Below are 57,671 nucleotides of genomic sequence, written 5' to 3' on the forward strand. Positions count from 1 at the left end.
CGGTACTTTTCGAATTTAAGACACCACTACCCACCTTCTATTTATTTGTTTGCTATTTCCACCTAAACGCGTAATAGCGACAAGGGCTGTCCCCAATATTCGATATACCATGCGTTTCATTTGATTTCACAAAGAACAGATCGCCTATAGTTCCTTGATATTTTTCCCCATTTATAGTCATTTCGGTTTGTCCTTCAATGACCAAGATGATTTCTGATTCCGAATGGGAATGCGGTTTATGGCTAGGGCCTTTACGATCTAATTGCGTCGTGTGCATTTCGAAGTATTCACACATGTCCGTAGGGCGTTCAAAATAGGATGTGGAGCGTCCCTTGCTTGTCTTTTCAGGTTTCAGGTCCTCAAAATTGATAAATAGCGGTCCACCGGCCTCTTGTCCCCTTTGGATATCCATATCTTTTTTTGAAGTAAACATCATGATATAATAGGTCAGCGGAACGTCTCCGCTATTTTCCATGGACTGTTCCGTCAAAGGCGGAATCAAACCGACACTTCCTTTCGGCAACACTTCGCTTTTCCCGTTCATCGTCAGCTTTAGCCAACCTTCCTTTACGATTACCAACTCCTCGATATTTTCCTGGGTATGAGGGGGAGCGGGTTTGGCTCCTTTATCTTGCGTAGTGGCATGAATTTCCAAGAAGCTAAAATGGGGTGAGCTACCTTCCATAATCTTCCGACCCACGCGCATATCACCTTCCTTAATAGGCAATTCAGACCATTTATATACTCCCGAATCGAGCTCTTTTAACTGTGCCATACCCATAAAACTTATATTGATAACTAAAAACAATGATAGTAATCGTTTCATTTTTAATAATTTAAATGAGTCTGATAATACTATAAATATAAGGAAATTAGCTATCCATCTTGCCGTCAGCAAGATTAGAAATAAGTAAAGTATAAACTTCGACTAGCCACGGTAACTGGGGTTTTGATAAGATATGCGTTTAGAGCTAAACTTTAGGGTTTACTGATTACCGCCGTTCCTCTTGATTTGCTGCTCTCCCCGACAATTCCATATTCGAACGTATAAGAATCTTCAGTGGTGGATAGAATTTTCATGTGAACGGACTTTTCTTCCGCTTTATTTTTGGGATTTATTTTTTTTACAACGTATTCGCAATCGTTAATCCATCGTACGGCAGAGGTATCCACTTTACCTTCGAAATAATCGATTTCAATACTATCGTTGCGGACGAAAGTGGTGGTCTTTTCTTCATCACCGATGGTCGTTGTAAAGGTGAAATTTCCGTTCTTGAAAGTTTTACAGTCCCTTTGGGGCTGATAGCACGAAACCAGAAGTACTAAAAGTAGGCAGCAAATAAGAATTCTTTTTATCATCCCTGCAAAATAATGAAATTAACCGCTATTTGCTATCATCGTAAGCCTCAAAACTTCCGTCGGAATAGAAAATTACGATTCGCTCAATAGTTTTTTCCGGATTTTTGACTGCTTTAGTATTTAGGTCATCAGACGGTTTAGATGGGTAGGGTGTGGGAGAGACTTTCTCTGAAGTTTCCGAAGGAAATGTTCCTTTGCCATTTAACAACCAGTAGAGATTCACTTCGGGAAAGTTCTTTACTACTTTAAGCACAAATTCTAGGCTTGGCTTATTGCGTCCGGATAAGAGGTGGGAGATACTGGAGCGTTGCACTTGAATCTTATCGGCAAAAGCAGAGGCATTAAGATTGTAATATTGAAGCAAATGCCCAAGACGCTCAATAAAATCAGAACTGTTTACCATTGTGAATATTTGTGCTATAAATATACCATAAACTTCCACAAATCCTATTTTAAAGATATAATAATCTCTAATAAATATTAATTTAAAAGCTTAAATAAACTATTTTAAAATACTGATTTAGTGAGTAATATAATCATTTTATTAAACCATGTACATTTATTAGTTCTTGGATGACTACAATTGTTAACACCATTAATTCGTCTTACAGATATGTTTACAAAAACAAATTTTAATAGTTTACAATTGTAATTTATTTAGATATTACTTTTGTAGCCTAATAAAAACGACGGATGGTTCTAAAACAATTCGAATACCTATCAATCAAAGAAAAAGCAGTGCTAGGGCGTTATGTCGTGAACGGGCAAATCGATGGATTTTTGGAAAAGTTTAAAGATAAATATGAGGTGAAGACTTTGGGCGTATCCGTTCTGGGACTTCCAATTAGAAGCATCACTCTCGGAAGCGGACCCATAAAAGTGTTGATGTGGTCGCAGATGCACGGCAATGAGTCCACCACTACCAAGGCGGTTTTAGACCTTATAAATTATCTGGATTCGGATCTTCCTAAAGCTGAAACCGTTCGTAAAAATTGCTCCATTACCATTATACCCATTTTAAATCCTGATGGTGCCGTGGTTTATACCCGCGTCAATGCGAACGCCGTCGATTTAAATCGAGATGCACAGCAAAGAACCCAATCGGAAAGCAGGGCATTGCGAAGCGCCTTTGACGAATTGCAGCCGGATTATTGCTTCAACCTACACGATCAGCGTACAATATTTAATGTGGGGGATACCTCGAAACCAGCTACGATATCTTTTTTGGCACCGGCTCATGACGAAATAAGAAGCGTTTCCCCAGCGCGTTCGTTAAGCATGAAGCTCATAGTAGCCATGAATACAATGTTGCAAAAACAGATTCCTGGACAGATTGGAAGATATGACGATGCTTTTAATGCCGACTGTGTAGGAGATACTTTTCAAATGACCGGCACGCCGACCGTCTTGTTCGAAGCGGGACACCATCCTGATGATTACGATAGGGAAAGAACGAGGGAATATATTTTTCAGGCCCTAATAACTGCATTAAATATGATAGTGGTCGAAGCGGTTTTGGAATTAAACGAATCAGACTATTTTTTGATTCCCGAAAATCAAAAAAGATATTATGATATATTGATACGTAATGCACACATCATCGTCCCATCTTTAAAAAAAGGAGATGCTATCGGTATTCTTTATGTTGAAACCTTAAATAATAAAACTATTGATTTTGTGCCTAAAATTGAAAAAATTGGCAGTCTGGATAGTTATTATGGCCATAAGACGTACAATTGTCTGATTGATAGTGATTTGAAATCCCTTGAAAAGTATTCAGCTTTAACCGACCTATTCTCCGCATTTTAGATTTTTCTTTAAAAACCTAAAATTATTACATTTCTGTTAAAAAACATCGTGTTTTCGTACATATTATTTCTTAATTTTCTATTTTTGTTCTCGATACGTATTTTAATAAAGAGCAACGGTATCCGGGGGTTTTTATTATTAAAATAGGTGTAAGAAATACTAAATATATAATTATCATGGCAGGAAAAGTAAAACTAGACGAAATCGACCACCAAATTCTGGATATGTTGATTGAAAACACCAGAACACCCTTTACCGATATTGCTAAAAAATTGTTGATTTCGGCAGGTACGGTTCACGTGAGAGTAAAAAAAATGGAAGAAGCCGGAATCATCAAAGGTTCGTCACTTACTTTGGATTATGTGAAATTAGGATATGCCTTTATTGCTTATGTCGGTATTTTCTTGGAAAAGACGCACCAGACCAAATTTGTAATGGAGCGATTGGAGCAAATTCCGAATGTGACCATCGCTCATATTACCACGGGCAAGTTCAATATATTTTGTAAAATAAGGGCCAAGGATACGAACCATGCTAAGAATATTATTTTTATGATCGATGATATCGATGGAATTAATCGAACGGAAACCATGATTTCATTGGAAGAGAGCTTCAATGACAAAAAAAGGTTGATGCATATGATATTTAATGAGCTTTAATACAGCTAATTTCGCATATCCGCTGAAAACACCGATCCCGAATGATAATACATTCGGGATTTTCTTTAGCTTCGCATATAGTGCGCGCTTAAACTGACGGCATTTTTGCGGTAGTGAGAGATCTTCCTAATTTTAAAATTGGCATTATGAGAACCCCAGAACTGAATCTTGCCGAACCGCATCCCTTGTACAAGATCTATATCGATACTTTAGGGGATGTGGAGCTGCTGGATATGATGCAAAGGCAATTGGGCAACTTTCCGGAGTTTATCGAAAATATTCCCGATGATAAACTATTATTTCGTTACGAACCTATAAAGTGGACGACGGCCCAGGTTTTGCAACATGTCATCGATACAGAGCGCATATTTCAACATCGGGCTTTCCGTTTTTCGCGAGGGGACACTTCCGTCTTACCGGGTTTTGACCAAGACAGCTACGCCGAAAAGTCAATGGTAGAAAGACGTTCCAAGGAAAGTATCATTGAAGAATATAAAACGGTACGCAAGTCTACCCTCTCTTTGTTTGCCAACCTTGACCGAAGCGCTCTTGAAAATACAGGTATCGCCAGTAGCGTAACATGGAGCGTCGCCGCGCTTGGTTTTGTGATTTGCGGTCATCAAAAGCATCATAGGAATATTATTCGGGAACGTTATATTTGAAAAAATCCCAAATCCCAAACGGAAACACGAAACGCCAACACCAAATGCCAAAGCCAAGCCTTACATTTTCTACGAAGGTGACTATTTAGCCAGTATATCAACCTCACATGGCATTACATGACAGACAAGCTATATTCAATAATTCAAATTTGAAATGAAACTATTGAGAAAATTAAAGACTTTTTGGATCCTGATCAAAGACTCGGCCATGGCCTGGATCGATAACGATCCTTTTGGCAAAAGTGCGGTCATATCTTATTACACTTTATTTTCCTTGCCTTCCCTATTGATGATCGTCACCTGGATTGCCAGTGAGCTTTTTGGCGTGGACGCCGTGCGTGGAAAAATCTCCGCAAAGTTGGGGGCTTTTATAGGGGAAGGAGCTTCAAAGGCAATAGAAGGGATGATTGCCAATGCCTCGGTTAAAGATGGTTCCACGGTCACGGTCATCATCGGAGTGACCATGTTGCTCTTTGGTGCGACCGGGGTATTCGTTCGGCTTAAGATGGCCATGAACGATATTTGGCATGTAGAACCTAAAAAAACAGTATGGTTACAGACCATACTCGACAGGCTAATTTCGTTCGGAATGATATTGGTGTTGGGCTTTATGTTTTTGGTCTCGCTCTTACTATCCTTTATATTAAGGTTAATCAGCGAGTACATCGGTACTTTTGCACCCAAAATTGCCGAAGTGGCTGCCACTACCTTTAGTTATTTGTTGACCTTCATCGTAATTACAGGACTATTCGCCGCTTTGTTCAGATTACTGCCGGATATCAAGATCCATTGGAAAACTACGATTTATGGGGCCGCATTGACCACTGTTCTTTTCTTGGTCGGTGAATTTTTACTGGGGTATTATTTTGCCCAAAGTGATCCGGCATCGGTATACGGTGGAGCCTCGTCTGTGGTGTTGATCATGTTATGGGTTTACTATACCTGTCTCATCCTTTTTTTCGGTGCGGAGTTTACCGCGCAGTATGCAAGCTACATTAATGAGAAGGTCGAACCTAGTGAAAAAGGGCAGGCTAAGCCTAAGGTCCAAAAGCAATAGGCAGAGAGAAGTGGCTTAGTCCATATCATCCTCAAAATCGTAATCCATCTCGGAGTCCAATTCGAATTCGGGCGAATCGGCTTCTTCCAAAACGGGTTCCGGTCTTTCCTCAAGTTCTTTCTCGATGGTATCATCAAAGTTGGATATAAAATCAGCAAGGCTTTTACTGATTTTGACCAAATAGATGGTGTCTTCGGTCTTGATCTCGACGGCCTCGACATAAGCTCCCTGAAGGTTTTTGAATACGATGATGTCTTCATCTCCATATCCGTCGGGATAGCTTTCGATCAGTAGGGCAGCAAGATCGTGACTGAGTTTTTTGTAATCAACAATTTTACGTAGCATAGTAGGTAGTATTTCGGTCTGCATTGGGTTTGGTTAAGGAAACTTTTGTCGGTTTGCTTAATTTACAGATTCTAAACTATACCTTTTTTTCTAAGGATTTAATAAAGAGTTGTCAAACGGGAATTTTAGTATACGAACGCTACTCGTGTTGTGGTTTTGGAAGAATACAAGAAGATATCGTAGGCTACGATCTGTTGTAATAGGCAAAAGCACGTCCGAAAAGTTCATGGGGAATTTTCACATCGATGACCGGATCGCCGATTTTTTTAAGTAGCACAAAATTAATATTGCCATGGGAATTTTTTTTGTCGAATTTCAAAAGGGATAGGATGCCCGCAATATCAGTTTCGGAAAATTCCGTTTTAGGGTAACGGTTTAGGAATATGGTTTTAATATCCTCCAATTCGGTTTCCGGAAGTCCCGTAAGTTCTTTGGATAAATACCCTTCCAAAATCATACCGATGGCAATGGCCTCGCCGTGCAGTAAAGTTTTTCGGGCTTTACTTTCCAAAAAATAGGATTCTACCGCATGGCCTAAGGTATGCCCGAAATTTAATATTTTTCTTAGATGTTGTTCGGTAGGGTCTTGAAGCACGACATCATTTTTGATGGTTACGGAATCGTAGATGAGATGATCCATATTTGTAAATCCCGTATTTGTTTTCAATGTATCCCAGTAAGCTGCGCTTCGTATGAGGCCGTGCTTCAGCATTTCCGCGAATCCGCTCTGCAATTGACGTTGGTCCAGAGTTGTAAGAAATTCGGATATGATAAGTACCATTTCAGGTTGGTTGATGACTCCGACCTGATTTTTCAAGGGACCGAGATCCACACCGGTTTTTCCTCCCACCGAGGCATCTACCATGGCCAATAGGGTAGTGGGTACATTAATAAAGGCGATACCTCGTTTAAAGGTAGATGCGACAAAGCCTCCCAAATCGGTAATCACGCCACCGCCCAGATTGATCAGTAGGCTTTTTCGATCAGCATCCCCGTCCGATAAGGCTTCCCACAGCTGAATACAGGTAGGTATCGTCTTTTGACTTTCGCCGGATACGATTTCCAAAATCCCGAAATCGAAATTTCCCAGAGTATGTTTCTTAAAATCATCCAGACAATCCCGCTTCGTATTTTCATCCACCAAAATAAAAATTTTGGAATACGTAGTCGCGGTCAAATGTTCATTGAGGGCATCGTAGGCGCGTTGATTGAAATGTACGGCGTAAGAAGAGGTGGTAATCGAATCCATAGAAAGCTAAATTTTTGTAATTCCCGAAGTGGCCGGATCTTTTAAGATTAGTCTAAATCGCTGCGCGTTCCCCTGAGTACTTTGACTGCGCTGGGCACAGGCAGGTCAGAGGAAAGGCAGAAATCTCTGTAATTGTCTTATTATTCCTGTGCGAACGGGAATCTTTCATCCACAAAATAAACATAAAATTTTTTCTTGTAATCAATTTGCAGTCTTTATATTTGGTCACAAAAAAAATTGCCGGAAATGAAAAAGATATTTGAGGATACCGAGACCGCTTTTGCACTAAAATCGGATTCGGAGCTGGAGCGTGCCTATTTCTTGTTCAAGATGATTGCCAACGAACCATTGGTACGTATAGGTTCTGCCATCACCAATTTCGCCTTTAAGGCCCATCTACCGGTAGACAAGCTGATCCGTGCCACGGTGTTCGATCATTTTTGTGGCGGTGTCAATGAATTCGACTGCCTACCAACTGTCGACAAAATGTACCGGAAAAACGTCTGTTCGGTGCTGGATTATTCCGTGGAGGGCAAGGAGACCGAACATCCTTTGGATCTGGCGCTGGACATGGTGCTCAAGGTGCTGGATTTCGTCAAGGAAAAAGATGCAATTCCCTTCGCCGTTTTTAAACCTACGGGATATGGTCGATTCGCCCTTTTTAAGAAAATCAGTGAAGGGAAATCCCTTACCGACACCGAACAGGCCGAGTGGGGCAGGGTAGTGGCCCGCTTCGACAAAACCTGTAAAAAAGCCCATGACCTCGATGTTTCGCTATTGATCGATTCCGAGGAAAGTTGGATGCAAGATGCCGCCGATGCCCTGATCGAGGACATGATGCGCAAATACAACCAAAAAAAGGCCATCGTTTTCAACACTCTCCAAATGTACCGTTGGGATCGCATGGATTATCTCAAAGGTTTAAAGTCAAAAGCTGAAAAAGACGGATTTAAAATCGGTATCAAAGCAGTACGAGGCGCCTACATGGAAAAGGAAAATGAACGCGCGGAGGAAAAAGGATATCCCACACCCATTTGTGCCTCAAAACAGGAGACGGATGCGAACTTTGATAGGGCTGTGGAATATATGGTCGAAAATTTAGATGTTATTTCCCTTTTTGCCGGTACACATAACGAAGACAGTTGCTATCGATTGATGGAACTGATGGAGGAAAAACAGATTGCCAATGATGACCCGCGGATCTGGTTCGGACAGCTCTACGGTATGAGCGATCATATCTCCTTCAATCTGTCCGATAAAGGCTATAATGTTGCGAAGTACCTACCTTTCGGGCCTGTACGCGATGTCATGCCCTATCTCATTCGAAGGGCCGACGAAAACACCTCGGTCGCCGGACAGACGACACGAGAGGTTGCATTGTTGAAAAAAGAGCGAAAGCGAAGAAAGATTTAAGCCATGGATTTTTTGTAGGGCATTAGCAGTGGCGGTAAATCAATGAAAGTGATAGCTGGCAGCGCTTTTTGCGGTAAATCGAATAGCATTACTTTACAACAAATTCCTCCAAAACTGCGTCTTCCAAGCAATCCGTAACTTTCAGAATGGCTTCTTTTTCTTTGACCCATCCCTCAATATAATACGTTTTGCAAGGTTCCGTTTCGGTATCGCTTCTTCCGAAGTCCACATCGCCATCGTTCAGTAAACGGACGATGTCAAGGGAATCTAATTCTTTATTCGCCAGCATTCTCTGGATTTCTCCCGAATTCGACATTGGTTTTGAGCGGATATTTTTTAACGTACGGCAATTCGGAAGATAGCAGAAATCGAAACCGCTTTGTTCCGTTTTTTTTCTTAGGAAGAAAGTCAGGAACATAATGCCGATGGACAGACCGACGAGAAAGAAACCCAAACGTTTTATTAGAGCCATTTATTTAACGGGTAAAGATATAGTGGATTATTATCGAGATAACGTAGTGGCGACCAATTGGCAGAGGTCTGTTTTGACCCCTATAAAAATAAGATTGCAAAAATAGAGGATATAAAGCGATTTGTTCTGAAAAGGGGCTATTAATTCTTATTCTTTCGTTTTTTGAAAATTAAGGGTTCTTGAGTAAAACGTATTGATAATCCCTCAAAAAATAAGAAAGTTAATATCACTATACTGCAGGTCGAACCATTCGCCGACTGACTTATTGGTCAGAATGCCATGGTACATATAGAGTCCGTTTCTCAGGCCCTTGTCGAATCGCAGCGAGTTTTCGAGTCCCCCATTTTCACCCAGTTCCAATAAATAGGGCGTAAAGATATTGCTGATAGAAATCGTGGCCGTCTTGGGATACCGTGAGGGAATATTGGGCACTCCATAATGGATTACACCATATTTCTCAATGGTAGGTTTGTTATGGGTCGTAACCTCGCTGGTTTCGAAACATCCGCCCATATCGATACTGACATCAATGATGACCGCCCCTTTTTTCATGTTTTCGACCATGGTCTTGTTGACGATTACGGGGGCACGATCTTTCCCGCGGATAGCACCAATGGCCACATCGCAGCGTTTTAGGGCTTTTAAAAGGTTCTTGGGCTGAAGGGTCGATGTATATACGGTTTGACGGAGACTAGCCTGCAAGTTTCGTAACATGGTCAACGAATTATCAAAAACTTTGACGTTCGCTCCAAGCCCCAATGCCGATCTCGCTGCAAATTCCCCGACCGTACCCGCACCGATGATGACCACCTCAACGGGCGGTACACCACTGATATTACCGAACATGAGTCCCTTGCCATCGTTGGTGGCCGACATGGTTTCCGCTGCGATAAGTACCGATGCAATTCCCGCAATCTCGCTTAACGAACGTACGGCAGGATATTTTCCATCGGCATCACGTATATACTCGAAGGCAATGGCCGTAACACGTTTGTTGGCCATTTTCTCAAAATATGCCTTGTTCTGGGTCTTTATCTGTAAGGCGGATATAATCGTGGCCTGTGGATTCATCATTTCGATCTCCGAAAGCGTAGGAGGTTCGACCTTGAGCAGCAAAGGACACGAGAACACTTTTTTGGTATCGCGCGTAATTTCCGCCCCAGCATTGGTGTAATCAAGATCCGAATAATGGGCGCCATCGCCCGCACCCGATTCGATCAGTACCCTATGACCATTCGAAATAATGGCTTGAACTGCATCTGGGGTAAGGCAGATTCGTTGTTCTTGATAGTGGTTTTCTTTGGGAAGGCCAATAAAAAGTTCGCTTTTTTGACGGAAAACTTCCAGTGTCTCTTCTTGCGGAAGTAATTGTTGTTTGCTAAAAGGGGAAGCAGGTTGGTTCATATGTGTTTACTAATTAATCGTGGCGAAATTCGATTAACAGTAAAAATACGACATTTTGAGAAATTCTAAATTTAACGGTAAAAAAGTAGAATAAGCCCGCTAAAACCTCAAATGAAGCCAATCGCCTATCTGGTGTTGGAACTGCCTAAAGTGGGATTCTATGTTGTCGGTGGAGAGTTTTTCGTTAATTTTTTCGGAGAGGGACTGGTAGCCAATTTCTTTTGGGGTTTCTGTGGATACGGGTGCGGGTGCATTTTTGTCGATGCCTTGTTTTTCTTTGAGTGACTGGAGTTCGGCTTCCATTGCTTCCAGATTTATACCGTGAACATGTCTGTCATACAATTTTATCCGGATAAAATATACGGTTGGTATCACAACCATACAAACAGGCAATAACCATATAATATTCTTGGTGTCAATAATATTGTCGTCTGAGTATAAAACTTCAAATACTTGGAACGCGTACATTGTTGCAGGAATCAAAATAATATGGTACCACCAGTGTTTACAGGTCAAAAACCAAATTATAAGTAAATAGAATGGTACAATTTTACTTAGTAAAAACCAAGCGTATGTATTCAAATCAGCAAAACCGTTGCTGTCAAAAACGAAACCTATAACGGAAACCGTTGCTTCAGGATTACTGGGTAGATATTGATGTAGTTTGAATACGAATGGAGATATAATTATCAGAAGAACACCAATTGAGTCAATGAAAATTCTTTTTTTCGCCTTCGTACTGATTTCAGATGATTTCTTTATCATTTCTTACAAGAATAACTTTTGCTAATTCTTGTAACGCAAAAAAGGGCAATATATTGATTGCCCTTTATAGTTTTATGTAAGAAAATTTATTTATTTGCTTGAGAAGGTATTTTAGTTTTGTCTACAAAACTCTGCTTTTTAGCCTGAGAAGGAATCTTTGTCTTATCAACAAAACTCTGCTTTTCAGCCTGAGAAGGAATCTTTGTTTTGTCAACGCCCTGCTCATACAGTTGGTCATCATTAGCATTGTCATTACTTTCACAAGAAACGACTAAAAGGGTTGCACAAGCCATCAGGCCAAATAGAACTTTTTTCATAATAAAGGGGTTTTTGGTTAATTATTTAGTTTGTTATGTGAACAAAAGTAGGAAAAATTCCCGAAATAAAAATGTGATTTGTCGTTAAAATCTTACACTTGAGCCGCAAAAAGAGTGCTTTCGTCGAAAAGTTGGTCGCTCGTCGAAATGAAGGCAATAAACGATAAACAAAAAAAAGGGAAAAGAGAACTTAGAAAATAAATAGGGGCCAAGAATCTATATCCGGACTTTGTCGCGAGGGGACCATTAAAAGCATGATTTTCACTGAATTCTTTTTGTGTTTTAAACTTTGAACCTAAGACCGCTTATCCTAAATCAATACGGGCGGCCTAGAACTGCAGCTCCCGAGTTTCGGCATCCATTATCTTAATATAAATATTCGTGGTATCGTTCGGAAGCAAGGAAGCAATTTTCTCTGGCCACTCGATAAAAATCCATACGTTTTGGGTTAGATAATCTTCCAGCCCTAGGTCTAGGGCTTCCATTTCGTCGTTTAAACGATAGAAATCGAAATGGTAGGCGAGCAGATTGCCATTTTGGTCATGGTATTCGTTGACGATACCGAAGGTTGGGCTATGGCCAGTGTCGCCTGCGCCTAATTCTTTTAACATGGCCTTAATCAAAGTAGTTTTGCCTGCGCCCATCGGGGCCTGGAAGCAGAACGTTTTGGAAGTTGCCATTTCAATAACCTGTTGGGCTATTTCTTGTAGTTGAGGCTCTTGATAACTAATTTCCATAAAAACTATTTAGGAGACAACACCACGAATGGAATAATCATCTCCTCCAATGAAACACCCCCGTGCTGATACGTATTTCGATAGTAACTGACATAATGGTTGTAGTTATTGGGATACGCAAAAAACAGATCGTTCTTGGCGAAAATAAACGAACTGCTCATGTTTATTCGGGGCAGATGAATCTGCGCCGGGTCTTGGGCGGCCAAAACGTCTTTATCTTCATAAGTAAGGCTGCGGCCGGTCTTATAGCGTAGGTTGAGACTGGTTTCCTTGTCGCCGATGACTTTTGAGGGCTGCTTTACATTGATGGTGCCGTGATCGGTGGTTATGATAAGTTTCATACCCAATTGCTGGGCCTGTTGAATGATTTCAAGCAAAGGGGAATTCTTGAACCAGCTTTGGGTCAACGACCGATAGGCCTTATCATTACTGGCGAGCTCTTTGATGACTTCCATTTCGGTCTTGGAGTGGCTGAGCATGTCCACAAAATTGTATACGATTACGGTTAAATCGTTGTCTTTCTGAGTTTTAAAATTTTGTGAAAGCTGTTTTCCTTGCCTTAGGCTGGTGATTTTATGATATTCCCATTTGATGTCGAGTCCCAAACGCTTGATCTGTGCGCCTAGGAATTTATCTTCGAACAGGTTTTTGCCACCTTCGTCCGTGTCGTTTTTCCACCAGTCCGGATAGCGTTTTTCCATCTCCAAGGGTGTGAGTCCCGAAAATATGGAGTTCCGGGCGTATTGAGTGGCGGTGGGGAGGATGCTAAAATAGGAATCTTCCTTGGTTTTCTTATAAAAAGAGCCAATGGTATCCTCAAAAGCGTACCATTGATCGTAGCGCAGGTTGTCGATTACGACTAGAAGGGTAGGGGTGTCACCTATTTCGGGCTTGATCCATTCCTTAAATAAGGTATGGGACATGACGGGGCCAGTACCGTCAAACCAATCCACGTAATTCTTATCGACGAATTTTCCGAAGTGGTTGTTGGCTTCGGTTTTTTGCGATTCCAGGATTTCGAACATGCTATTGTCCTCAATTTCTTCTAGACGCAATTCCCAATAAATCAGTTTTTTATAGAGTTCAGTCCATTCTGAAACCGAGTTGACCATGGAAAGATCCATCGCGATTTTACGGAATTCCTGTTGATAGTTGGCCGTGGTTTTTTCGGACACCAAGCGGAAATGATCGAGATTTTTCTTGAGGGATAATAAGATTTGATTGGGATTCACGGGTTTAATAAGATAATCGGCAATCTTAGATCCGATGGCCTCTTCCATGATAAATTCCTCTTCACTTTTGGTAATCATTACTACGGGAAGAGAAGAATCGATGATTTTGATTTCGTTGAGGGTTTCCAGGCCGGAGATACCGGGCATGTTCTCATCCAAAAAAACGATATCGACACGTGATTTTTGCAGTTCCTCCAAAGCTTCCTGTCCGCTTTTACAGGTAATAACATCGAAGTTCTTTCCTTGAAGAAAAATGATATGGGGCTTTAAAAGGTCGATTTCGTCGTCGGCCCAGAGGATTGTTATTTTGTTCATCCAGTATATACTTAACGGGTTAGTAAAATAAGTGTTAGGAAATTGCGGGTTAGTTAACTGGTGAGTTAGTTAACTAGCGGCTTATTAATCGTCTTCGATAGTTAAACAATTATAAACCCCTAAACTTATAATCCCATTTCCATAACTTTGAATTCGTCGAATCAGCTCCGAACAAATTATATTTTGAAAACCGCTATGAAGTTAAAATTTTTCAATGATCCAATTTACGGATTTATTGCCATTCCCAATCCTCTTCTGTTCGACCTGATCGCTGAACCCTATTTTCAACGATTGCGCCGTATTTCTCAAATGGGGCTATCCTATTTAGTATATCCAGGGGCACATCACACCCGTTTCCATCATGCGCTGGGATGCATGCATCTTATGCAACAGGCGATACAAGTACTTCGTTTAAAGGGAATTGAAATAACTACCGAGGAGGAAAACGGACTATACTGCGCCATCCTATTACACGATATCGGCCACGGTCCGTTTTCGCATGCCATGGAGCATAGTATTGTCGAAGGTACGAGCCATGAACACATTTCATTGATGTTCATGCAGGCTTTGAACGATAAGTTTAACGGAAGTTTAACGCTGGCCATCGAAATCTTCAAAGGCCGATATCACAAGCCATTTTTAAACCAATTGGTATCGAGCCAATTGGATATGGATAGGATGGATTATTTAAAACGTGATAGCTTTTATACAGGTGTTGCCGAGGGCAATATCAATGCCGAACGCTTAATTACCATGCTGAACGTAGTAGATAACAAATTGGTCGTTCAGGAAAAGGGAATCTATTCCGTAGAAAAATTCCTAATGGCACGGCGTTTTATGTACTGGCAAGTATATCTTCATAAAACGGGTATCGTCGCCGAGCAATTACTGATTCGCAGTCTTAAACGGGCCAAAGAGCTAGTTTTGAAGGGACAAACTTTAGTCTGTAGTAATGCGTTACGGTTTTTTCTAGAGCGTAAAATCGACAAGCAAAATTTCAACAGGTCCGTTCTCGATAATTTCGCCAAGCTCGATGATGTCGATATTTTGGCCGCTTTAAAAGCTTGGCAAGACCATCCCGATTTTGTGTTGTCCCGATTATGTCACATGATAATTGAGCGACATTTATTGAAAATAAAGCTTAAGGACAAACCCATTGACGACGCGCGGTTAAAGAAATATAAAGAGCGTTTTAGGAAGAAGCATAGCCTTACCGATTACGAGGCCGGCTATTTCGTTTTTACCGGAACCATTGAAAATCAAGCCTATGATCAAGAACTTCAGAATATCAATATCCTTAGAAAAAGCGGTAAGCTTGTCGATGTTGCCAAAGCATCCGACCAGTTGAACTTGAAAGCGCTATCTAAGAAGGTGGTCAAGTATTATGTGTGCCATCCGAAAGAAAGCGGACACTAATAGTAAGCAATGGCAGTATAAAAAAGCTATGGGTTCAGAATTGTGTATTCGGGGTTTTACTCTATCGATCACTACTAATTAATCCATTGCAAAGCGATCCACGGCTTCCTTAATGCGAGCCGTTATATTGTATAACTTACAGTCTATCCGCAACCCATATACCCCATCCAATAAACCCCAAACCATAAACTACAATGCATAAACTATTTTTCTTACTTTTGTTCCTATGGTTTTTACGGCAGGTCAGATTGCGGGTATTTTAGAGGGGGTTCTTGAGGGAGACCCGGAAATAGCCGTTCATAGATTGGCCAAAATCGAGGAAGGTGAAAAAGGGTCACTGACCTTTTTGGCCAATCCGAAGTATACATCCTATATATACTCCACAAAAGCATCCGTTACCATTGTCAATAAAAACTTCGTTCCCGAGCAGAAGTTAAATACCACCTTGATAAAGGTCGAAGATGCCTATGAATCCTTTTCGCGTATTCTTGAATATTACAATCAGGTAAAGAATAACAAAACCGGTATAGAGCAACCCGTGTATCTGTCGGACAACGTGTCTTACGGTACGGAGGTTTATCTTGGAGCATTCGCTTACTTGGGTAATAACGTGAGCCTTGGCGATAATGTGAAGATTTATCCGAACGTTTATATTGGCGATAACGTTTCCATTGCAGATAATGTCATCGTTTTTGCGGGAGCCAAGATTTATTCCGAATCGGTTATCGGTAAAAATTGTATCATACATAGTGGTGTTGTAATCGGTGCGGACGGTTTTGGATTTAGTCCCAATAAAAATGGGGAATTCCAAAAAATACCTCAAACCGGAAATGTTATTTTAGAAGATGATGTAGATGTAGGCGCCGGTACGACCATTGACCGGGCGACCTTGGGCTCGACCATCTTACGAAGAGGGGTAAAACTTGACAACCAGATTCAAATTGCCCACAACGTAGAAATAGGGGAACATACGGTTATCGCCGCTCAAACCGGAATTGCGGGATCGACCAAAATAGGAAGAAGATGTATGATCGGGGGGCAAGTGGGTATCGTAGGCCATATTACCATCGGTGACAATGTCAGAATCCAGGCACAGTCCGGTATTGGAGGCAACGTAAGTAGCAACGAGATCTTGCAAGGTTCGCCTGCGCTTAACTATGGCGACTACAATAAATCGTACGTCCATTTTAAAAATCTGCCGAAAATTTCCCATCGGCTCGACGAGCTTGAAAAAAATAGTATCCACCCTAAAGGAGTATGAATTTTCAATTTACAAATGAAACAACGAACCATTAACAAAGAGGTCATTCTTAAGGGCGTCGGTCTTCATACCGGTGCTAACGTGACCATGAAATTTGTTCCCGCACCCGTAAATCACGGCTATGCTTTCAAAAGAGTCGATTTGGAAGGCGAACCCATTATTGAAGCCGATGCCGAATACGTTGTGAATACCCAACGTGGAACCAACCTAGAAAAAAGAGGGGTGAAAATACAGACCTCCGAGCATGTTTTGGCTGCTTTAGTAGGTATGGAAATCGATAATGTTTTGATCGAGCTTGATGCTCCCGAACCACCGATTATGGATGGTTCCGCGAAATATTTTGTGGAAGCTCTTGAAATCGTTGGGGCGAAGGAACAGGATGCGGAGCGGGAAGAATTCGTTGTAAAGGATGTCATTTCCTATAAGGACGAGGCCACTGGCAGCGAACTGACTATAATTCCTGCAGAAACCTATCAAGTAACTACTATGGTAGATTTCGGCACCAAAGTTTTGGGTACACAAAATGCCACCTTGGACAACTTGTCGGACTTCAAGGAGGAGATAGCAAGTGCCAGAACCTTTAGTTTTCTTCATGAACTCGAGATGCTGTTGGAAAATGGGCTCATCAAAGGAGGTGACCTGAACAATGCTATCGTGTATGTTGACAAAGAGATATCCGCAGGCACCATGAAGAAGCTGGAGGATGCCTTTGATAAGAAAAAGCTTTCGGTAAAACCAAACGGTATATTAGATAATCTAACCCTGCACCAGCCCAACGAGGCCGCAAGGCATAAGTTATTGGATGTTGTCGGAGATTTGGCCCTTGCTGGTACCCGCATTCGTGGAAAAGTTATCGCCAACAAACCAGGTCACTACATCAACACGCAGTTCGCTAAAAAGCTGGCCAAAATCATCAAGGCCGAAAAGCGAAATAAGATACCCCAGTACGATTTGACTCAACCGCCTTTGATGGATATCCACCAGATTATGGATATGCTCCCGCACCGACCCCCATTTTTACTTGTCGACCGGATTATAGAGCTGTCCAAAACGCACGTGGTCGGTATGAAAAATGTGACCATGAACGAACCTTTCTTTATAGGGCATTTTCCGGGAGCTCCCGTTATGCCAGGGGTACTTCAAGTAGAGGCGATGGCGCAGACCGGTGGTATCTTGGTGCTAAGTACGGTACCTGACCCCGAGAATTACCTCACGCTTTTTATGAAGATGGATAATGTGAAATTCAAACAAAAGGTATTACCGGGCGATACCCTGATTTTCCATTGTAGCTTGATTTCTCCGATCAGAAGGGGCATTTGCCATATGCAGGCCTACGCCTACGCCAATAATAAATTGGTGTGTGAAGCGGAATTAATGGCACAGATTGTCAAGGTAAAAGAAACAAAATAACATGAACCAACCCCTTGCCTACATCCACCCGGGTGCCAAAATCTCTAAAAACGTGGTGGTCGAGCCTTTTACGACCATCCATAATAACGTAATTATCGGGGATGGCACTTGGATCGGTTCGAACGTGACCATTATGGAAGGTGCCCGCATCGGAAAAAACTGCAATATCTTTCCCGGTGCCGTCATTTCCGCTCCGCCTCAAGATTTAAAATACAAAGGTGAGGAGACCACGGTAACCATCGGCAACAACACGACGATACGCGAATGCGCGACCATACATAAGGGCACTTCGGATAGAAATAAGACCGTAATCGGGAAAAATTGCCTGATTATGGCGTATTGCCATATCGCCCATGATTGTATTGTCGGTGACAATTGCATATTTTCCAATAATTCGACCTTGGCAGGCCACGTAACGATCGGGGATAATGTTATTTTGGCGGGCCTCGTAGCCGTGCACCAGTTCGTATCCGTTGGGCAGCACGCGTTTGTCACCGGTGGTTCTTTGGTACGTAAAGATGTGCCTCCCTTTGTAAAGGCGGCTCGGGAGCCATTATCCTATGTAGGTATCAATTCCGTCGGATTACGTAGAAGAGGATTCTCATCGGAAAAAATCCGGGAAATACAGAATATCTATCGTATCCTCTATCAAAAAAATTATAATAATTCCCAAGCCACACAAATCATCGAAGCCGAAATGGAAGCCACTCCCGAAAGGGACGAAATCCTTCAGTTTATCCGTGATTCGCAACGTGGGATTATGAAGGGATATTTTAGTAACAGTTGACCCGGAATGATTCAAACTTCAATCGCTATTGCGTAGCTGTTCAAAGTAAAGGGTATCCCTAAAAAACTTGAACCTTCCAAGAGCATAGTAGACCTTGAACTTCAAACCTTAAATAGTAAACCTTAAACTTTAACATGGCATCAACATCCGATATACGCAAAGGACTTTGCATTCGCTACAATAACGATATCTATAAAATCATTGAATTTTTACACGTAAAACCGGGCAAAGGGCCGGCTTTTGTCCGCACGAAATTAAGGAGCGTGACTTCGGGCAAGGTGTTGGACAATACGTTCTCCGCAGGCCATAAAATTGAGGATGTACGTGTCGAGACACGTTCCTATCAGTTCTTGTACGCAGAGGGAGAGACCTATCATTTTATGAATACCGACGACTATAACCAGATAGCCCTTCAAGAAGGCGCTTTGGACACACCCGATTTATTAAAGGAAGGTGAAGTAGTTACCATTTTATTCAATACGGAAGATGCCATGCCCCTTTCCGTAGACATGCCCGCCAGCGTTATCCTAGAAATTACCTATACCGAACCGGGTGTAAAAGGAAATACCGCTACCAATGCCACCAAGCCCGCCAAAGTGGAGACCGGTGCGGAGATTAACGTGCCTTTGTTCATCAACGAAGGGGATAAGATTAAAGTCGATACTGCCACCAGTTCCTACATGGAAAGGGTTAAGGAATGATGGCGGTTTAGTTTATAAAAAGAACTTAATAATCAATACGTACTGCCCATTGAAATTTCCAACCCCCCATACCCTAAAACAAATCGCTACCCTAATTGGTTGCGAGTACATTGGTGCGGATGACTTTCCGGTTTTGGGGATGAACGAGATTCATGTGGTGAAAGAGGGGGATATCGTTTTCGTAGATCATCCAAAGTATTACGATAAAGCATTGAACAGTAAGGCGTCAGTCGTACTTATCAATAAAAAGGTTGAATGTCCGACAGGAAAGGCCCTATTGATTTCCGAGGATCCCTTTCGTGATTTTAATACCTTGACCACGTTTTTCAGGCCTTTTGAAAAAGCTTTGAACGCCATAGCCACTTCTGCGGTCATTGGGCGAAATACGGTGATTCAACCCAACGTCTTTATTGGAAATAATGTGGTCATCGGTGAAAATTGTTTGATTCATGCCAACGTATCCATATATGACAATTGTGTCATTGGCAACAATGTTATTCTGCATTCCGGCACAGTTCTAGGCTCCGACGCCTTTTATTACAAGAACAGACCCGAGGGTTTCGATAAATTAATTTCAGGCGGAAGGGTGGTTTTAGAGGATGATGTTGAACTGGGATCGCTGTGTACGATAGACAAGGGCGTTACGGGAGATACTAGGATAAAAAAAGGTACGAAACTCGATAATCAAGTACATGTCGGCCACGATACGGTGATTGGTGAGAAATGTCTTATCGCTTCCCAAACTGGCATTGCGGGCTGCGTCATTATTGAGGACGAAGTAACTCTTTGGGGCCAGGTAGGTACTACAAGTGGAATAACCATCGGAAAAAAAGCCGTCATAATGGGCCAAACGGGCGTAACTAAATCCGTTCCGGGAGGAAAAAGTTATTTTGGGACGCCCATTGAGGAATCCCGTGAAAAATTGAAACAATTGGCTAACGTTAAGAAAATACCAGCTATTTTGAAGAATATGGGGCAATAATTACGCCCCGAAACCTTTAAAAATCCTTTTCAATCCCATATTTTTGTGATTCTTAAAAAGGGAACGGGATAATAGGCATTGAGGGTTTTAGAACGTCTAATTAATGCTTTCAATCCCCTTAACTTTTTAATCTCTGAATTTTTTTCCAAACGATAAACACTAAACTACAAACCTGAAACAATGAGCGTATTAGTCAATAAAGATTCCAAAATAATCGTACAAGGTTTTACAGGAAGCGAGGGCACTTTTCATGCCGAACAAATGATCGAATATGGCACCCAGGTCGTCGGTGGCGTGACTCCGGGCAAAGGGGGACAAGAGCATTTGGGAAGACCTGTCTTCAACACCGTGGCCGAAGCCGTTGAAAAGGTAGGCGCCGATACGAGCATCATCTTCGTGCCACCGGCCTTTGCCGCCGATGCCATTATGGAAGCTGCCAATGCCGGCATAAAAGTAATTATTACCATCACTGAAGGAATTCCTATAGCCGATATGGTAAAAGCGGCGGATTACATAAAACATAGGGATTGCCGTTTGATTGGCCCCAACTGTCCCGGTGTCATTACTCCCGGAGAGGCCAAAGTAGGCATCATGCCGGGCTTTGTATTTAAAAAGGGAACTGTAGGAATCGTTTCTAAATCGGGAACCTTAACCTATGAAGCGGCCGATCAGGTCGTTCGACAAGGATTGGGCATCACCACAGCCATTGGTATCGGGGGAGATCCTATTATTGGAACGACCACCAAGGATGCCGTCGAGCTTTTGATCAACGATCCCGAGACGGAAGCCGTTGTCATGATCGGTGAAATTGGGGGACAATTGGAAGCCGATGCCGCAAAATGGTATAAAGCGAGCGGTAGCAAAAAACCGATAATCGGATTTATAGCCGGAGAAACTGCCCCTGCGGGCAGGACTATGGGCCACGCCGGTGCCATTGTCGGCGGTAGCGACGATACCGCACAGGCCAAGAAGAAAATCATGCGGGAACACGGCATCCATGTGGTGGATTCCCCCGCCGAAATCGGATTGAAAGTGAAAGAGGTCATGGGAAAATAAAATCCCAAAACTGTCGTGCCGAGCACAGTCGAATTGCCAAAACCCAATTCCCATAAAATCTACGTTACGATGAAATTGTTAGAAGGAAAAAACGTCATCATAACCGGTGCCAGTCGAGGTATCGGAAAAGGCATTGCCGAAATATTCGCAGATCATGGGGCCAATGTGGCATTCACCTACAGTTCAAGTGAAAAACCGGCTTTGGAATTGGAAAAGGAACTGGTAGCTAAAGGTGTGAAGGCTAAAGCCTATAAAAGCGACGCTGCAAGCTTTGAACAGGCAGGTACGCTGGTTGCAAAGGTTTTGGAGGATTTTGACGGCATCGATGTCCTTATCAACAATGCTGGCATCACTAAGGATAATCTTCTGATGCGTATGTCAGAGGCTGACTTTGATAGTGTTATCGAAATCAACCTTAAGTCCGTCTTTAATATGACCAAGGCCGTACAGCGTACTTTTCTGAAACAGCGGAGCGGTTCCATAATTAACATGAGCAGTGTTGTGGGTGTCAAAGGCAATGCAGGCCAGACCAATTATGCGGCCTCCAAGGCGGGTATGATCGGTTTTACGAAATCTGTGGCTTTGGAACTGGGCTCTCGCAATATCCGTTGCAATGCCATCGCTCCTGGATTTATAGAAACAGAAATGACGGATAAGCTTGACGAAAAAACAGTACAGGGCTGGCGAGAAGCTATTCCCTTAAAACGCGGCGGATCTCCCGAAGATATTGCCAATGCCTGCCTCTTTTTTGCTTCAGACCTTTCCCTATACGTGACCGGTCAGGTTTTGAACGTCGATGGGGGGATGCTTACCTAAAAAAGTTTATGGGTTTATTCGTTTAGGAGTTTAGTTGCGATTTTTTGGTGCTAGAATTTCACAAAAATACAACCTCCGTCCGCTACTTTGTACTTACTGTTAAGTACTAACTACTAAAAACAATGAACATCCAAACAGTATTCCTAATCATCCTAGCAGCCCTTGTTGCTTTAGGTATTGTACTGTTCCAGTATTACTACAGAACCAAACGAAAGGGCAGCTTAACCCTAATCCTTTCCTCTTTACGCTTTTTGGCTTTGTTCGGGGTCTTTCTGTTGCTGATCAATCCCAAGTTTACCAAAAACGAATATCGCATCGAAAAGGCCAATTTGTTGGTTTTGGTGGATAATTCTACTTCCGTGGCATCATCGAAGGATACCATCCAAAAGATTTTAAATGATATCGCGGATAATAATGCGATTAAGGATCGTTTTAATTTACAAGGCTACGGTTTTGGAACGAAATTAATGGGTGTAGACGTCATGGATAACAGCTCTCCCCTAAAGTCCGATTCCGTTTTCACGCAAAAAAATACCAATATAACAGCTGCTTTACGAGCAATTCAAGAAATTAATTCCGCTTCGAATTCCGCCCTACTGCTGTTGACCGATGGCAACCAAACCTTGGGACAGGATTATGAGTTTTACGGCAAAAAGCAAAAGTTTCCCATTTATCCTATTGCTATAGGCGATACTACGCGCTATGATGATGTCGTGATTGCGCAGGTGAACGCGAACCGATATGCCTTCCTTAAAAATAAATATCCTATTGAAATTTATTTGTCCTACAAAGGAAAGAGCGAGGTGCGATCCGCCCTAAAGGTATCGGTCGATGGGCAGCCGGTATTTCGGGAGAACATTTCATTTTCGGATACGGACAATTCAAAGACAATCAATACCCTTTTGGATGCCAATTCAGTAGGTGTGAAGAACATTGTGGTTTCCATCGATTCCTTGCATCAGGAACGGAACACGAGCAACAATTCCCGACAGATTGCGGTAGAGGTTATAGACGAAAAGACAGATATTACCCTTGTTTCTAACCTATCACATCCTGATATAGGGGCTTTAAAAAAGGCAATCGAGAGTAATGAGCAGCGTTCAGTCTCCATAAACAAACCGAATAGCGATGTGAAGCAGTTTGACGATGTCGACCTGTTTATACTGTATCAGCCCGATGCTTCCTTTAAAACCGTATACGATTATATCCAAAAGAAAAAGGCTAATGTTTTCACCATTACGGGCACAGAAACGGACTGGAATTTCTTGAATAAGGCGCAAAAGGGCTTTTCAAAAAACAGTTATAATCAATCAGAGGAGGTTTTCCCTACCTTAAATTCTGGTTTTGGACTTTTTAATATCAGTGATTTTTCGATTCAGGATTTTCCGCCGTTGAACAGTAACTTGGGAGAGATACAGCTTGATAATTCGGGGGAGGTTCTTTTGACTCAGCGTATCAAAGGTACGGAATTGAACCAGCCTTTGCTTGCGGTCATTAAAAATGGTACCCAAAGGGAAGCCGTATTATTTGGGGAAAATAGCTGGAAATGGCGGATGCAGAGTTTTCGCAACGAACAAAACTTCAAGAATTTCGATGAATTTATGGGTAAATTGGTACTCTACCTTTCTACCAATACGTCGAAGGAACGCTTAACATTGGAGTATAGTACGGTCTATGCAGGAAGTAGCTCCGCCAAGATTACGGCCACCTATTTCGACGAAACCTATGTTTTCGAGGCCAACGCGACGATAGACCTAAAGCTTAAAAATACGGGGACGGATTCCGTAACTGAGATGCCCATGCTTTTAAAAGGAAGCTACTACGAATCGGATTTAAGTAATCTAGCACCGGGCAGTTATGATTTTACAGTAACTGTACGCAATGAAAACCTCTCTAAATCAGGCAGTTTCACCATTCTTGATTTTGACGTGGAAAAACAACTGCTAACGACCGATTATCAGAAATTAGGACGTTTGGCTGAGAATACGGGGGGCGAGCTTTATTTCCCGTCACAAATTGAGACCCTAGTATCAGACCTATCAAAAGACAATCGTTTTTTGCCTGTTCAGAAAGGCGAACAAAATACCGTATCTTTGATCGATTTCCGAATGCTATTGGCACTGATCGCAGCCGTATTGGCTGCGGAGTGGATTATAAGAAAGTATAACGGACTCATTTAAACAAAGAATAACTATGGATAAATTACCAAAAATTGCATTACCTATTATTTTCGGCCTTATTGTGCTGGTCATCTTGATTTCAAAATCTGCCATAACTATCGAATCCGGTCAGGCCGGGGTTCTTTATAAAACTTTTGGTGGGGGAGTAGTGACCGATGAACTACCGATGGGAGAAGGTTTTCATATCGTAGCCCCTTGGAACAAAGTGTTTATCTATGAGGTGAGACAACAAGAGGTGTTCGAAAAAATGCAGGTATTATCTTCAAACGGACTGGAAATTAAATTGGACGCTTCCATATGGTTCGAACCAAAACGTGAATTATTGGGTAAACTACACCAAGAAAAGGGAACGGAATATATTCAGCGTGTTCTTTTACCTACCATACGGTCGGCGGCAAGAAGTGTCGTAGGACGATATACGCCGGAGCAATTGTATTCCAGTAAGCGGGACGCCATTCAGGAGGAAATTTTTGAAGAGACCAAAAAAATAGTTGACGGCCAGTACATTCAGTTGAACGAGGTATTGGTACGCGACGTCACCTTACCGCCAACCATAAAAGAGGCCATTGAGCGTAAATTGAAACAAGAGCAGGAATCTTTGGAATATGAATTTCGATTGGTCACCGCTAAGAAAGAAGCTGAAAAAGTTACCATTGAAGCACAGGGAAAGGCCAATGCAAACAAAATTCTTAGTGCCTCCTTAACCGACAAGATTTTACAGGACAAAGGTATCGACGCCACCCTAAGGCTCGCCCAATCGGCCAATGCCAAGGTCGTCATTGTCGGAAGCGGTGAATCGGGCCTTCCCCTGATTTTAGGAAATAATTAAAATAAATTTGGTCGGTCGGAATTAAGTTTTAATTTTACATGAATAATGAAAAACAAGCACACATATCATCATTTTTATACTTGCGCTCAAGCGAGGTAAAATAGTATGTAGTGTACTCACATATTTTTACGACCCGGTTGAGCAATCAAGCGGGTTTTTTAATTAATAGATTTTATGATACGAATAGCCATTCAAAAATCCGGACGTTTAAACGAAGATTCCCTACAAATCTTAAAAGACTGCGGTATCTCGATAGACAACGGTAAAGATCAATTGAAGGCATCATCCCGAAATTTCCCGTTGGAAGTTTTTTACCTTAGAAACGGTGATATCCCCCAGTATTTAAGGGACGGTGTGGTAGATATTGCCATAATCGGGGAGAATGTCTTGATCGAGAAGGGCGAGGACATAGAGATTGCCGAAAAATTGGGCTTCTCGAAATGCAAAGTATCCCTCGCCGTACCAAAATCCGTAAAATACGCTTCGGTGCAGGATTTTGAAGGAAAACGCATTGCAACATCCTACCCAAATACCGTTCGGAATTATTTGAAGAAAAACGGAGTCACTGCCGATTTGCATATCATTAATGGTTCCGTGGAAATTGCCCCGAATATTGGATTAGCGGATGCCATTTGTGATATCGTCTCCAGCGGAAGTACGTTGTTTAAGAATAATTTAAAGGAAGTCGAGGTGATGCTGAAAAGTGAGGCCGTGTTAGCGGTTTCCCCGAAAATATCCGAAGTTCGAAGAGAGATATTAAAGAAGATTCAATTCCGTATTCGCTCCGTTTTACAGGCTCGGCAATCGAAATACGTTTTGCTCAATGCGCCGAACGACAAACTGGATCGAATTTTATCGCTGCTTCCCGGAATGCGAAGTCCCACGGTTTTACCTTTGGCCGAAATGGGATGGAGTTCCGTGCATACGGTCATCAACAAAGACAAATTTTGGGAGGTCATTCATGAACTGAAAGAGGCCGGCGCCGAGGGTATTTTGGTGTGTCCCATTGAGAAAATGGTACTTTAAGATCTCGGCAATACGTAAAATCGCATCACGTAAATATGGATTTGAATATTCGTTTTATAGAAAAGGAAAAAATGGATTTGATTGTTCCCTTATTGGCACAATTAAACCCAAAAATCACTCATAATTTACTAAGAAACCGTTTACAGGACATGGTTTTACAAGGCTATCAATGTGTTGGTGTTCTTGATGACGATAAACTGATAGGCATTTCTGGAATGTGGGTACTCGTTAAATACTATGTAGGCAAGCATATTGAACCAGACAATGTCTTTCTATTGCCTGAATATCAGGGCAAAGGAATTGGTAAGTTATTGATGAACTGGATTTTTGACTACGCCAATTCGATTGGCTGTGTAGCTTCCGAACTAAATTGCGATACAGATAATGAATCCGGGACGCATTTTTGGAAAGTGCAAGGGTATGAAGTGGTTGGGTATCACTTTCAGAAACAATTAAATAGATGAATAAGATATACAGCCCAAATAGAGCCGATTGGAAGGACGTATTAAAACGCCCAACGCAGACCGTTGCCGATATCGAGCAGCAGGTAAATACTATTTTCAAGGAAGTTCAAAAGGAAGGTGATCACGTATTAAAAACGTACACCGAGGAATTCGATAAGGTTGCGTTGGATACCTTAAGGGTTTCTGAAATGGAAATAGAAGAAGCCAAAACTCAGGTTTCCTCTGAATTGAAGGATGCCATCCAATTGGCGAAAATGAATATCGAGACCTTCCATAAAGCCCAAATAACGGATAAAATCGAGGTGGAAACGGTAAAGGGGGTCCGCTGTTGGCAGGAAAAGCGACCGATTCAAAAAGTCGGACTGTATATTCCCGGAGGAACCGCGCCTCTGTTCTCGACCATTTTAATGCTGGCCGTTCCCGCGGCCATTGCGGGCTGCCAAGAAACAGTCATGTGCTCACCTCCAGACAAGGAGGGTAAAATACACCCGGCGATTTTGTACACGGCGAACCTCTGCGGAGTAACCCAAATTTTTAAGGTTGGTGGTATACAGGCTATTGCAGGCATGACCTTTGGCACGGAGAGCGTCCCAAAGGTCTATAAAATATTCGGACCGGGCAATCAGTACGTGACGGTAGCCAAGCAAATTGCAACGAAATACGGTGTAGCTATTGACATGCCCGCCGGACCGAGCGAACTTTTGGTCGTAGCGGACCATACCGCCAATCCGGTCTTTGTAGCTTCCGATCTATTGAGCCAGGCAGAACACGGAACGGATAGTCAGGTGATTTTGGTATCAACATCCAAAGAAATGATCAATGCGGTAGAAAAAGAGGTTGAAAAACAAATCGCAAAATTGCCTAGGAAAGAGATTGCGCAAAAGGCCATAGATAACAGCAAGTTGATTTTTGTTATCGATGACAGAATGGCCATCGATTTGATCAACGAATACGGCCCGGAACATTATATCGTTTGTGTCGAAAACGAGGATTTTTATATAGACCATACGATGAATGCCGGTTCGGTATTTATAGGTAATTACACACCAGAAAGCGCAGGCGATTACGCTAGCGGAACTAATCATACCTTACCCACAAACGGTTACGCTAAACAATACAGTGGTGTAAACTTGGACAGTTTTATGAAAAGTATGACCTTTCAAAAAATAACCGAAGAGGGCATTAAAGAAATCGGAAATGCCATAGAAATCATGGCCGAAGCGGAAGGATTGCAAGCTCATAAAAACGCGGTGACGTTGCGATTGGAGAGTTTGAAAAAGTAACACCTCCCTTTTTTAGAGCAGAAAGTCCGGTGTAATGGGCTGGGGCATAAACAACCCAAACGGTTTACTAACTGAATAGTATGACAAAGAAATGCCAATAAAAAAAGATTTTAATATCCAAAGCTTGATTCGGGAAAACGTTAAAGGCCTAAAACCCTATTCTTCGGCCCGCGACGAATACGTCGCCGATGGTTCCCAAATGGTGTTTTTGGATGCTAACGAGAACCCGTTCGAGAATGGGGTGAATCGCTATCCCGATCCCCAGCAGCGGCGTTTGAAGTCCGTTTTAATGGACCGGAAAGCGGTTCCTATTGAAAATATGCTGCTTGGTAACGGAAGCGATGAAGTTTTGGATCTGATTTTTCGGACATTCTGCGAGCCTAAAGTGGACAATATCATTACTTTGCCCCCGACTTATGGGATGTACAAGGTACTTGCCGCTATCAACCATATCGAAAATCGCGAAATATTGCTTACCGAAAATTTTCAACCCGATGTAGACAAAATTTTAGAGCGGGCTGACGAAAATTCCAAGTTATTGTTTCTCTGTTCCCCGAACAATCCTACCGGCAACAGCTTTTCGGAGAAAAAAATGATCCAATTGCTTGAAAATTTCAGCGGTTTGGTGGTCATTGACGAAGCCTATATCGATTTTTCGGACGGACAAAGCTGGTCAAAAAAATTGAAGGAATATCCCAATCTTATCGTCACCCAAACGTTGTCCAAAGCTTACGGATTAGCGGGTATACGATTGGGTATTTGTTTGGCGTCCAAAGCAATAATATCCGTTCTGAACAAAATCAAACCCCCTTACAATATCAATGAGCTGACACAGAACCACGCATTGAAAAGGCTGCAGAGTGTTTCCAGAATCCGCTTGGAAATAGCTGAAATACTGCACCAAAAAAAAATGGTGATCAAAGTGTTGAAGCATATTGATTTTATCGAAAAGGTTTATCCTTCCGACGCTAACTTTATTTTGGTAAAGGTCGATGATGCCGATGTCCGATACCAACAGTTACTGAACAAAGGAATCGTAACCCGAAACCGGAGCAATCAACCCCTCTGCGAAAACACACTTCGATTTACGATCGGCACTCCGGAAGAAAATATTAAGTTGGTAATGGCCTTGAAGGAAATAAATTAGGTGGAATGAAGAAGTTAGAAAAGGATAGTTCAAATACTACGGGTTCAGGGATGGTCAAAAAGAAAGTACTTTTTATAGATCGTGACGGTACGATTATCAAGGAAACCCTCGATGAGCAGATCGATGGCTTTGAAAAGATGATTTTCTACCCGAAAGTTTTCACTTTTTTGTCAAAAATAGCCAAAGAACTGGAATATGAGTTGGTTATGATTACCAATCAGGACGGATTGGGCACCGATTCCTTCCCGGAAGACACCTTTTGGCCGGTACATAATTTTATCCTAAAATCCTTTGAAAACGAAGGCGTGGTGTTCAACAAGGTTTTTTTAGATCGGACCTTTCCCCATGAAAATGCCGATACCCGAAAACCGGGCACCGGTTTACTAATGGACTATTTCACGGAAGCGTACGATTTGAAAAATTCCTACGTCATCGGGGATCGACTTACGGACATGGAACTCGCTAAAAATTTGAATTCTAAAGGTATTTTTATCAATGATGGCACTGATTTGGGAACTGGCGAAATTACAGTAAAACAAGAAGAACTTAGTTCGGTGATTGCTTTGGAAAGTAATGATTGGGGGAAGATTTATGAGTTTTTAAAGCTTGAAAATAGGCTTTCCGAAATTCATAGAAAAACCAATGAAACAGACATTTCTATAAAGGTCAATCTTGATGGCACGGGTAAAAGTGATATTAAAACCGGTTTGGCGTTTTTTGATCATATGCTTGACCAACTCGCCCGCCACGGCCAAATGGACATTGAGATCAAGGTCGACGGCGATTTGGAAGTCGATGAACATCACACCATCGAAGACACGGCTATTGCGTTGGGAGAAGTTTTCCATACGGCCTTGGGGAAAAAACTGGGTATCGAACGCTATGGCTTTTGTCTCCCCATGGACGATTGTTTGGCACAGGTAGCCATCGACTTTGGCGGACGCAACTGGCTCGTTTGGGATGTGGAGTTTAAAAGGGAAAAAGTAGGTGATATGCCCACAGAAATGTTCCATCATTTCTTCAAATCCTTTACGGATGGCGCTAAGGCCAATTTGAATATTAAGGCCGAAGGCACCAACGAGCATCATAAAATAGAGGCGATTTTCAAGGCGTTTGCGAAATCGATCAAGATGGCGGTGAAACGCGATATGGATAAGATGGTGTTACCCAGCACTAAAGGGATACTTTAGGTTGGTTTATTTAAAGAATTAGTTATCAGTATCATACTAAAAAATGAAGATTGTTATTATTAACTATGGTGCCGGAAATATTCAAAGCATCAAATTCGCGATTCAACGGTTGGGATATGAAGCCATCTTGAGCCATGACATCAAAGAGATACAGCATGCTGACAAGGTCATCTTCCCAGGAGTGGGGGAGGCGAGTAGTGCTATGAAAAAGTTGCGGGCAAGTGGAATCGATAAAATAATTCCCGATTTAAAACAACCTGTTCTGGGCATTTGTCTGGGTATGCAGCTGATGTGCAATTCTTCGGAAGAGGGAAATACGAAAGGTCTTGGCATTTTCAACACCGATGTTGTAAAGTTCTCGAATGCCGTAAAAGTTCCACAAATTGGATGGAATCAAATATCAAATTTAAAATCCGGAATTTTTAAGGAAATTAGAAATAACGAACATATTTATTTGGTTCACAGTTATTATGCGCCCTTATGTGATGCAACGATTGCCGAATCGGAATACGAATTAAGTTACAGTGCCGCTTTGCAAAAGGATAATTTTTATGGAACCCAATTTCATCCCGAGAAAAGCAGTGAGGCCGGGGCCCGGATTTTACAAAATTTTTTAAACCTATGAGGATAATTCCTGCCATAGATATCATAGACGGAAAGTGCGTACGGCTCTCTAAAGGAGATTACGACACCAAAAAAATCTACAACGAAAATCCACTGGAAGTAGCCAAGGAGTTTGAAGCACATGGCATTGAATACCTGCATCTGGTCGATTTAGATGGTGCGAAATCTAATCACATCGTAAATCACAAGGTTTTAGAGCAAATCGCTTTAAAGACCACTCTGAAAATCGACTTTGGAGGGGGGCTAAAAACCGATGATGACCTGCGTATCGCGTTTGAATGCGGTGCTAGGCAAATTACTGGTGGAAGCATAGCCGTTAGGAATACCGATACTTTCGTCGGATGGATCGAAAAGTATGGGGCAGAAAGGATTATTCTCGGGGCCGATGCCATGGACGAGAAAGTAGCGGTCTCAGGATGGCAAGAAGAATCTTCGGAGGAATTGATTCCTTTCATTAAATCATATCAAAAAAAAGGGATTCAATACGTAATTTGCACAGATATTGCAAAGGATGGCATGTTGGAAGGGCCATCGTTCGATTTGTACCGAAAAATAATCGAAATGTCCGTTCGAGCACCTGAAACACTTTTGGCACAGGGTTCGTCGAGAAGCGATGAACTATCGACGGCACTCAAAGTCACATCCAAATTAAAATTGATAGCTAGCGGTGGAATATCCGCTTTTGATGAACTTCCTAAGTTAGCAGAAATTGGTTGTGAAGGAACGATAATCGGAAAAGCGATTTACGAAAATAGGATCAGTTTAAAGGTTCTTGAAAACTATATACAGTCCGTATGAGACCCGAGAAAGCAATCCTTTCGGAATTTATAGACAACGCGATCTATCGTTTGGAAGAAGGTATGCGAATGGTTGAGATAAGTCTAAACGGAATTTCCGAGGAGGAACTTTGGCAGAAACCGAACACGGCATCAAACAGTATAGCTAATATACTACTGCACGTTTGCGGCAATATAAGCCAATATGCCATCTCGTCCTTGGGCGAGAGACCTGATATTCGGGAAAGGGCCTTGGAGTTTTCGGTGAATTCCGGGGCTAAAAAAAAAGAGCTGCTCGAAAAATTGACGTATACCGTGCTTGATGCCAAGTCGGTTATCACGCATTGTTCTTTGGAAAAATTACTTCATAAACGGGAAGTTCAAGGTTTTTCATATTCAGGAATAGGCATCATTATCCATGTGGTCGAACACTTTTCCTACCACACCGGCCAAATAGCCTTTTGGGTAAAACAATTGAAGAATAAAGATTTGGAATTTTACAAAGATGTAGACCTTTCCATCAAGAATAAAGATTGAAATGCTAGCAAAAAGAATTATCCCCTGTCTGGACATCAAAGACGGCCGTACGGTCAAAGGTGTAAATTTCATCGATTTGCGCGATGCCGGTGACCCGGTCGAACTTGCAGAAATCTACAGTAAGGAAGGCGCCGATGAACTCGTGTTCTTGGATATATCGGCAACCGAACAAAAACGAAAAACGCTGGCGGAATTGGTGTACCATGTTGCCGAAAAGGTGAACATTCCCTTTACGGTCGGCGGAGGAATTTCATCTGTGGAAGATGTAGATATGCTTTTACAGAAAGGTGCGGATAAGGTTTCCATTAATTCTTCCGCGGTCAAGAATCCGCAATTAATCAATGATCTGGTCGCCAAATTCGGCTCGCAATGTATCGTTGTTGCTATTGACGCCAAGCGAATTGATGGGGAATGGATCGTACATCTTATAGGAGGAAAAGTCCCGACGGGGCGCAAGCTGTTCGAATGGGCCAAGGAAGTAGAGGAACGCGGTGCCGGGGAAATTCTGTTCACTTCTATGGACCACGACGGTACCAAAGACGGATTCGCCAATGAAGCTTTGGCCCGATTATCAAAGGAATTGAACATTCCAATCATCGCATCGGGCGGTGCAGGCAACATGCAGCATTTCATGGATACATTTACCATTGGAAAAGCCGATGCAGCATTGGCGGCAAGCGTCTTCCACTTTAAAGAAATCGGGATAAAGGATTTAAAAGAAAATTTAAAGAAAAACGGAATCCCCGTAAGACTATAAAAAATATCATACGGAGAGAGTCGATAATAATTTAACCCGAGCGAAGTCGAAAAAACGTCTCCCTGAGTGCAGAGTGGTGCCTAGCAACGGTTAAATCTCTCGATTGCCGCCAGATCAAGAAAAGAATTACTATTATGAAAGTAAACTTCAATAAAAACCCAGACGGCCTAATACCCGCTATCATACAAGATGCAATCACAAAGAATGTCTTGATGCTTGGCTATATGAACGAGGCCGCTTTGATAAAAACCCAAGAAACCAAAAAAGTGACCTTTTTCAGCCGCTCGAAACAGCGTTTGTGGACCAAAGGGGAGGAGAGCGGTAATTTTCTAAACCTGGTCAATATTAAAAACGACTGTGATAATGACACCTTGTTGGTTTCCGTAAACCCCGAAGGCCCGACCTGCCATACTGGAAGCGATACGTGCTGGAACAAGGAAAACGTTTCAAATTTCGGATTTCTCTCTTACTTGGAAGACGTCATCGAACAGCGCCGCACTTCATCCGACGGCAGCAAGTCGTATGTAGCATCTCTCTTTGAAAAGGGCATCAACAAAATCGCACAAAAAGTAGGGGAGGAGGCCGTTGAAACCGTCATCGAGGCCAAAGACGATAACGACGAACTATTCTTGTACGAAAGTGCGGACTTACTTTTTCACTACTTGATTTTGCTCCAGGCCAAAGGCTTCACTTTGAAGGATATTGAAGCCGAGTTAAAAAAGAGGCATAAATAATTTTGTAATTTGTGTTGCTCGAATTATATTGAAGCGCCACCGCTTACGATGCCAATCAGGCAAGGCTTTTACGATTTAGCGATGGTAATGCCTCGTTTTATGATCATAAGAACGTGCCAAACCGAAAATTTCTAGGTAGGGCCGTTTGCGATTTTAACGAATAGCCGCTAGAATTATTTTCACCACCACACCACAAAAATCTTCTCAAATTCCGTTTCCGATTTTCGCATCCAGACCATTGGGGCATTTTCTTGTATCATCCGCAAATTGATATCCATTAAAATTTCAAAATGGGTTTTCCAATATACATCGTTATGCGGCGGTACGACCCATTCAGATTTATAAGGAATGTAATAGGAATATCCTCGGAATTCCTTTGTATTCAACGCATCGAATTGTAACCAATATCCCTGAACACAGGCGTTGTTCAACGGCCGGATATGAATCTCGGATTCTCGGTAAGGAATGAACAATTGCCCCTTAAAGCAGCATTGATGTATAATTTTTTCATGATCGATTCCCTTTGCTTGAAGTGCATCGCTTCCCTCATCCGTGTGTAAAAGAGGAAACTGCCGCTGTTTTATCTTTTCCATTTTCGTAAAAAACATATCCCGACGGTTGGGACCTATTAACTGATGAACGGGTGCTGAAATAGCCGTATCGATGAGGTAAAACTTGTAGGTCAGTTCGACATGTAATACGTGTTCGGTTTCCACATCTCGCACTATAAAATCGATTTCCCCGATAGTACGGTTACGCTGCTTGATAGGTAGGTTATGTAAGAGGATCTCATACTGCGGTGAGCCTTCAACCAACTGCCGAAAGACATGCTCCATTTGATGGCCCAGACGTAGACGTTGCGGAATGGGGTGAGACTGAAAATTGGTCAAATCGATTTCCGGAAACTTGAATTGAGGTAAGCCAAACTGCTCCTTTGTCCATAATGGCGGAGTATTGAGAAATCCGATAAAGCGTTTATCGATCATGGCGTACAAAGATATTGTATCGTATTTGAACCTTGAAATAGGGTCGCTAAATATACATCCTATCTAATGTCGATTTAAAAGCGGGTTGCCGAGCCGAGCCTATTAAATTAAAAGAGTACTGGAATTTAGGATAATACTGGTTATTTGACAGTTTCCCAGTACGGTTTCTAACCATTTTGAAGAAAATCGACAAAACTTTTTTATCTTGTAGATTATATCTAGTTTTAAGTTAAAGCCGAAATGGTGCATAGGCAATCCTGGAATTTGGCTTCCCCTGAAACTAGGTGCAATAAACTCGTCATTCTAAAAAAAAACGAACACATGAATTCAAACAGAAGAAATTTCCTTAAAAAAACTTCATTAGTAGGGGCGGGAATAGCCTTTACGCCAAGTATTTCAAAAGCGAACATGTTTTCCCAACATCGGGTTTCCAGCGCGCAATATATGGGTGGATTCGTAGCCCCAAAGTTAGATACCGTCCGTTTTGCCTTTATCGGTGTCGGTTCCCGTGGATCTGGCCATGCGAAACAGATTGCTTCCATCGAGGGTACCGAAATCGTTGCTATTTCAGATCTCTACGAAGATTTGGCAAAAAAGTCCGAAGAAGCCTGTAAAGAACTGGGTAAAGGACAAAGGCATAAAAAAATAAAATTGTACACGAACGGGGAGAACGATTGGAAAAAAATGCTCGAAGAGCAAAAACCGGATGCCGTAATCATTGCCACGCCTTGGGAATTGCATGCGCCCATGGCCATTGGCGCCATGAACGCGGGAACCCATGCGTTTGTCGAAGTACCTTTGGCCCTTACAGTGGAAGAAATGTGGCAGTTGGTCGACGTTTCGGAAAAGACCAAGAAACACTGCATGATGATGGAAAATGTCAACTACGGTCGTGAAGAGCTATTGTATCTTAATATGTGCCGACAGGGTGTAATCGGTGAACTACTGCATGGTGAAGCGGCCTATATTCATGAACTAAGGTCGCAAATGGAAGATGTCGATCGCGGCACCGGATCATGGCGAACCCCACATTATGCACATCGCAATGGTAATCTGTATCCTACGCATGGCTTGGGGCCTGTTGCCCAATATATGAATATCGCCAGGGGAGAAGATAATTTTAAGTTTATGAATTCCTTTTCATCCCCGGCCAAGGGTCGTCAGTTATACGCGGAAAAGAACTTTCCCGCGGATCACAAATGGAATCAATTGGATTTTAAAGGTGGGGATATCAATACGTCCATCATAAAAACCGAAATGGGCCGAACCATCATGGTGCAATGGGACGAGACCAGTCCGCGGCCGTATACCAGACATAACCTGATTCAAGGAACCAAAGGCGCTTTGGCCGGATTCCCTAATCGGGTGGCCCTGGAAGGTGGTATAGAAGGGGTCACGGAAAACCATCATGAGTGGGCCGAAGGTGACGGTCTGCAGAAAATCTTTGAAAAATATGAGCATCCACTATACAAACGTCTCGGCGAACTCGCTACAAAAATGGGCGGTCATGGCGGAATGGATTTCATGATGCTCTATCGTATTGTGGAATGTTTACGAAAAGGAGAACCGTTAGATCAGAACCTATATGAAGGTTGTCTTTGGAGTGCGGTCGGGCCTTTGAGCGAAGCCTCGGTCGCAGCGAACGGCGCCCCACAAGAATTTCCGGATTTTACCAGAGGTTCATGGAAAAAGACTGATGCACTGGCGATTGTAGATTGATGTATTAAATACCCAAAAAAATGGATTGGCCCAGCGTCGATCCATTTTTGTTTAAAGATTTACTTAGAACCGTTAACATTTCCTAAAAATAGCGGTCATCACAGCGAATTGTCCTAATTTTATATAATGGCAATGAACACAAGACAAGGGTTTCGGTTTTCGACGTATGAAGCACCGAATCAAACTCCCTTCGAAAAACTTTTCGATATTTTTCAGGAACTCATCACCCATACTTCGGGCGATTTTGACGAGGCCATCGATTGGCTGCGCGAGCTGGACAAGGAGTATGAACTCACCAACGACGAATATACCATAGATGATTTTATAGAGGAACTGAAAGCGAAAGGATATATCCGTGAGGAGTTTGAGGATGGCGGTGGACAAATGGGTGAAGATGGCGAGGAAGGTGATGGCAATGGAAAAGGAAGTATTTCCATTACCGCCAAGATGGAACGTATTATCCGCCAACGGGCGTTGGACCAGATTTTCGGAAAACTCAAACGAAGCGGTGCCGGCAATCACAAAACTGGAAAATCGGGACAAGGCGATGAACATACCGGAGATTTACGTGAATACCGCTATGGTGACGGGCTAGAACATATATCCATGACCGATAGCTTAAAAAATGCCCAAGTAAATCACGGAATCGGCAATTTTAACCTCAGTGAGGAAGATTTAGTGGTTGAAGACACACAGTATAAGGCACAGATGAGTACCGTGCTTATGATAGATATCAGCCATAGTATGATTCTCTATGGCGAGGACCGGATCACGCCGGCCAAAAAAGTGGCCATGGCTCTTGCCGAACTGATCACTACCCGCTATCCGAAGGATACGTTGGATATTTTGGTCTTTGGTAACGACGCCTGGCCTATTCCCATTAAAGACCTGCCCTACCTGAAAGTGGGCCCGTATCATACCAATACGGTAGCTGGATTACAATTGGCCATGGATATGCTCCGTCGAAAACGAAACACCAACAAACAAATTTTTATGATTACCGATGGTAAGCCTAGTTGTTTAAGGCTTCCCGATGGTACGTATTATAAAAACAGCGTCGGATTGGACGATTATATTGTTGAAAAATGTTATAACATGGCCCGTCAGGCCCGTAAGTTGCATATTCCCATAACCACTTTTATGATTGCCCAAGATCCCTATTTGATGCAATTCATCCGTCATTTCACGGAAGCCAACAAAGGCAAAGCATTTTTCACGGGATTAAAGGGATTGGGCGAAATGATTTTTGAGGACTATGAATCGAATCGCAGGAAAAAGTTAAAATAAAATACCAAGTATAAAAAGAGATCCAAGAGCAAGGAACAAAGACTGAAGACTAACTTTTTTAATCGTGTTAGTCCTGCCTCTTGTTCTTAATTGCTTATATCTCACGCTAAAACTATGAATTTGAACCACAAAAAAATTAAAACCCTCGGCGAATTAAAGGCTGCGGGCTATCAAAGCAAAAGTATAAAAGACGAACTCCGCGAAAACCTTCGGGAGAAAATCAAAAATGGCGATGAAACCTTCCAAGGTGTATGGGGCTATGAAGATTCTGTAATTCCAGAATTGGAGCGTGCCATTTTATCACGGCACAATATCAATTTACTCGGACTTCGTGGACAGGCAAAAACCCGCTTGGCACGGCTAATGGTCCATCTGTTAGACGAATGGATTCCCTTTGTAGAAGGTTCCGAAATCAACGATGATCCCTTAAAACCGATGTCAAGATATTCCAGGGAGTTGATTAAGGAAAAAGGGGACGATACCCCGATTTCTTGGTTGCACCGAGAAGAACGCTTTTATGAAAAACTGGCCACCCCTGATGTTACCGTGGCGGATTTGATCGGAGATGTCGATCCCATAAAAGCGGCCAACCTCAAATTGTCCTATGCCGATGACCGAGTGATCCATTTCGGAATGATTCCCCGTGCGAATCGTTGTATTTTTGTTATCAACGAGCTGCCCGATTTACAGGCCCGAATCCAAGTTTCCCTATTCAATATTTTAGAGGAAGGTGATATTCAAATCCGTGGTTTCAAGTTGCGATTGCCCTTGGATATCCAATTCGTATTCACCGCCAACCCCGAGGATTATACCAATCGAGGAAGCATCGTAACTCCACTAAAAGATAGAATAGGCTCGCAAATTTTGACGCATTATCCCGATGATATAGTGACCGCACGTAAAATCACCGAACAAGAATCGAAATTGGACAAACGCCAAACCGATGCCGTTTATGTACCGGACATCGCTAAGGATCTTCTAGAACAGATAAGTTTCGAGGCCCGTAACAGTGAATATGTAGATGCGAAAAGTGGCGTTAGCGCCCGTACGAGTATTTCCGCTTTTGAAAACCTGTTGAGTACTGCCGAAAGAAGGGCACTACTGAACGGTGCCGAAAAAACCATGGTCCGATTGAGCGATTTTGTGGGTGTAGTTCCGGCCATCACGGGGAAGATTGAATTGGTCTATGAAGGAGAGCAGGAAGGTGCCGATGCCGTTGCCGCCATCCTAATCGATGATGCGGTGAAGTCTCTTTTCCCGGAATATTTTCCGAAAATAGAAAAACTTAAAAAGAAAGACGCAGAAACCCCGTACGATGAACTGGTACATTGGTTTTTTCAAGGAGAAGGTTTCGAGCTCTTGGATGACTTTACCGACGAGGAATACAAACGGGCATTAGATCGTATTCCACAATTGAATCAACTGATCAAGCAATATCAGCCCGATTTTCCGGAAGCAGATGTATATTTCTTAAAGGAATTGTTGTTGTGGGGATTAGTGGCCCATAAAAAATTGAGCAAGAACCGCTTTTCAGAGGGATATCAGTTCAAGGATTTGTACGGGAGTTTTATTAGCGGGCTTTGATTTAGAATGAACTTTTTATTAGAAATTTTTCTGTATTAAAAGCCCTTCATTAAAAACCTTAGAAACAATTTTCTCGAATTATCAAAGTGAGTATCGAGGCCACTTTCCCAAAAGTTCCTATCAATTTGACAAAGAGAGCATTAAGCAAAAACCCGGCTGTTTGGCCGGGTTTTTAATGCGGTATACTTTTGTTTCACTCCCAAGTATCGACATGCTGGTTCATATCATCAAATTTGTATTCGCCGACCATTTCTTTACGGTAATGGATGGCCAATATCGTTAATACCAAAAGAAGTAGGTGTAAGACAAAAATTGAAATACCCAACGGCAGAAAAGTAGCGGGCACGACATAATTTACGAATTCACTGTAAGAAGTAAGTGTGGACAAGATCTCGGAGGTTTTGAAGACATAGATTAAAAATGCGCCATAGAGCATATACTCTATATTTCGCATAAGGGGATCTGTCAATTCATCTTCTTCTATCTTAAATTTTAAGACGTATAAAAAGGTGAAATGAATCAAAGTAGTCACCGGAAATAAATAATTATCGGGCTTTAATAAATAAAAATTATTCGTGTACAGACCGTAAAAATCAAAAATAATAAGCAGTACCAGTACCGCGATGGAAAGATAAATAGTGCTTTTCCATGACAGGATTTTAAAAATGGATTTCATAACAGTAATTTTCTGGGATTGGGACAAAATCGATTTAATGGATTCCGTTAAGCTAAAAACGGTATTATGTTACCCTTTATTTAAAAAACTCGATAAACCGCAGATTTTGTAGTCAGGTTCTTAAAATTCGATCAGAAAATACCGAATTTTCCTTCCAGCTAAACATTATAAAATTAAAATCATCGGTAATGAAAAGGGTTTGCGGTCTCCGACAATTTAAAGTCAATATTACTTGGTGAGCCGTATAATCCTATTTAGTGTGGCTTCTTTTGCTACTTTTGTTTTGTTAGGCTTTGGCATTTTAAACATGGAAAAATGCTAGCTTCACACCCAATTAGAAAATATGCGGCAAGCAACCCTTTCATACTTAATACGTACTCAATATTTAGGGTTTCGCTACAGTGGATGGCAAATACAGCCTGGGCAACGTACCGTTGAAGGTATGCTGTCAAAAACTTTGAAGTTTATTTTACCGGGCGAACCCTTCAAAATTCTTGCTGCCGGCAGAACGGATGCCAAAGTTTCTGCATTGGATATGGCGTTTGAACTTTTTTTGGACGCTGCCTTGGAGAATATGCCAAACTTCCTCGAACTTTTTAATTTGAACCTTCCTCCGGATATCCGAGTCTTGTCCATCGCTCCAATATCCCAAAAATTGAATATTATCAAGGATGCAAAAACGAAGGAATATGTGTACCTGTTTTCCTATGGTGAAAAAAACCATCCGTTCTGTGCTCCTTTTTTGGCCCATATTCATGGTAATCTCGATATCTCTGTAATGAAAGAAGCGGCCCGGCTTTTCGAAGGTATCCACAATTTCTCCGCCTATACCGTAAAAGACCGCGGGAAGACCCAAACAACGCGCAGCATAACATCCTGTATGCTAAAACGTAATACCTTGCTAAGCGCTAATTTCTTTCCTAAGAAAAGTTACGCGCTGCATGTCGAAGGTGCCGGATTTATGCGCTACCAAGTGCGTATGATGATGGGGGCCCTTATTCAGTTGGGTAAAGCTGAGCTCACCCTATCCGATATAGAAGCTTCCCTTCAAGAACAACCTAACATACAGCTCACTTATATTGCACCCGGTTCCGGGCTGGTCTTGAACCGGTCGGAGTTTAGTATTTAAAGGGACAGCTTATCCAAAATTAAAACACAAACACCGTTCTAAATTTCTCTTAACTTTAGCATCATAAAAACCCATTTATCTCTTAGAAACTCTAATCCCATGCGAAAAAGAAAGAAAATCACTAGCATTATTCCGAAAATGCCTTCACGGTTCGCCAAAAAAAAGGGAAAGGCACCCGGTACCATTACCTATATGGGGCGCAGGGAAAATCTTGAAAGCGTTGTAAATATTCTAGAATACAATGAGAACGAGTTAAACGTACACGCCCCGGCCAACATTGAAGAGATTGTAGCCCATAAAGGCCCGCCTATGATATCTTGGATAGATATTGTTGGGCTTAGCGATGAAGCGTTTATCGAAAAGGTGGGGAAGCGATTCGGATTGAACTCCCTAGTAATGGAAGATATCGTAAACACCCATCAACGCCCTAAGATCGATGAATATGAGCCCCATATTTTTGCCGTCTTTAAAATGCTATACATTAACGAAAATGGTGAGTTGATCGGGGAACATGTCGCCTTGGTGCTTTTGGAAAACTGCGTACTTGTTTTTCAGGAATTGGAGGATGACGTTTTTACGGGTGTCCGCGACCGGGTCAGTAAAATGGACGGCCGCATCCGTTCCCGAGGGGCTGACTACCTCTTCTTTGCCCTCTTAGATGCGGTAGTGGATAACTATTTTGCGGTGTTGGAATATCTAAACGATAAGATAGAAGTTTTAGAAGAAGCCATATATGCTGATCCCAGTCCCGAAGTGGCCCAAAAAATCCAGGAACTGAAAAAGGAGGTACTGCGGGTTAGGCGCTGGATTTATCCTGTTAAAGAATTGGTCAGCCGATTAATAGACACCGACCACCCATTAATCGCCAAAGAGACTAAAGTCTTTCTTAGGGATGTACTGGACCATGCCATCGAAGTCAACGAGAGTATACAGATCTATCGCGAAATGTCGATGAGTCTTATGGAAATGTATATGAGCAACATGAGCAATAAAATGAACGAGGTGATGAAGGTGTTAACGATTATGGCGTCCATTTTCATACCCTTGACGTTTATTGCCGGCATTTATGGGATGAATTTTGATCATATGCCCGAACTGCATTATGAAAATGGCTATTACGTGGTGTGGGGCGTGATGATTGCCCTAATTATTGGCATGATGATTTATTTCAGAAGAAAGCACTGGATATAGACATGTAAAGTCATGTCTTTGCCCGGCCCATAATTTACCCAATTATTCACATGGCATTTTAATTTTCTGTTACTTTGTTATCGAAACCAATAAAAGAAGTTATATGAAATCTATAGATGTATCGATGTTCGCTGTTGTACTTTTTTCAATGGGGTGCTTATATGCCCAAAATCCGAATCGGGAACTTTCCCAGGAGACCACGGAAAAAAAATACGAAGTTTACGAAGAAGGCCAATTGGTCAAGAAATCGGTAAAGATCCATACCGTAATCCGACAGGATGTTCAGTTTGATACTGTGGTAGAAAACAAAATCGATGCCCGTAGAATTAACACGCCGAAGAAAATCTTTAAAACGGTAAGTATAGACAACGATATGGACCCAGAGTACGACGAAACCATAAAATTCAGCTATGCCTCGGATGCAAAAAAGGATTTTCTAATCAACGTAAACGATGACGAGATATTCACGGCTTTGGAAAAAAGCAAGTATTTGAATGTCAAGGATAATAAGGATATGTCGGAGGAAAATCTGAACGAGATGATTGTAATTACCGGTGATGACGGAAAAGTAATCCAATTAGAATTGGAGCAAAACGACCCGCAAGAATAAGCCTTTGAATCACACCTAAGATTTTTGCCAACAATGATAAGCGCTTTTTCTGCCGGCGGAACTTGTTTTGCGATTCAACGGCGGGCTAATTCTTTACACAAAAAGATCCGAAGAAAGATACCGATCCCCCCGGTCGCAAATGATGGAAACAATAATGCCACTTTCAAGCGTATCTGCCAATCGTAAGGCTGCCGCTGTTGCACCACCACTACTCATACCCGAAAAAATACTTTCCTGTTTGGCCAAGCGTTTTGCCATAGTGATGGCCTCTTCTTGAGTGACTTCCAATATTTGATCGACTTTACTGGCATCGAATATCTTCGGTAAATATGCTGCAGGCCATTTTCGGATGCCGGGGATGCTGGAACCATCGGTAGGTTGCACCCCTACAATCTGAACATCCCTATTTTTCTCCTTGAGGTAGGTCGATGTGCCCATGATAGTGCCAGTGGTACCCATGGAGGATACAAAATGCGTCACCTTGCCTTCGGTATCCCGCCAGATTTCGGGGCCGGTCGATTTGTAATGGGCTTTCCAATTATCGTCGTTCGCGAATTGGTTGATCATAATGCGACCCTCGTTTTTGACCTTGTCTTCCGCATAGTCCCTGGCCCCTTCGATACCCACATCAGCGGATGTCAAGGTAACTTTCGCACCATAAGCCCGCATGGTCTGCACCCTTTCCTTGGTGCTGTTTTCGGGCATTACGAGTTCAATGTTCAATCCGTAACTGCCGGCGATCATGGCCAAGGCGATACCCGTATTGCCGCTTGTCGCTTCTATAAGTTTAGAATTTTTGTCGAAATCACCACGCTCCAATCCACTTTGAATCATGTTCAGTGCGGCACGGTCCTTTACGCTACCGCCAGGGTTATGGCCTTCTAACTTAAACAATAAAGTAACATTGGGATTGGTGTTCAAAATACGGGATTCGACCAAGGGTGTATTACCGATGAGGTCGAGGATCGATTTAGACATTCGGAAGGGTTTTAATTTTGATTTCGGGAGTGTGAAAAACCGTGGAATTTTTAGGTACCGAAGCGGTCAACCAAGCGTTTCCGCCGATAACGGAATTTTTTCCGATAATGGTATCCCCGCCTAAAATGGTAGCGTTGGCATAGATGGTTACTTTATCCTCAATGGTCGGGTGGCGCTTTGTCTTCTGCAAGTGTTTAGCTACGTAAAGTCCACCCAAAGTGACGCCTTGATAAATTTTCACATGATTTTTGATAATGGCCGTTTCACCGATAACGACGCCCGTACCATGATCGATATGAAAGGAATCACCGATTTGTGCACCCGGATTGATATCTACCCCAGTTTGCCGATGCGCATATTCGGTCATTAACCGCGGTACTAACGGGAAACCCTCTGCATAAAGCTCGTGCGCCAATCGATAGATGGCAATCGCATAAAAACCGGGGTAAGCCATATACACCTCCTCGATAGATAGGGATGCAGGGTCACAGTTGACCGTAGCCTCCGCGTCAAGGTTTAAACGCCGCAAAATTTCCGGAAGCTTTTCGACGTAAGAATCCCAAATTTTCTTACAGGATTTGTCTACATCCCAACAGGCAAGATCAACTAGCGCATCGAATTGGGTTTCCAAAAGCCCTAAATTCTTTTCTACCGGGGTGTCAATGTCAAACAAGGTATAAAAAAGGGTATTGGTAAAGTCCTCGGTCTGCTGCTTAAGCACATACCTAAGATTGGGCTGCTTCTTATGCCGGTTTATTTTATCTATAATCGATTGTTGGGTCATATTTCCATGTTGAGTTGTCAAAATTAACCATAAATTTAAATGCGCTCCATCTTCATGGGTTAACTTTAGCGCAAATATCAATTAATCACAGGATTTTAGACGAATGTTACATCCCGCAATTACGAAAGAAACCCTTTATTTTTTGGACAAGCTCAAAAAGAACAACGATAGGGACTGGTTTACCGAGCATAAAACGGAATTCAAAAGACATGAAAGCGATGTTAAGGATTTCTATACGTTGGTTATGGATAATCTGAAAGTCCATGATCAAATCGAAAAGATGAAGATGTTCCGGATTTATCGGGATGTGCGTTTTTCGAAGGATAAAACACCGTATAAAGCCCATTTTGCCTGTTCCTTTCACCGTCTAGGTGCCCAAAACAGGGGTGGCTATTACATTCGCATCAAACCTGGAGAAACATTTATCGCCACAGGATTTTGGGGTCCTGAAAAGGAAGATCTTTTCCGGATACGAAAGGAGTTCGAATTGGATGCCACGGAATTTCGAAAAATTATCAACGAAAAATACTTCAAAAAAATTTGGGGCGAACTAGAGGGTGATGCCGTGAAGACGGCGCCGAAGGGCTTCGATAAAAACCATAAAAACATTGATCTGATACGGCTGAAGCAATTCATCTTCCATAGGAAATTCACGGATAATGAAGTGCTTTCACCTACTTTTCTTGATGAAATTGACGAATCGTACAAGGCTATTCGACCCTATTTTGATTTTATGGGCGATGTGCTGAACACAAATCTGAATGGGGAGTCCTTGTTATGATTATTCCGAGTCTACCGCTGTAGTTATTCGACTTCTTCGTTTGGCTTTGTATCTTCCCTGTCTGCGAGCAGATAAGAAAACTGTGCGCAAAACACCGAATGGGTTTCAGGCCATGTCCGTATTAATGTCACGCAAATTCCATAAAGATTTACACCAGGGAACCTTCCTCAAAAATCTGAATCTGATCCTTGAGCCGCTCGACGACCATGTTCATCATGCGTTTGTTCAGGGCAGAGGAATTTTTGATGTATGACTGGTATTCTTCCAACGAAAACTGGCCAATGATGATTCCCTTCAATGAATTCCGGAATTTCATATCTTTTTGAACGGCATTCTCAATATACTCGAAGCGTTTTTGTGCCGAAAGTTGGTGAAAGGCGTTCTTATATTTAGTAATATAATTTTGGAACATCGCAACAATAAGAGGATTTTGAAATTTGATGATCGGTCTCAGGGTACCGTTCTGGAACTTTTCGTCTTCACTCATATTTTGGGTGACCCTGGCAGAAGGAATTTCAGGGCGAATGCTAAGTAAATGATTGCACCGGTCGTTCATAGTAGCGATTTTTATAAAGATAATGGATAAGATATGGCGCTAATTATTCCAGTACGATAGTTTTTAACCGCGTTATGAACACAGCAGTATGAAATTCGGAAAAGTAGAGCAACCAGAACTCATAGACTTCAGTATCCCCAAAGACCATCCGGATACAGAAGTCATTCTCTCTAAACATAGCGGAGATCAAATCTTCAAAGTTCATGTCGGCTGTGCCAAATGGAACCGACAAGACTTGAAGAACTTTTATCCACGAGGCACCAAAAACGAACTTGAATACTATTCCAGCCAGTTCAACAGCGTCGAACTCAATGCCACATTTTATAGAATGTTCTCGTTATAGAATGTTCTCGCCAGAACAATTTGCGAAATGGGGAGATGCTACACCCGATAATTTTAAGTTCTTTCCGAAACTCGTACGAAATATCAGTCATTTGCGACGTTTAAATGATCAGGTGTATCCTATTATAGATGAATATCTTATCGGCGCGGCGAACCTAAAAGATAAATTGGGTACGCTCTTTCTACAGATGCAAGATAATTTTGGACCCAAAAATTGGGATAGGGTAGTGCGCTTCGTGGAACATTGGCCGAAGGAATTCTCCTTGGCGATGGAATTCCGGCATACGGATTGGTTCAACGATGAGAACGTCGCCCAAAAGCTCTATCATCTTTTGGAAGAAAACAACATCGCCAATATCTTGGTCGACACGGCCGGTCGAAGAGATATTATGCACATGCGCTTGACCAATAACGAAGCTTTTATCAGATACGTAGGCGCCAATCACGAAAGCGATTACGCGCGTTTGGATGATTGGGTCGAACGTCTGTTAGTTTGGAAGGAACAAGGCTTAACGAACATCAACTTCTTCGTACACCAGAATATGGAATTGAAATCCCCACTTTTATCCGCCTACTTTATTGCGAAATTGAATAAAAAGTTAGGCACAAACCTTCATATTCCGAAAACTTTGGGCGATGATGGACCAAAACTGCATTAGAAGTGTTTTCTTTAATAACTTCGCTCAAAATGTAAGGTTTAATGCAGCCTAACTCTGGTTTCAAGGTCCAAATTACCTTTACCTGTAACGCTATCTGCCCCAGCTGGCGGGCTTGAATACTTAAAAAGTTTGTATTGAACTTTGAATTAAACCTGCATCATTTAACCTGTAACCCGCAACCGCTATGAGATTCCACACTAGAAAATGGGTCAAGCCCGGCGATTTGAATGCCAATGAAACCTTGTTCGGTGGTCGTGTATTGGCCTGGATCGACGAAGAGGCCGCGCTGTATAGCATCATCCAATTGGAAAATAAGCGAATCGTCACCAAATACATGTCCGAAATCAATTTTATGAGCACGGCGGTCAAGGGCGACATCGTGGAAATCGGAATCGAAGTTGTGAAATTCGGAAAATCTTCACTGACACTGAACTGTGAAGTACGCAATAAAATGACGCGTGAAACCATCGTGACCGTTGACAACATCATCATGGTAAATCTAGGCGAAGATGGAAAGCCTAAGCCACATGGCAAAACAAAAATAGAATTTGTGAAAGACCGATTGGCAGGGGAGGATTAAAAAAGTTTAAATTTAAGTCCCAAAGACAACCTTACCTTAAATGTGCCATAAGGCACATGTATACCTTGAATTTTTGATTGCTGACCGCTACTCCTTACTAGCAAAATCCTGTACCTCATCCAAAACCCGCAACAAATTCCCGCCCCAAATTTTAGCAATCTCTTCCTCGGTATAACCGCGTTTCACCAGTTCTAGGGTGACATTGAAGGTTTCGGAGGCATCTGACCAGCCTTCGATACCTCCCCCGCCGTCAAAATCGGAACTGATACCGACATGATCGATGCCCATTACATCGACCATATAGTCGATATGGTCTACAAAATCAGAAACGTTTACCGCAGGCGGGGCATCTTTTCTTTTGGCCGCTACTGTATTTGAAATTTTAAGAATGACCGGATAATTTTCAATAAAGTCCTCTTTTTGTTCGTCGGTCAGGCTGCCGAAATCCGATGGGTTGTGCCAGACCGCATTCAATGAATCCGCCACTTCTTTGTAAATAACTTGCATGTATTCCGATCGAATGGAGTCTTTTTTGGTATTTAGATATGCTCCAAAGGCAACGGTCTGAACGACCCCGCCATTTTCCTTGATTAATTTCAGCTGTTCATCGTCCAAGTTTCGACTGTGGTCGCAGAGGGCGCGTGCAGAGGAATGTGATGCGATTATGGGGGCTTCGGAGAGTTCGATTGTCTGTAGCATGGATTTCTTTGATGGGTGGGAAACATCGATCATAATCCCCAATCTATTCATCTCTTTTACAGCAGTTTTACCAAGGTCACTTAAACCGTCGTTTAACCACACGCTGTCTTTTTCTCCGGTGTTGGAATCGCTAAACTGACTGTGGCCATTGTGCGCTAGGGAGATGTAGCGCGCCCCCAGATCATAGTACCTTTTAAAATTCGACAAGTCCTCGCCCATCGGATACGCATTCTCAACGCCGATCATGGCCACTTTTTTGCCGATGGAATCAATACGGCGAACATCATCCGAAGTGAATGCCAGCTCGATTTTATCCGGAGCGATTTCTTCGCAGAGCCGATGTATAGCCTTGAACTTGGCCAGGGCATTTTCCTCCGCTTTGGAGTAACCTTCTGCGGTAAGGGTGTCTTGGCCGGTATAGACGATCAGCCAGCTTACATCGAGTCCCCCTTCCTGCATTTTGGGCAGGTTAATCTGGGTTTTTAGCCTTTGGGTGTAATTGATACTATCCGTAAAATTATTGATATTAATGTCGTTATGGGTGTCCACCGTAATGGTTTGTTCATGTATGCGCCTAGCTTTCGCCTCTAGACTTTCCTCGGTTTTCTTTACTTTTTCAGTACAGGAGATTATCGCCAAAAGACCGAAAATGCATATAAAGTGTTTCATATCGAATGTTTTAATAAAAAGTATACCTACAAATAAAGCCATTTGACAACAGATATACCAGCCTAGGTAACATTTAATTGCTTACGGGTCTATTTAAGGGGATTTTTACCAACCCAATCTTATTAATACTAATAACCCCAATTTGAAAACAAAAAACCTACTAGACCTACATCAGCTTTCCGGTATTAATCTCCACGAGTTATCCACTAACGTAGACCTTGAACCCATTTTGGAAGAATGTATGGGAGAATTGGACCTTTTGCAACAACTGGTATCGCTCTACCATGAAAACGCACTGGAATTTATCGGGGCAGCTAGAATTCATCTACTCAATTCAGACTTCAAGGAACTGGGCCTGGCGGCTCATAAAATAAAAGCCGGGTTAGCCATGATGCGCACCGATAGCCTTCACGCCATAATTGTTCTCATACAGAAGGAATGTAGCGAGGACCAAGACCCAAAGCACCTTCAATTTCTAAGCGATTGCTTTGCGGAGGAATATCCAACGGTAAAAGACTCCATCGATACAGCTCTGGCCAACCTCAATCATGGATAAGTCAAGGCATGGAAAAGAAAAAACTCTTATTGGCCGAAGATGATCAGTTACTGGCATCGCTCTTGACGTTCCGACTACAAAAAGGTGGGTACGAAGTAAAACATAGCGCCGACGGAAAACAGGTAAAGGAATATCTGTCCCAAAACACGCCCGACATCATTGTAAGCGATATCATGATGCCCTATTTCTCGGGTATGGAGCTCATCGCCTATGTGCGCAAAGAGTTGAATCTTCATGTACCTATCATCATTATATCATCGGCCGGCAACGAAGAAAACGTACTGAACGCCTTTGAACTGGGTGCTAACGATTTTATTTCTAAACCGGTGAGTCCCTCCGAACTCCTCGTCCGCGTGGCGCGTGAACTGAACAAAAACTGATTTGCAAATACCGAACCTTACATATGGTATACTTACGCTGATTACCGCCCCGGCAATCAATACTGACCTCTTATGGGGACTTTCGACCTTTTTCGTTTTTCTGGCGCTTTTGTATTTCATCTCGGTCTTTTTCTATCGAAACAAAATATCATCCAATGCATCACGGATCACACAGTGTAAAACCGAATTGTCGCCAATGGTCAGCGAGTTTTTGTTTTATGAGGATGACGCGGACAAAGCCGAAAAATCAAAGTATATCGGGTTAAAGATTGAAATTCGCAATCTGCTCAGGGAAGAGTTCAATAGAAAGATCTTGACCCAAATATTACTCGATCTGAGAAAAGATGTTTCCGGCGATACCCAAAAACGGCTATTCAAATTGTATCAAGACCTCGGTCTCGAAAAGGACGCCTTTAAAAAATTGGAGAGCTGGCGGTGGGAAGTCATTTCAAAAGGTATTCTCGAGCTCACGCGGATGCAGGTCGAGGAAGCTTACCCTTTTATCGTAAAGTTCATAAATGACCGAAGGGGCACCATTCGAAAGCAGGCCGAGATTGCGACCGTAACCCTGAGACCCCAGGGTCTCAGCTATTTTTTAGATACCACCAAATACAAAATATCGGAGTGGCAGCAGTTAAAATTGTTGGACGTAGTTCGGAATAAAGAAGATTACGAACCACCGCGCTTCAAGACCTGGTTGACTTCAACCAATACCCAAGTGGTACTTTTCGCCCTTCGTCTTATCAAATATTACAACCAAAACGATGCAAACGCCTCCCTAATCGAACTGGTAAAGCACAAAGATCGGCAGGTAAGGCAACAGGCTATCGAGTGTATAAAAGAATTTCACATCGTTGAAGCTTTACCGATTCTAAAAGGCGTCTTTCCAAAATGCACGGTCGATACTAAATTGGGTATTTTGGGGACGATTGCGCAATTGGGCAATTCTTCTGATATAGAATTTTTAAAAACTATATCGCAACGGGAAGGCAACTTCTCGGTAAAGAGCAAAGCTGTGGGCGCCATAAACACTATTGCCCCTGAAAGCATCATGCCGACCGAAAATATCGAATATGTCACAGCCTACCCGTCTCCCGTTATCGCAGACGAGAAAGTAGAAAGGAAAGTCATCGAAGGGGATGCGACCGACCTCGAAGAGGCCAGGGAAGGCCCCGAAAGCAATATATCAGCGGAGCATCCGATAACGGTGGAGTTCGCACCCAATCCAACAGACAATCAAATTTCAAATAACGACCCACTAGTAACATCAACACCGATGACCAATCCAAAAAGATCAGACAAGTCCCTAAAAGAAATACAGGTAGAAGTTGAAGAGGTGAAAGCGGCATCCTTCGAAAACAGCCCTACAGAGGACATCTATACGGAAGACGTTTGCCATACAGCTAAAGCATCCAATTTTGATATTTCGGACATCCATTTTCTGCCCATTGTGGTAGCCGATGAAACCGAGACCCTATCCCAAGGAAATGTGAAAGAAGACGACAACGAACTATCCAAAGAAGTTTTGATACCCTTAGACGTCCCCCATGCAGAAATCTCTTCCGATCCCATGGACGAAGAGTTGCAAGCACTTATCAACGAAATCAATGAACTGGACTTTTTACCCGTTGTTTTCGACAAAGAGATGTTGACGGTTACACCATCATCGGAAGAATCGAATAGGACAGCATCTGAAGCCTTAGAGAATATCGAGGGGTATTCCCTTTCCGATTTTGAGGTATTCTTCGATGAAAAAAGCGACGCTTCGGTTTCGGAAACAGACGAAAAAGTAGCATTTGATTTAGAGGATGTCCCCATCATTGACGTAAAAAGCCCCAAAGTCGAAGACGTATTGTCTTGGTTAATGGCCGACAACGAATTACGCGAAATAGAATTGCGATATGATATCGTTCCTCACCCTTCGGATGTCGAAGTTTCCCGTCAACTCATACCCGACCCTATTTATTACGATGAGCACGAGGCTTATATGATGGGACTTTTGGACGACCTCGAGGAGCTCGGTGATATTCGGGAAATTCCCTTACTGGAAGAGCTTAGAGCAGAGGAGCGCAAAAGTTTTATCAAAGAGCGTATTACCGGGATGATAGAGAAATTCTCCCGAGAACCGGTTGCAAAGCGGAAGCCCAGTTTGACTACGGATAACGAATCGGCCGATTTGCCTGTCTTCAGCGTTTTCGCCGACCTTTTTAACAGTATAGATACGGAATGCAAACTTATCCTTTTAGATGAAATCGTACCCGTTGGCGACGAAAAGGAAATCGAATTCTTGGACGGTTTGCTCGAAAGTCCCGATCAAAGAATACGCACCAAAGCACAAACCGTTCTCAAACTTTTAATTGCAAAGCTTTCCCATGAGAAACCGGAATCCCTCTGTACAAAAGGGATATCCAATATTGTCGCAGAACAAGGAATATATGGTACAAATTCGGAAAAAGAAAGTTTTGACCATCTTCTTTCTGAATTGCAGGTGTCTCCCTCCTTAGCTCCGGAGATTTTTGACATCGATTTTGAGCTTTGCGAGAGTTTGGACAAGAACTATGACCAGAAGATATTGAACCTTCCGGTAATTGCGACAGAAGTGTCCTCCAACGACAACGGAAGCTCGTTTTTTACTTCGTTGATAAAATTTACAAAATTGTTTTTTTGACTCCGTAAATGGATAGCGAAGCCTACCATATTATTTTAGAATATATAAACCTTGTTTTTATGGGGTTTACGATAACCCTGTTTACGCTGTTTAGTATTATGGGCTATCTGTCTACCAAAAATTCAATCCACTATCGTAAAAAGAATAGTTTTGGCGACCTGTCGAAAGTCATGGCATCACCCTTGGCGCCGAGTATCACGATAATTGCACCGGCCTATAATGAAGGGATGACCATCGTGGAGAATATACGTTCGCTCATGTCTCTGCGCTATGTCAATTACGAGGTTATGGTCGTTAACGACGGTAGTAAAGACGATACTCTACAAAAGATGATCGATGCGTACGACCTTGTCAAGGTCGAACAGGAAGTTGATCCCAACTGGCGCAACAAACCCATTCGGGGTATTTATAAGTCACCACACCGTGCCTTTTCGAAACTGACCGTAATAGACAAAGAAAACGGAGGCAAATCAGACGCCCTAAATACGGGTATGATCCTGTCGACCAATCGTTACGTGGGCTGTATCGACGTAGATTGCCTCTTGCTGCCCGATGCGTTGCTTCATGTGGTGAAGGCCTTTTATCAACGTTCCGAAAAGCGGGTCATCGCCGTTGGCGGGGTTATCAGAGTAGCGAATTCCTGTGTGATCGAAGGCGGACAGTTAGAAGAGATACGACTGCCTAAAAACTGGTTGGCGCGGTTTCAACTTTTGGAATATACCCGTTCGTTCATTTTAGGAAGAATGGCCTGGGGCAGTATCGACAGCCTGCTCATCATTTCAGGTGCTTTTGGATTTTTTGATCGCGAAATCGCGTTGGCCGTTGACGGTTACGATACGGGAACAGTAGGGGAGGACATGGAAATCGTATTCAAGATGCGACGGTATATGCACGATAACAAGACCCCGTATACTGTTGAGTATATTCCAGATTCCCTGTGTTGGACCGAAGTGCCAGAAGATCTTAAAATCTTTATAAACCAGCGAGACCGATGGGCGAGAGGAAATCTGGAGACTCTTTTCAAGCATAAAGACATGTTCTTTAATTCCAGATACGGCCGCCTCGGATTGCTGAGTTATCCCTATTGGTTTTTTTATGAATGGCTGGCGCCCTTAATGGAGTTTTTCGGTTTTTTTACGGTTGTTGCATTTTATTATCTAGGCATCCTTAATTGGGATTTCTTTATCGCCATTACGGCCACTGTCTATCTGTTCTCTGTCATGTTCTCGTTCTACGCCATCCTTTGGGATGTTTACAGTTATAACGAATACAAAAAAACCAAGGACATTCTAATACTGATGTTCTGTGCCATAATAGAGCCGCTGTTGTTCCACCCCATTGTGGTTTGGGCAGCGGTTAGGGGCAACTATAAAAAATTATTCAACATAAAATCCGGTTGGGGCTCGCAAGTGCGGAAGGGGTTTGCAAAGGCAACTTGAAGTCCGATATACAAGATAATAAGTTTAAGGTAGGGATAGGAATGATAGGAATATCAGTAAATAGTATTCCCTTAATGGAGGTTTACAACCAGTCAATACTGAATAATCAGTAATCAATAATCGATTTGAATACCAGCCAATACGATAGATACACACTTAAGCAGTATACCCGATTGATTATTTCATTCTTGGGGTGCTTGTTAGTGCTTTCTATTTTTCAATATACCACCCTATACTTTAAGGGGGTAGTGGATATTATCTTCGGTTCCAGTTTCTTCATCGCTATCGTGCACCAAATAGGATTTGCTTCGATTGTGGGCGTCATTTTACTCTTTCCCTTTAACTTTTGGGAAAATCTTAGGCCGCGCTATGGCTTTAATCTTGTGTTCGTCTTGCTTGTTATACTATTGATTATCGAGGCCCTGCTTATCAGTTATTATTGTACGGCCTTGGTGCCCCTGGGCTCTGACCTTTTGGGCTATAGTTTTGAGGATATAAAAATTACGATTGCCAATTCCGGGGGCGTATGGCTGTATGTTGCTATGGTTTTTGGGATAATTATCAGTATAGGATTGTTCTTTGGATTGTACAAAACAACCTCAAAATACTACCATCACATCAGTAGGATGTATCCCTTTACGATCATCCTGTTCAGCCTGTTCATTATGACGCTCTTCGTTTCAGGGAAACCTATCAACCAGAACAAGACGCAGTATTTGGCGCTGAATCTTTATGAAACTTCTACAGAGGATACTTCCTACAATTCGGATGTGGAATATCCCTTGATCAAATCCCAAAATATCGAGAATACCCTTGGAGAATTTTTTGATCTCAAAGAGGAAACACCCAATATCGTCTTTATCATGGTCGAAGGACTGGGTAGGGATTTTATGGGCGAAGGCGCCGAATATGCAGGTTTTACCCCGTTTTTGGATTCCCTCAGCACAAAATCCCTCTACTGGGAAAATTGTTTGAGCAACGCGGGCCGCACGTTCGGGGTGCTTCCCTCATTGATAGGATCCTTGCCTTTCGGGAAAAGCGGATTTATGGAGCTGGAAAAATATCCCAATAAACTGACCCTATACAGTATTTTAAAGAATAACGGATACCGAACTTCATTCTATCAGGGCACCAACAGCTCTTTTGACAATGTCGACCGCTTCTTGCGCAGCGAGAATGTGGATTTTGTTTTGGATAAATCCGGATTCGGGAATCAATTCACCATGCAGGCCGAAGACGCAGCGGGTTCGTCATGGGGCTATCCCGATAGGGAGCTTTTCAAGAAAAGTATGAGTCTTTCCCGCGAAGCAGGGCAACCTCGAATGGAGGTATATATGACCATTAGTACTCATGAACCTTTCATCCCACCGCAACAGGATTTTTATGAGCGAAAGGTAGAGAAGATTTTATCCAAAGGCAACCATAGGGGAAAGATCAAGAACGTTATCGAAAAGAACAAGAATGTTTTTGCAACCCTGTTATACACCGATGAGGCCTTAAAATACGTTTTTGATGCCTACAAAAACCAGCCGGACTACGACAATACAATTTTTATAGTGACGGGCGACCACAGGCTGATTCCCATTCCCCAGCGTAACAATCTGAGCCGTTTTCATGTGCCACTGATCATGTACAGTCCGCTTTTGAAATCCACCAAGAAAATGAGTGCGGTCAACTCCCATTTTGATGTCACCCCGACCTTGTTGGCAATGCTACAGAGCACATACGAACTGAAAATGCCCAAAAAAGTGGCGTGGATGGGGGGTGCCTTGGATACACAGGCCGAGTTTCGATCTACAAAGGATATTCCTTTGATGCGTAATAAAAATGAATTGAAGGAATTTATCAGTGCCGAAAAAATGTATTCCGATGGGTCGGTATATGCCATCGATAAAAATATGGATCTAGGAAGTTCTTTCGGCGGCTCAAAGGCGGAATCGAAGTTGGAAAACTTCAAATCGATGAACGCCTATGTAACTACCAATGATAAAATTATACCAGACAGCCTTGCCATTTTCAGGGTTCAAAAGGAAAAGTTTACCGACAGTGAAACCGTATGGATCAATAGTGTCTATAACGGACAGAATTTTGATAAAATTTATTTTATTGCCCGCCAGCTTGCGTTCGATAAAGAATACGACAAATCATTACTGTTATGCCGTTATATACTTTCGGAAGCGCCGAGTCATATTGACACCAAAATATTATCAGGGCGCGTAAATGTTTGGAGTGGTGACTACAACAGAAGTATCGAGATACTAAAAGACTGTATACATATGAATCCAAATTATATTGATTCGTATGCGGCCTTGTTCGATGTTTATTTTTGGTCGGGGAGAATTAAAGAAGCCCTAGAACTGATTGAAACCGTAGAGCAAAATAGTTCTGGTGTTGAGGCTATTACCGATAAAATTGAGCGGGCAAGAAACGAAGCTAAAAAAGCGGGAGTGGTCTTGGACAAAACAAATGGAACTATCGAAGAAAATCCAACTAGCGAAACCGCTGACAATTCATTCGAAGAATAATGCAAATAAAAACTATACGTGCTTTTCTGTTCTTCGCCCTTCTGTGCCTTTGGGGTAGGGCACAGGAAGTTAAATATATCGGCAATCCAGATACTTCTTATTTTACGGCCCGCAGTCTAGCATTTGATGGCCAACGCGAAATGGCCCGCGATACCTTGAAACGAATTCTCACCAAATATCCCAATTATTCAGATGTCCGAAGTTTATTGGCCAGCACCTATAGTTGGGACGGGAAATATGATGATGCCCGGGCACAATTCAACCGCATAACCTCATCGGAACGCGAAAACAAGGAAGTTTGGGTTGCGGCCATAAAAAATGAGATCTACGCCGAAGACTACTATATCGCCCTAGGTCTGGCCAACAAAGCTTTGTTGTATCTAAAGGCCGATGCCGATGTCGAGGCATTGAAAAAACGAGCTCTGGCAAACCTTGATGAAAAAGAAATAATCCCCTCCGATACGACGGTTACGGCAGTAAAAGATCCCGAAGAATCCAAAATCCTAAAAAATACCGTGTCGATTGCCAATTCCGTCGAAATTTTCGATATCGTGTACGAGCCCATGATCTACTCTAGCCTCAGTTATAGTAGGAAGACCAGCGCAGGAAGCATCATCCCCAGAATCAATTACGCCAACCGTTTCGAAACCCATGGCTTACAATTTGAACTGGATTTTTATCCCAAATTATCTAAAACCTTTTATGCCTATCTGAATTATGGGTATTCCCATGCTTCTATTTTCCCCGATCATCGGGTTGGGGCAGAGCTATATGCGAATTTGCCAAAAGCCTTTGAAACCTCATTTGGGGTGCGTTATTTGGACTTTACCACGACAAAGGCAACCGTATTTACAGGGTCCCTGGGGCTCTATCGAGGCAACTATTACTTTTCGTTACGGCCTTACGTCACGCCACAGGACAATGGCGATGTGAGTTTGTCCGGAGGCCTGTTGGTGCGGAAATATTTAAAGGACGGCGACAACTATTTAGGGATAAACGTGGGCATGGGATATTCTCCCGAACTAAAGCAATTCAGGGAAGGCGATGAACTGTTGGCTGAGACCTTGCTTTTCATTGAATCACAACGTCTGGGCTTCCAATA

Annotated in this window: 56 protein-coding genes and 1 pseudogene (1 of these 57 running past the window's edge); 40 read left to right on the top strand and 17 right to left on the bottom strand. The window is 42.5% G+C overall.

Annotation, left to right across the window (positions count from 1 at the left end; all coding sequences use genetic code 11):
• Positions 1–52 precede the first annotated feature (52 nt).
• The 3 genes from BLT07_RS08585 to BLT07_RS08595 all read right to left on the bottom strand — a co-directional run bounded on the left by BLT07_RS08585 (position 53) and on the right by BLT07_RS08595 (position 1,762).
• Positions 53–826: a cupin domain-containing protein gene (locus tag BLT07_RS08585; protein ID WP_091867748.1), complete on the bottom strand. Its 774-nt coding sequence runs from the start codon at positions 824–826 to the stop codon at positions 53–55.
• A 152-nt stretch (positions 827–978) separates the two neighbouring features.
• The gene (locus BLT07_RS08590) at positions 979–1,359 is read right to left on the bottom strand and encodes a DNA topoisomerase IV (protein WP_091867750.1); all 381 of its coding nucleotides are present in this window, start codon (positions 1,357–1,359) and stop codon (positions 979–981) included.
• A 25-nt stretch (positions 1,360–1,384) separates the two neighbouring features.
• Entirely contained in the window at positions 1,385–1,762 is a 378-nt protein-coding gene (locus BLT07_RS08595; RefSeq protein ID WP_091867752.1) for a helix-turn-helix domain-containing protein, read from the bottom strand.
• 290 nt (positions 1,763–2,052) lie between these two features.
• On the opposite strand from BLT07_RS08595, the gene BLT07_RS08600 reads away from it, so the two are divergent.
• The 4 genes from BLT07_RS08600 (at position 2,053) to BLT07_RS08615 (ending at position 5,546) form a co-directional block, all read left to right on the top strand.
• Positions 2,053–3,168, top strand: coding sequence for a M14 family metallopeptidase (locus BLT07_RS08600; protein ID WP_091867753.1), 1,116 nt, complete (start codon positions 2,053–2,055; stop codon positions 3,166–3,168).
• 176 nt (positions 3,169–3,344) lie between these two features.
• A complete protein-coding gene (locus tag BLT07_RS08605; RefSeq protein ID WP_091867755.1) occupies positions 3,345–3,827 on the top strand; it encodes an Lrp/AsnC family transcriptional regulator in 483 nt (160 codons plus the stop codon).
• Positions 3,828–3,973: 146 nt separating this feature from the next.
• Positions 3,974–4,489 (top strand): DinB family protein, encoded by a 516-nt coding sequence (locus tag BLT07_RS08610; RefSeq protein WP_091867757.1) that lies wholly within the window; start codon positions 3,974–3,976, stop codon positions 4,487–4,489.
• Between the two features lie 154 nt (positions 4,490–4,643).
• Complete coding sequence (locus BLT07_RS08615; protein WP_091867759.1) at positions 4,644–5,546, top strand: YihY/virulence factor BrkB family protein; 903 nt, start codon at positions 4,644–4,646, stop codon at positions 5,544–5,546.
• A 15-nt stretch (positions 5,547–5,561) separates the two neighbouring features.
• Here BLT07_RS08615 and BLT07_RS08620 read toward each other — a convergent pair whose 3' ends face one another.
• Positions 5,562–5,891, bottom strand: a complete 330-nt coding sequence (locus tag BLT07_RS08620; RefSeq protein WP_091868241.1) for a hypothetical protein — start codon at positions 5,889–5,891, stop codon at positions 5,562–5,564.
• Between the two features lie 184 nt (positions 5,892–6,075).
• Entirely contained in the window at positions 6,076–7,140 is a 1,065-nt protein-coding gene (gene aroB / locus BLT07_RS08625; protein ID WP_091867761.1) for a 3-dehydroquinate synthase, read from the bottom strand.
• A gap of 246 nt (positions 7,141–7,386) precedes the next feature.
• Between aroB and BLT07_RS08630 the strand changes: the two genes are divergently transcribed.
• Positions 7,387–8,553 carry a proline dehydrogenase family protein gene (locus BLT07_RS08630; protein ID WP_091867763.1) on the top strand — a complete coding sequence of 389 codons (1,167 nt, stop codon included), beginning with the start codon at positions 7,387–7,389 and terminating at the stop codon, positions 8,551–8,553.
• A gap of 88 nt (positions 8,554–8,641) precedes the next feature.
• On the opposite strand, the gene BLT07_RS08635 is transcribed toward BLT07_RS08630, so the two are convergent.
• The 6 genes from BLT07_RS08635 to porX all read right to left on the bottom strand — a co-directional run bounded on the left by BLT07_RS08635 (position 8,642) and on the right by porX (position 13,795).
• Positions 8,642–9,025, bottom strand: coding sequence for a DUF4258 domain-containing protein (locus tag BLT07_RS08635; protein WP_091867764.1), 384 nt, complete (start codon positions 9,023–9,025; stop codon positions 8,642–8,644).
• A gap of 204 nt (positions 9,026–9,229) precedes the next feature.
• On the bottom strand, positions 9,230–10,429 hold the full coding sequence (locus BLT07_RS08640) for an alanine dehydrogenase (RefSeq protein ID WP_091867766.1): 1,200 nt from the start codon (positions 10,427–10,429) through the stop codon (positions 9,230–9,232).
• Between the two features lie 99 nt (positions 10,430–10,528).
• The gene (locus tag BLT07_RS08645; protein WP_091867768.1) at positions 10,529–11,194 is read right to left on the bottom strand and encodes a hypothetical protein; all 666 of its coding nucleotides are present in this window, start codon (positions 11,192–11,194) and stop codon (positions 10,529–10,531) included.
• A gap of 86 nt (positions 11,195–11,280) precedes the next feature.
• Complete coding sequence (locus BLT07_RS08650) at positions 11,281–11,511, bottom strand: hypothetical protein (protein ID WP_091867769.1); 231 nt, start codon at positions 11,509–11,511, stop codon at positions 11,281–11,283.
• 329 nt (positions 11,512–11,840) lie between these two features.
• Positions 11,841–12,248: a tRNA (adenosine(37)-N6)-threonylcarbamoyltransferase complex ATPase subunit type 1 TsaE gene (tsaE, locus tag BLT07_RS08655; RefSeq protein ID WP_091867771.1), complete on the bottom strand. Its 408-nt coding sequence runs from the start codon at positions 12,246–12,248 to the stop codon at positions 11,841–11,843.
• A 5-nt stretch (positions 12,249–12,253) separates the two neighbouring features.
• Complete coding sequence (gene porX / locus BLT07_RS08660; RefSeq protein ID WP_091867773.1) at positions 12,254–13,795, bottom strand: T9SS response regulator signal transducer PorX; 1,542 nt, start codon at positions 13,793–13,795, stop codon at positions 12,254–12,256.
• Positions 13,796–13,990: 195 nt separating this feature from the next.
• Here porX and BLT07_RS08665 point away from each other — a divergent pair, with 195 nt between their 5' ends.
• The 20 genes from BLT07_RS08665 to hisIE all read left to right on the top strand — a co-directional run bounded on the left by BLT07_RS08665 (position 13,991) and on the right by hisIE (position 33,771).
• Entirely contained in the window at positions 13,991–15,211 is a 1,221-nt protein-coding gene (locus BLT07_RS08665; protein WP_394331309.1) for an HD domain-containing protein, read from the top strand.
• A 226-nt stretch (positions 15,212–15,437) separates the two neighbouring features.
• The gene (gene lpxD / locus BLT07_RS08670; RefSeq protein WP_091867775.1) at positions 15,438–16,472 is read left to right on the top strand and encodes a UDP-3-O-(3-hydroxymyristoyl)glucosamine N-acyltransferase; all 1,035 of its coding nucleotides are present in this window, start codon (positions 15,438–15,440) and stop codon (positions 16,470–16,472) included.
• A 15-nt stretch (positions 16,473–16,487) separates the two neighbouring features.
• Positions 16,488–17,882: a bifunctional UDP-3-O-[3-hydroxymyristoyl] N-acetylglucosamine deacetylase/3-hydroxyacyl-ACP dehydratase gene (locus BLT07_RS08675; protein WP_091867777.1), complete on the top strand. Its 1,395-nt coding sequence runs from the start codon at positions 16,488–16,490 to the stop codon at positions 17,880–17,882.
• A 1-nt stretch (position 17,883) separates the two neighbouring features.
• Positions 17,884–18,669 (top strand): acyl-ACP--UDP-N-acetylglucosamine O-acyltransferase, encoded by a 786-nt coding sequence (gene lpxA, locus BLT07_RS08680; RefSeq protein ID WP_091867778.1) that lies wholly within the window; start codon positions 17,884–17,886, stop codon positions 18,667–18,669.
• A 134-nt stretch (positions 18,670–18,803) separates the two neighbouring features.
• Positions 18,804–19,370: an elongation factor P gene (gene efp / locus BLT07_RS08685; RefSeq protein ID WP_091867779.1), complete on the top strand. Its 567-nt coding sequence runs from the start codon at positions 18,804–18,806 to the stop codon at positions 19,368–19,370.
• Positions 19,371–19,419: 49 nt separating this feature from the next.
• Positions 19,420–20,352, top strand: coding sequence for a UDP-3-O-(3-hydroxymyristoyl)glucosamine N-acyltransferase (locus BLT07_RS08690; protein ID WP_091867780.1), 933 nt, complete (start codon positions 19,420–19,422; stop codon positions 20,350–20,352).
• Positions 20,353–20,532: 180 nt separating this feature from the next.
• A complete protein-coding gene (sucD, locus tag BLT07_RS08695; protein ID WP_091867782.1) occupies positions 20,533–21,408 on the top strand; it encodes a succinate--CoA ligase subunit alpha in 876 nt (291 codons plus the stop codon).
• 69 nt (positions 21,409–21,477) lie between these two features.
• The gene (gene fabG, locus BLT07_RS08700; RefSeq protein ID WP_091867784.1) at positions 21,478–22,224 is read left to right on the top strand and encodes a 3-oxoacyl-[acyl-carrier-protein] reductase; all 747 of its coding nucleotides are present in this window, start codon (positions 21,478–21,480) and stop codon (positions 22,222–22,224) included.
• A gap of 122 nt (positions 22,225–22,346) precedes the next feature.
• Complete coding sequence (locus BLT07_RS08705) at positions 22,347–24,404, top strand: vWA domain-containing protein (RefSeq protein WP_091867786.1); 2,058 nt, start codon at positions 22,347–22,349, stop codon at positions 24,402–24,404.
• 13 nt (positions 24,405–24,417) lie between these two features.
• Positions 24,418–25,233, top strand: coding sequence for a prohibitin family protein (locus tag BLT07_RS08710; RefSeq protein WP_091867788.1), 816 nt, complete (start codon positions 24,418–24,420; stop codon positions 25,231–25,233).
• A 174-nt stretch (positions 25,234–25,407) separates the two neighbouring features.
• Positions 25,408–26,259, top strand: a complete 852-nt coding sequence (gene hisG / locus BLT07_RS08715) for an ATP phosphoribosyltransferase (protein WP_091867790.1) — start codon at positions 25,408–25,410, stop codon at positions 26,257–26,259.
• Positions 26,260–26,294: 35 nt separating this feature from the next.
• Complete coding sequence (locus tag BLT07_RS08720) at positions 26,295–26,723, top strand: GNAT family N-acetyltransferase (RefSeq protein WP_091867792.1); 429 nt, start codon at positions 26,295–26,297, stop codon at positions 26,721–26,723.
• The gene (gene hisD / locus BLT07_RS08725; protein WP_091867794.1) at positions 26,720–28,006 is read left to right on the top strand and encodes a histidinol dehydrogenase; all 1,287 of its coding nucleotides are present in this window, start codon (positions 26,720–26,722) and stop codon (positions 28,004–28,006) included. The genes BLT07_RS08720 and hisD overlap by 4 nt, the downstream gene beginning before the upstream one ends.
• Before the next feature lie 91 nt (positions 28,007–28,097).
• Positions 28,098–29,153, top strand: coding sequence for a histidinol-phosphate transaminase (hisC, locus tag BLT07_RS08730; RefSeq protein ID WP_091867795.1), 1,056 nt, complete (start codon positions 28,098–28,100; stop codon positions 29,151–29,153).
• 5 nt (positions 29,154–29,158) lie between these two features.
• Positions 29,159–30,343 carry a bifunctional histidinol-phosphatase/imidazoleglycerol-phosphate dehydratase HisB gene (gene hisB, locus BLT07_RS08735; protein WP_245726481.1) on the top strand — a complete coding sequence of 395 codons (1,185 nt, stop codon included), beginning with the start codon at positions 29,159–29,161 and terminating at the stop codon, positions 30,341–30,343.
• 43 nt (positions 30,344–30,386) lie between these two features.
• Entirely contained in the window at positions 30,387–30,968 is a 582-nt protein-coding gene (hisH, locus tag BLT07_RS08740; RefSeq protein ID WP_091867797.1) for an imidazole glycerol phosphate synthase subunit HisH, read from the top strand.
• Complete coding sequence (locus BLT07_RS08745; protein ID WP_091867799.1) at positions 30,965–31,765, top strand: 1-(5-phosphoribosyl)-5-[(5-phosphoribosylamino)methylideneamino]imidazole-4-carboxamide isomerase; 801 nt, start codon at positions 30,965–30,967, stop codon at positions 31,763–31,765. The genes hisH and BLT07_RS08745 overlap by 4 nt, the downstream gene beginning before the upstream one ends.
• On the top strand, positions 31,762–32,280 hold the full coding sequence (locus BLT07_RS08750; RefSeq protein ID WP_091867801.1) for a DinB family protein: 519 nt from the start codon (positions 31,762–31,764) through the stop codon (positions 32,278–32,280). Before BLT07_RS08745 ends, BLT07_RS08750 begins: the two co-directional genes overlap by 4 nt.
• Position 32,281: 1 nt before the next feature.
• Positions 32,282–33,037, top strand: a complete 756-nt coding sequence (gene hisF / locus BLT07_RS08755) for an imidazole glycerol phosphate synthase subunit HisF (RefSeq protein ID WP_091867803.1) — start codon at positions 32,282–32,284, stop codon at positions 33,035–33,037.
• A gap of 134 nt (positions 33,038–33,171) precedes the next feature.
• Complete coding sequence (gene hisIE, locus BLT07_RS08760) at positions 33,172–33,771, top strand: bifunctional phosphoribosyl-AMP cyclohydrolase/phosphoribosyl-ATP diphosphatase HisIE (RefSeq protein ID WP_091867805.1); 600 nt, start codon at positions 33,172–33,174, stop codon at positions 33,769–33,771.
• Between the two features lie 179 nt (positions 33,772–33,950).
• Here hisIE and BLT07_RS08765 read toward each other — a convergent pair whose 3' ends face one another.
• Positions 33,951–34,757 carry a DUF1853 family protein gene (locus tag BLT07_RS08765; RefSeq protein WP_091867807.1) on the bottom strand — a complete coding sequence of 269 codons (807 nt, stop codon included), beginning with the start codon at positions 34,755–34,757 and terminating at the stop codon, positions 33,951–33,953.
• 321 nt (positions 34,758–35,078) lie between these two features.
• Between BLT07_RS08765 and BLT07_RS08770 the strand changes: the two genes are divergently transcribed.
• The 3 genes from BLT07_RS08770 (at position 35,079) to BLT07_RS08780 (ending at position 39,347) form a co-directional block, all read left to right on the top strand.
• Positions 35,079–36,476 carry a Gfo/Idh/MocA family protein gene (locus tag BLT07_RS08770; protein ID WP_091867809.1) on the top strand — a complete coding sequence of 466 codons (1,398 nt, stop codon included), beginning with the start codon at positions 35,079–35,081 and terminating at the stop codon, positions 36,474–36,476.
• A gap of 126 nt (positions 36,477–36,602) precedes the next feature.
• Positions 36,603–37,763, top strand: coding sequence for a vWA domain-containing protein (locus BLT07_RS08775; protein WP_091867811.1), 1,161 nt, complete (start codon positions 36,603–36,605; stop codon positions 37,761–37,763).
• Between the two features lie 114 nt (positions 37,764–37,877).
• Complete coding sequence (locus BLT07_RS08780; protein ID WP_091867813.1) at positions 37,878–39,347, top strand: AAA family ATPase; 1,470 nt, start codon at positions 37,878–37,880, stop codon at positions 39,345–39,347.
• Between the two features lie 193 nt (positions 39,348–39,540).
• Here the strand turns inward: BLT07_RS08780 and BLT07_RS08785 are convergent, their stop codons facing one another.
• The gene (locus BLT07_RS08785) at positions 39,541–40,023 is read right to left on the bottom strand and encodes a hypothetical protein (RefSeq protein ID WP_091867815.1); all 483 of its coding nucleotides are present in this window, start codon (positions 40,021–40,023) and stop codon (positions 39,541–39,543) included.
• Between the two features lie 442 nt (positions 40,024–40,465).
• Between BLT07_RS08785 and BLT07_RS08790 the strand changes: the two genes are divergently transcribed.
• From BLT07_RS08790 to BLT07_RS08800, 3 genes are all read left to right on the top strand, one after another.
• Complete coding sequence (locus BLT07_RS08790) at positions 40,466–41,152, top strand: tRNA pseudouridine synthase A (protein ID WP_317040749.1); 687 nt, start codon at positions 40,466–40,468, stop codon at positions 41,150–41,152.
• Between the two features lie 99 nt (positions 41,153–41,251).
• A complete protein-coding gene (corA, locus tag BLT07_RS08795) occupies positions 41,252–42,343 on the top strand; it encodes a magnesium/cobalt transporter CorA (protein ID WP_091867818.1) in 1,092 nt (363 codons plus the stop codon).
• Between the two features lie 103 nt (positions 42,344–42,446).
• Complete coding sequence (locus BLT07_RS08800; RefSeq protein ID WP_091867820.1) at positions 42,447–42,953, top strand: hypothetical protein; 507 nt, start codon at positions 42,447–42,449, stop codon at positions 42,951–42,953.
• Positions 42,954–43,046: 93 nt separating this feature from the next.
• Here the strand turns inward: BLT07_RS08800 and cysM are convergent, their stop codons facing one another.
• Positions 43,047–43,931 (bottom strand): cysteine synthase CysM, encoded by an 885-nt coding sequence (cysM, locus tag BLT07_RS08805; RefSeq protein ID WP_091867822.1) that lies wholly within the window; start codon positions 43,929–43,931, stop codon positions 43,047–43,049.
• Complete coding sequence (gene epsC / locus BLT07_RS08810) at positions 43,924–44,715, bottom strand: serine O-acetyltransferase EpsC (RefSeq protein WP_091867824.1); 792 nt, start codon at positions 44,713–44,715, stop codon at positions 43,924–43,926. Before epsC ends, cysM begins: the two co-directional genes overlap by 8 nt.
• Positions 44,716–44,818: 103 nt before the next feature.
• On the opposite strand from epsC, the gene BLT07_RS08815 reads away from it, so the two are divergent.
• Positions 44,819–45,496, top strand: a complete 678-nt coding sequence (locus tag BLT07_RS08815; protein ID WP_091867826.1) for a DUF2461 domain-containing protein — start codon at positions 44,819–44,821, stop codon at positions 45,494–45,496.
• Between the two features lie 148 nt (positions 45,497–45,644).
• On the opposite strand, the gene BLT07_RS08820 is transcribed toward BLT07_RS08815, so the two are convergent.
• Positions 45,645–46,052, bottom strand: a complete 408-nt coding sequence (locus tag BLT07_RS08820) for a glyoxalase (protein WP_091867828.1) — start codon at positions 46,050–46,052, stop codon at positions 45,645–45,647.
• 88 nt (positions 46,053–46,140) lie between these two features.
• Here BLT07_RS08820 and BLT07_RS08825 point away from each other — a divergent pair.
• Both BLT07_RS08825 and BLT07_RS08830 read left to right on the top strand, forming a co-directional pair.
• A pseudogene (locus BLT07_RS08825) lies at positions 46,141–47,053 on the top strand (DUF72 domain-containing protein).
• A 184-nt stretch (positions 47,054–47,237) separates the two neighbouring features.
• On the top strand, positions 47,238–47,633 hold the full coding sequence (locus BLT07_RS08830) for an acyl-CoA thioesterase (protein ID WP_091867830.1): 396 nt from the start codon (positions 47,238–47,240) through the stop codon (positions 47,631–47,633).
• 87 nt (positions 47,634–47,720) lie between these two features.
• Here BLT07_RS08830 and BLT07_RS08835 read toward each other — a convergent pair whose 3' ends face one another.
• Positions 47,721–49,001: a dipeptidase gene (locus BLT07_RS08835; protein ID WP_091868246.1), complete on the bottom strand. Its 1,281-nt coding sequence runs from the start codon at positions 48,999–49,001 to the stop codon at positions 47,721–47,723.
• A 142-nt stretch (positions 49,002–49,143) separates the two neighbouring features.
• Between BLT07_RS08835 and BLT07_RS08840 the strand changes: the two genes are divergently transcribed.
• From BLT07_RS08840 to BLT07_RS08865, 6 genes are all read left to right on the top strand, one after another.
• A complete protein-coding gene (locus tag BLT07_RS08840; RefSeq protein ID WP_091867832.1) occupies positions 49,144–49,557 on the top strand; it encodes a hypothetical protein in 414 nt (137 codons plus the stop codon).
• An 8-nt stretch (positions 49,558–49,565) separates the two neighbouring features.
• On the top strand, positions 49,566–49,937 hold the full coding sequence (locus BLT07_RS08845) for a response regulator transcription factor (protein WP_091867834.1): 372 nt from the start codon (positions 49,566–49,568) through the stop codon (positions 49,935–49,937).
• Position 49,938: 1 nt separating this feature from the next.
• The gene (locus BLT07_RS08850) at positions 49,939–52,605 is read left to right on the top strand and encodes a HEAT repeat domain-containing protein (protein WP_091867835.1); all 2,667 of its coding nucleotides are present in this window, start codon (positions 49,939–49,941) and stop codon (positions 52,603–52,605) included.
• Between the two features lie 59 nt (positions 52,606–52,664).
• Positions 52,665–54,044 (top strand): glycosyltransferase family 2 protein, encoded by a 1,380-nt coding sequence (locus BLT07_RS08855; protein WP_394331310.1) that lies wholly within the window; start codon positions 52,665–52,667, stop codon positions 54,042–54,044.
• Positions 54,045–54,169: 125 nt separating this feature from the next.
• Complete coding sequence (locus BLT07_RS08860) at positions 54,170–56,569, top strand: sulfatase-like hydrolase/transferase (RefSeq protein ID WP_139205124.1); 2,400 nt, start codon at positions 54,170–54,172, stop codon at positions 56,567–56,569.
• Positions 56,569–57,671, top strand: partial view of a YaiO family outer membrane beta-barrel protein gene (locus BLT07_RS08865; protein ID WP_091867841.1) — the 5' portion only. Its footprint extends 133 nt past the window's final position; the window shows 1,103 of its 1,236 coding nt (coding positions 1–1,103); the start codon lies at positions 56,569–56,571; the stop codon falls past the right edge of the window. The genes BLT07_RS08860 and BLT07_RS08865 overlap by 1 nt, the downstream gene beginning before the upstream one ends.

This window comes from Pricia antarctica (assembly GCF_900101815.1).
Taxonomy (GTDB): Bacteria; Bacteroidota; Bacteroidia; order Flavobacteriales; family Flavobacteriaceae; genus Pricia; species Pricia antarctica.

Excerpts from the sequence above, each read along its gene's own strand:
- BLT07_RS08585 (WP_091867748.1), bottom strand. The coding sequence starts at position 826 with ATGAAACGATTACTATCATTGTTTTTAGTTATCAATATAAGTTTTATG.
- BLT07_RS08590 (WP_091867750.1), bottom strand. The coding sequence starts at position 1,359 with ATGATAAAAAGAATTCTTATTTGCTGCCTACTTTTAGTACTTCTGGTT.
- BLT07_RS08595 (WP_091867752.1), bottom strand. The coding sequence starts at position 1,762 with ATGGTAAACAGTTCTGATTTTATTGAGCGTCTTGGGCATTTGCTTCAA.
- BLT07_RS08600 (WP_091867753.1), top strand. The coding sequence starts at position 2,053 with ATGGTTCTAAAACAATTCGAATACCTATCAATCAAAGAAAAAGCAGTG.
- BLT07_RS08605 (WP_091867755.1), top strand. The coding sequence starts at position 3,345 with ATGGCAGGAAAAGTAAAACTAGACGAAATCGACCACCAAATTCTGGAT.
- BLT07_RS08610 (WP_091867757.1), top strand. The coding sequence starts at position 3,974 with ATGAGAACCCCAGAACTGAATCTTGCCGAACCGCATCCCTTGTACAAG.
- BLT07_RS08615 (WP_091867759.1), top strand. The coding sequence starts at position 4,644 with ATGAAACTATTGAGAAAATTAAAGACTTTTTGGATCCTGATCAAAGAC.
- BLT07_RS08620 (WP_091868241.1), bottom strand. The coding sequence starts at position 5,891 with ATGCTACGTAAAATTGTTGATTACAAAAAACTCAGTCACGATCTTGCT.
- aroB (WP_091867761.1), bottom strand. The coding sequence starts at position 7,140 with ATGGATTCGATTACCACCTCTTCTTACGCCGTACATTTCAATCAACGC.
- BLT07_RS08630 (WP_091867763.1), top strand. The coding sequence starts at position 7,387 with ATGAAAAAGATATTTGAGGATACCGAGACCGCTTTTGCACTAAAATCG.
- BLT07_RS08635 (WP_091867764.1), bottom strand. The coding sequence starts at position 9,025 with ATGGCTCTAATAAAACGTTTGGGTTTCTTTCTCGTCGGTCTGTCCATC.
- BLT07_RS08640 (WP_091867766.1), bottom strand. The coding sequence starts at position 10,429 with ATGAACCAACCTGCTTCCCCTTTTAGCAAACAACAATTACTTCCGCAA.
- BLT07_RS08645 (WP_091867768.1), bottom strand. The coding sequence starts at position 11,194 with ATGATAAAGAAATCATCTGAAATCAGTACGAAGGCGAAAAAAAGAATT.
- BLT07_RS08650 (WP_091867769.1), bottom strand. The coding sequence starts at position 11,511 with ATGAAAAAAGTTCTATTTGGCCTGATGGCTTGTGCAACCCTTTTAGTC.
- tsaE (WP_091867771.1), bottom strand. The coding sequence starts at position 12,248 with ATGGAAATTAGTTATCAAGAGCCTCAACTACAAGAAATAGCCCAACAG.
- porX (WP_091867773.1), bottom strand. The coding sequence starts at position 13,795 with ATGAACAAAATAACAATCCTCTGGGCCGACGACGAAATCGACCTTTTA.
- BLT07_RS08665 (WP_394331309.1), top strand. The coding sequence starts at position 13,991 with ATGAAGTTAAAATTTTTCAATGATCCAATTTACGGATTTATTGCCATT.
- lpxD (WP_091867775.1), top strand. The coding sequence starts at position 15,438 with ATGGTTTTTACGGCAGGTCAGATTGCGGGTATTTTAGAGGGGGTTCTT.
- BLT07_RS08675 (WP_091867777.1), top strand. The coding sequence starts at position 16,488 with ATGAAACAACGAACCATTAACAAAGAGGTCATTCTTAAGGGCGTCGGT.
- lpxA (WP_091867778.1), top strand. The coding sequence starts at position 17,884 with ATGAACCAACCCCTTGCCTACATCCACCCGGGTGCCAAAATCTCTAAA.
- efp (WP_091867779.1), top strand. The coding sequence starts at position 18,804 with ATGGCATCAACATCCGATATACGCAAAGGACTTTGCATTCGCTACAAT.
- sucD (WP_091867782.1), top strand. The coding sequence starts at position 20,533 with ATGAGCGTATTAGTCAATAAAGATTCCAAAATAATCGTACAAGGTTTT.
- fabG (WP_091867784.1), top strand. The coding sequence starts at position 21,478 with ATGAAATTGTTAGAAGGAAAAAACGTCATCATAACCGGTGCCAGTCGA.
- BLT07_RS08705 (WP_091867786.1), top strand. The coding sequence starts at position 22,347 with ATGAACATCCAAACAGTATTCCTAATCATCCTAGCAGCCCTTGTTGCT.
- BLT07_RS08710 (WP_091867788.1), top strand. The coding sequence starts at position 24,418 with ATGGATAAATTACCAAAAATTGCATTACCTATTATTTTCGGCCTTATT.
- hisG (WP_091867790.1), top strand. The coding sequence starts at position 25,408 with ATGATACGAATAGCCATTCAAAAATCCGGACGTTTAAACGAAGATTCC.
- BLT07_RS08720 (WP_091867792.1), top strand. The coding sequence starts at position 26,295 with ATGGATTTGAATATTCGTTTTATAGAAAAGGAAAAAATGGATTTGATT.
- hisD (WP_091867794.1), top strand. The coding sequence starts at position 26,720 with ATGAATAAGATATACAGCCCAAATAGAGCCGATTGGAAGGACGTATTA.
- hisC (WP_091867795.1), top strand. The coding sequence starts at position 28,098 with ATGCCAATAAAAAAAGATTTTAATATCCAAAGCTTGATTCGGGAAAAC.
- hisB (WP_245726481.1), top strand. The coding sequence starts at position 29,159 with ATGAAGAAGTTAGAAAAGGATAGTTCAAATACTACGGGTTCAGGGATG.
- hisH (WP_091867797.1), top strand. The coding sequence starts at position 30,387 with ATGAAGATTGTTATTATTAACTATGGTGCCGGAAATATTCAAAGCATC.
- BLT07_RS08745 (WP_091867799.1), top strand. The coding sequence starts at position 30,965 with ATGAGGATAATTCCTGCCATAGATATCATAGACGGAAAGTGCGTACGG.
- BLT07_RS08750 (WP_091867801.1), top strand. The coding sequence starts at position 31,762 with ATGAGACCCGAGAAAGCAATCCTTTCGGAATTTATAGACAACGCGATC.
- hisF (WP_091867803.1), top strand. The coding sequence starts at position 32,282 with ATGCTAGCAAAAAGAATTATCCCCTGTCTGGACATCAAAGACGGCCGT.
- hisIE (WP_091867805.1), top strand. The coding sequence starts at position 33,172 with ATGAAAGTAAACTTCAATAAAAACCCAGACGGCCTAATACCCGCTATC.
- BLT07_RS08765 (WP_091867807.1), bottom strand. The coding sequence starts at position 34,757 with ATGATCGATAAACGCTTTATCGGATTTCTCAATACTCCGCCATTATGG.
- BLT07_RS08770 (WP_091867809.1), top strand. The coding sequence starts at position 35,079 with ATGAATTCAAACAGAAGAAATTTCCTTAAAAAAACTTCATTAGTAGGG.
- BLT07_RS08775 (WP_091867811.1), top strand. The coding sequence starts at position 36,603 with ATGGCAATGAACACAAGACAAGGGTTTCGGTTTTCGACGTATGAAGCA.
- BLT07_RS08780 (WP_091867813.1), top strand. The coding sequence starts at position 37,878 with ATGAATTTGAACCACAAAAAAATTAAAACCCTCGGCGAATTAAAGGCT.
- BLT07_RS08785 (WP_091867815.1), bottom strand. The coding sequence starts at position 40,023 with ATGAAATCCATTTTTAAAATCCTGTCATGGAAAAGCACTATTTATCTT.
- BLT07_RS08790 (WP_317040749.1), top strand. The coding sequence starts at position 40,466 with ATGCTGTCAAAAACTTTGAAGTTTATTTTACCGGGCGAACCCTTCAAA.
- corA (WP_091867818.1), top strand. The coding sequence starts at position 41,252 with ATGCGAAAAAGAAAGAAAATCACTAGCATTATTCCGAAAATGCCTTCA.
- BLT07_RS08800 (WP_091867820.1), top strand. The coding sequence starts at position 42,447 with ATGAAATCTATAGATGTATCGATGTTCGCTGTTGTACTTTTTTCAATG.
- cysM (WP_091867822.1), bottom strand. The coding sequence starts at position 43,931 with ATGTCTAAATCGATCCTCGACCTCATCGGTAATACACCCTTGGTCGAA.
- epsC (WP_091867824.1), bottom strand. The coding sequence starts at position 44,715 with ATGACCCAACAATCGATTATAGATAAAATAAACCGGCATAAGAAGCAG.
- BLT07_RS08815 (WP_091867826.1), top strand. The coding sequence starts at position 44,819 with ATGTTACATCCCGCAATTACGAAAGAAACCCTTTATTTTTTGGACAAG.
- BLT07_RS08820 (WP_091867828.1), bottom strand. The coding sequence starts at position 46,052 with ATGAACGACCGGTGCAATCATTTACTTAGCATTCGCCCTGAAATTCCT.
- BLT07_RS08830 (WP_091867830.1), top strand. The coding sequence starts at position 47,238 with ATGAGATTCCACACTAGAAAATGGGTCAAGCCCGGCGATTTGAATGCC.
- BLT07_RS08835 (WP_091868246.1), bottom strand. The coding sequence starts at position 49,001 with ATGAAACACTTTATATGCATTTTCGGTCTTTTGGCGATAATCTCCTGT.
- BLT07_RS08845 (WP_091867834.1), top strand. The coding sequence starts at position 49,566 with ATGGAAAAGAAAAAACTCTTATTGGCCGAAGATGATCAGTTACTGGCA.
- BLT07_RS08855 (WP_394331310.1), top strand. The coding sequence starts at position 52,665 with ATGGGGTTTACGATAACCCTGTTTACGCTGTTTAGTATTATGGGCTAT.